At 46.2% G+C, this 57,671-nt stretch carries 52 protein-coding genes and 1 pseudogene (1 of these 53 running past the window's edge); 23 read left to right on the top strand and 30 right to left on the bottom strand.

Annotated features, from left to right (window positions below):
* Window positions 1-953: the 5' portion of an ABC transporter substrate-binding protein gene (locus tag BLV22_RS12190; protein ID WP_245724091.1), read on the bottom strand. 322 nt of this gene lie to the left of the window's left edge; 953 of the gene's 1,275 nt are visible here — the first part of the coding sequence; it begins with the start codon at window positions 951-953; its stop codon lies beyond the left edge, outside the window.
* Window positions 954-1,219: 266 nt separating this feature from the next.
* Here BLV22_RS12190 and BLV22_RS12185 point away from each other — a divergent pair, with 266 nt between their 5' ends.
* The 4 genes from BLV22_RS12185 to BLV22_RS12170 all read left to right on the top strand — a co-directional run bounded on the left by BLV22_RS12185 (window position 1,220) and on the right by BLV22_RS12170 (window position 5,300).
* Complete coding sequence (locus tag BLV22_RS12185; protein WP_091615775.1) at window positions 1,220-2,212, top strand: LacI family DNA-binding transcriptional regulator; 993 nt, start codon at window positions 1,220-1,222, stop codon at window positions 2,210-2,212.
* 173 nt (window positions 2,213-2,385) lie between these two features.
* Window positions 2,386-3,426, top strand: a complete 1,041-nt coding sequence (locus BLV22_RS12180) for a FecCD family ABC transporter permease (protein ID WP_091615772.1) — start codon at window positions 2,386-2,388, stop codon at window positions 3,424-3,426.
* Window positions 3,427-4,461: a FecCD family ABC transporter permease gene (locus BLV22_RS12175; protein ID WP_091615769.1), complete on the top strand. Its 1,035-nt coding sequence runs from the start codon at window positions 3,427-3,429 to the stop codon at window positions 4,459-4,461. It begins immediately after the preceding gene.
* A gap of 29 nt (window positions 4,462-4,490) precedes the next feature.
* Window positions 4,491-5,300: an ABC transporter ATP-binding protein gene (locus BLV22_RS12170; RefSeq protein ID WP_091615765.1), complete on the top strand. Its 810-nt coding sequence runs from the start codon at window positions 4,491-4,493 to the stop codon at window positions 5,298-5,300.
* A 37-nt stretch (window positions 5,301-5,337) separates the two neighbouring features.
* On the opposite strand, the gene BLV22_RS12165 is transcribed toward BLV22_RS12170, so the two are convergent.
* From BLV22_RS12165 to BLV22_RS12150, 4 genes are all read right to left on the bottom strand, one after another.
* Window positions 5,338-5,811 carry a GNAT family N-acetyltransferase gene (locus BLV22_RS12165; protein WP_176967767.1) on the bottom strand — a complete coding sequence of 158 codons (474 nt, stop codon included), beginning with the start codon at window positions 5,809-5,811 and terminating at the stop codon, window positions 5,338-5,340.
* Window positions 5,808-6,656 (bottom strand): phosphotransferase family protein, encoded by an 849-nt coding sequence (locus BLV22_RS12160; protein ID WP_091615760.1) that lies wholly within the window; start codon window positions 6,654-6,656, stop codon window positions 5,808-5,810. Before BLV22_RS12160 ends, BLV22_RS12165 begins: the two co-directional genes overlap by 4 nt.
* Before the next feature lie 117 nt (window positions 6,657-6,773).
* A complete protein-coding gene (locus BLV22_RS12155; protein ID WP_091615757.1) occupies window positions 6,774-7,082 on the bottom strand; it encodes a hypothetical protein in 309 nt (102 codons plus the stop codon).
* Between the two features lie 191 nt (window positions 7,083-7,273).
* The gene (locus BLV22_RS12150) at window positions 7,274-7,582 is read right to left on the bottom strand and encodes a hypothetical protein (RefSeq protein ID WP_091615754.1); all 309 of its coding nucleotides are present in this window, start codon (window positions 7,580-7,582) and stop codon (window positions 7,274-7,276) included.
* A 214-nt stretch (window positions 7,583-7,796) separates the two neighbouring features.
* On the opposite strand from BLV22_RS12150, the gene BLV22_RS12145 reads away from it, so the two are divergent.
* Window positions 7,797-8,801, top strand: coding sequence for an acyltransferase family protein (locus tag BLV22_RS12145; RefSeq protein ID WP_091615752.1), 1,005 nt, complete (start codon window positions 7,797-7,799; stop codon window positions 8,799-8,801).
* 103 nt (window positions 8,802-8,904) lie between these two features.
* Window positions 8,905-9,897: an alpha/beta hydrolase fold domain-containing protein gene (locus tag BLV22_RS12140; protein WP_091615749.1), complete on the top strand. Its 993-nt coding sequence runs from the start codon at window positions 8,905-8,907 to the stop codon at window positions 9,895-9,897.
* Window positions 9,898-9,969: 72 nt separating this feature from the next.
* On the opposite strand, the gene BLV22_RS12135 is transcribed toward BLV22_RS12140, so the two are convergent.
* Entirely contained in the window at window positions 9,970-10,671 is a 702-nt protein-coding gene (locus BLV22_RS12135; RefSeq protein ID WP_091615746.1) for an SDR family NAD(P)-dependent oxidoreductase, read from the bottom strand.
* A 647-nt stretch (window positions 10,672-11,318) separates the two neighbouring features.
* Between BLV22_RS12135 and BLV22_RS12130 the strand changes: the two genes are divergently transcribed.
* Entirely contained in the window at window positions 11,319-11,621 is a 303-nt protein-coding gene (locus BLV22_RS12130) for a hypothetical protein (protein WP_091615744.1), read from the top strand.
* An 82-nt stretch (window positions 11,622-11,703) separates the two neighbouring features.
* Here BLV22_RS12130 and BLV22_RS12125 read toward each other — a convergent pair.
* The 7 genes and pseudogenes from BLV22_RS12125 to BLV22_RS12095 all read right to left on the bottom strand — a co-directional run bounded on the left by BLV22_RS12125 (window position 11,704) and on the right by BLV22_RS12095 (window position 18,988).
* Window positions 11,704-14,583 (bottom strand): annotated as a pseudogene (locus BLV22_RS12125) (DEAD/DEAH box helicase).
* Between the two features lie 30 nt (window positions 14,584-14,613).
* A complete protein-coding gene (locus BLV22_RS12120; protein ID WP_091615741.1) occupies window positions 14,614-15,000 on the bottom strand; it encodes a (deoxy)nucleoside triphosphate pyrophosphohydrolase in 387 nt (128 codons plus the stop codon).
* Window positions 15,001-15,125: 125 nt separating this feature from the next.
* Complete coding sequence (locus BLV22_RS12115; RefSeq protein ID WP_091616200.1) at window positions 15,126-16,112, bottom strand: ring-cleaving dioxygenase; 987 nt, start codon at window positions 16,110-16,112, stop codon at window positions 15,126-15,128.
* A 69-nt stretch (window positions 16,113-16,181) separates the two neighbouring features.
* Entirely contained in the window at window positions 16,182-16,799 is a 618-nt protein-coding gene (gene wrbA / locus BLV22_RS12110) for an NAD(P)H:quinone oxidoreductase (RefSeq protein ID WP_091615739.1), read from the bottom strand.
* 132 nt (window positions 16,800-16,931) lie between these two features.
* Complete coding sequence (locus BLV22_RS12105; protein ID WP_091615736.1) at window positions 16,932-17,540, bottom strand: alpha/beta hydrolase; 609 nt, start codon at window positions 17,538-17,540, stop codon at window positions 16,932-16,934.
* 12 nt (window positions 17,541-17,552) lie between these two features.
* Window positions 17,553-18,476: a ring-cleaving dioxygenase gene (locus BLV22_RS12100; protein WP_091615734.1), complete on the bottom strand. Its 924-nt coding sequence runs from the start codon at window positions 18,474-18,476 to the stop codon at window positions 17,553-17,555.
* Between the two features lie 68 nt (window positions 18,477-18,544).
* A complete protein-coding gene (locus BLV22_RS12095) occupies window positions 18,545-18,988 on the bottom strand; it encodes a MarR family winged helix-turn-helix transcriptional regulator (RefSeq protein ID WP_425433810.1) in 444 nt (147 codons plus the stop codon).
* Window positions 18,989-19,139: 151 nt separating this feature from the next.
* On the opposite strand from BLV22_RS12095, the gene BLV22_RS12090 reads away from it, so the two are divergent.
* On the top strand, window positions 19,140-20,342 hold the full coding sequence (locus BLV22_RS12090) for a CHAD domain-containing protein (RefSeq protein WP_091615728.1): 1,203 nt from the start codon (window positions 19,140-19,142) through the stop codon (window positions 20,340-20,342).
* Here BLV22_RS12090 and BLV22_RS12085 read toward each other — a convergent pair.
* The 5 genes from BLV22_RS12085 to BLV22_RS12065 form a co-directional block, all read right to left on the bottom strand.
* The gene (locus BLV22_RS12085) at window positions 20,337-20,621 is read right to left on the bottom strand and encodes a hypothetical protein (protein WP_091615725.1); all 285 of its coding nucleotides are present in this window, start codon (window positions 20,619-20,621) and stop codon (window positions 20,337-20,339) included. The two genes, BLV22_RS12090 and BLV22_RS12085, sit on opposite strands and share 6 nt — an antisense overlap.
* Before the next feature lie 97 nt (window positions 20,622-20,718).
* Window positions 20,719-20,970, bottom strand: coding sequence for a hypothetical protein (locus tag BLV22_RS12080; RefSeq protein WP_091615722.1), 252 nt, complete (start codon window positions 20,968-20,970; stop codon window positions 20,719-20,721).
* A gap of 67 nt (window positions 20,971-21,037) precedes the next feature.
* The gene (locus tag BLV22_RS12075; protein WP_245724090.1) at window positions 21,038-22,423 is read right to left on the bottom strand and encodes a LysM peptidoglycan-binding domain-containing protein; all 1,386 of its coding nucleotides are present in this window, start codon (window positions 22,421-22,423) and stop codon (window positions 21,038-21,040) included.
* A gap of 229 nt (window positions 22,424-22,652) precedes the next feature.
* A complete protein-coding gene (gene galE / locus BLV22_RS12070) occupies window positions 22,653-23,669 on the bottom strand; it encodes a UDP-glucose 4-epimerase GalE (RefSeq protein WP_091615719.1) in 1,017 nt (338 codons plus the stop codon).
* A 108-nt stretch (window positions 23,670-23,777) separates the two neighbouring features.
* Window positions 23,778-24,464, bottom strand: a complete 687-nt coding sequence (locus tag BLV22_RS12065; protein ID WP_176967765.1) for a putative glycoside hydrolase — start codon at window positions 24,462-24,464, stop codon at window positions 23,778-23,780.
* A gap of 382 nt (window positions 24,465-24,846) precedes the next feature.
* Between BLV22_RS12065 and BLV22_RS12060 the strand changes: the two genes are divergently transcribed.
* Genes BLV22_RS12060 through pelG form a run of 5 tightly spaced genes read left to right on the top strand, consistent with a single transcriptional unit; the run spans window position 24,847 to window position 31,713 of the window.
* Window positions 24,847-26,082, top strand: coding sequence for a hypothetical protein (locus BLV22_RS12060; protein ID WP_091615715.1), 1,236 nt, complete (start codon window positions 24,847-24,849; stop codon window positions 26,080-26,082).
* Window positions 26,072-27,007: a tetratricopeptide repeat protein gene (locus tag BLV22_RS12055; RefSeq protein WP_091615712.1), complete on the top strand. Its 936-nt coding sequence runs from the start codon at window positions 26,072-26,074 to the stop codon at window positions 27,005-27,007. Before BLV22_RS12060 ends, BLV22_RS12055 begins: the two co-directional genes overlap by 11 nt.
* Window positions 27,004-28,842: a DUF2194 domain-containing protein gene (locus BLV22_RS12050; protein WP_091615709.1), complete on the top strand. Its 1,839-nt coding sequence runs from the start codon at window positions 27,004-27,006 to the stop codon at window positions 28,840-28,842. Before BLV22_RS12055 ends, BLV22_RS12050 begins: the two co-directional genes overlap by 4 nt.
* Complete coding sequence (pelF, locus tag BLV22_RS12045; protein WP_091615707.1) at window positions 28,839-30,260, top strand: GT4 family glycosyltransferase PelF; 1,422 nt, start codon at window positions 28,839-28,841, stop codon at window positions 30,258-30,260. The genes BLV22_RS12050 and pelF overlap by 4 nt, the downstream gene beginning before the upstream one ends.
* Entirely contained in the window at window positions 30,241-31,713 is a 1,473-nt protein-coding gene (gene pelG, locus BLV22_RS12040) for an exopolysaccharide Pel transporter PelG (protein ID WP_091615704.1), read from the top strand. The genes pelF and pelG overlap by 20 nt, the downstream gene beginning before the upstream one ends.
* A 49-nt stretch (window positions 31,714-31,762) precedes the next feature.
* Here pelG and BLV22_RS12035 read toward each other — a convergent pair whose 3' ends face one another.
* The 5 genes from BLV22_RS12035 to BLV22_RS12015 all read right to left on the bottom strand — a co-directional run bounded on the left by BLV22_RS12035 (window position 31,763) and on the right by BLV22_RS12015 (window position 36,676).
* Window positions 31,763-33,178, bottom strand: coding sequence for a right-handed parallel beta-helix repeat-containing protein (locus BLV22_RS12035; RefSeq protein WP_091615702.1), 1,416 nt, complete (start codon window positions 33,176-33,178; stop codon window positions 31,763-31,765).
* 109 nt (window positions 33,179-33,287) lie between these two features.
* Entirely contained in the window at window positions 33,288-33,698 is a 411-nt protein-coding gene (locus BLV22_RS12030; protein WP_091615699.1) for a hypothetical protein, read from the bottom strand.
* Window positions 33,699-33,721: 23 nt separating this feature from the next.
* The gene (locus BLV22_RS12025; RefSeq protein ID WP_091615696.1) at window positions 33,722-34,204 is read right to left on the bottom strand and encodes a DUF4188 domain-containing protein; all 483 of its coding nucleotides are present in this window, start codon (window positions 34,202-34,204) and stop codon (window positions 33,722-33,724) included.
* A gap of 133 nt (window positions 34,205-34,337) precedes the next feature.
* Entirely contained in the window at window positions 34,338-35,384 is a 1,047-nt protein-coding gene (locus tag BLV22_RS12020; protein ID WP_091615694.1) for a GGDEF domain-containing protein, read from the bottom strand.
* 212 nt (window positions 35,385-35,596) lie between these two features.
* Complete coding sequence (locus tag BLV22_RS12015) at window positions 35,597-36,676, bottom strand: citrate synthase/methylcitrate synthase (protein WP_091615692.1); 1,080 nt, start codon at window positions 36,674-36,676, stop codon at window positions 35,597-35,599.
* A gap of 111 nt (window positions 36,677-36,787) precedes the next feature.
* Here BLV22_RS12015 and BLV22_RS12010 point away from each other — a divergent pair, with 111 nt between their 5' ends.
* Complete coding sequence (locus tag BLV22_RS12010) at window positions 36,788-37,654, top strand: LysR family transcriptional regulator (RefSeq protein WP_091615689.1); 867 nt, start codon at window positions 36,788-36,790, stop codon at window positions 37,652-37,654.
* Window positions 37,655-37,697: 43 nt separating this feature from the next.
* On the opposite strand, the gene BLV22_RS12005 is transcribed toward BLV22_RS12010, so the two are convergent.
* On the bottom strand, window positions 37,698-39,023 hold the full coding sequence (locus BLV22_RS12005) for a DUF2252 domain-containing protein (protein ID WP_245724089.1): 1,326 nt from the start codon (window positions 39,021-39,023) through the stop codon (window positions 37,698-37,700).
* 169 nt (window positions 39,024-39,192) lie between these two features.
* On the opposite strand from BLV22_RS12005, the gene BLV22_RS12000 reads away from it, so the two are divergent.
* Window positions 39,193-40,296, top strand: coding sequence for an AbrB family transcriptional regulator (locus BLV22_RS12000; RefSeq protein ID WP_176967764.1), 1,104 nt, complete (start codon window positions 39,193-39,195; stop codon window positions 40,294-40,296).
* Between the two features lie 48 nt (window positions 40,297-40,344).
* On the opposite strand, the gene BLV22_RS11995 is transcribed toward BLV22_RS12000, so the two are convergent.
* Window positions 40,345-42,291: a DUF2075 domain-containing protein gene (locus BLV22_RS11995; RefSeq protein WP_091615681.1), complete on the bottom strand. Its 1,947-nt coding sequence runs from the start codon at window positions 42,289-42,291 to the stop codon at window positions 40,345-40,347.
* Window positions 42,292-42,427: 136 nt separating this feature from the next.
* On the opposite strand from BLV22_RS11995, the gene BLV22_RS11990 reads away from it, so the two are divergent.
* The gene (locus tag BLV22_RS11990; protein WP_091615678.1) at window positions 42,428-44,155 is read left to right on the top strand and encodes a plasmid pRiA4b ORF-3 family protein; all 1,728 of its coding nucleotides are present in this window, start codon (window positions 42,428-42,430) and stop codon (window positions 44,153-44,155) included.
* A 39-nt stretch (window positions 44,156-44,194) separates the two neighbouring features.
* Here BLV22_RS11990 and BLV22_RS11985 read toward each other — a convergent pair whose 3' ends face one another.
* A complete protein-coding gene (locus BLV22_RS11985; protein ID WP_091615676.1) occupies window positions 44,195-44,797 on the bottom strand; it encodes a TetR/AcrR family transcriptional regulator in 603 nt (200 codons plus the stop codon).
* A gap of 206 nt (window positions 44,798-45,003) precedes the next feature.
* On the opposite strand from BLV22_RS11985, the gene BLV22_RS11980 reads away from it, so the two are divergent.
* On the top strand, window positions 45,004-45,765 hold the full coding sequence (locus BLV22_RS11980) for an SDR family oxidoreductase (protein WP_091615673.1): 762 nt from the start codon (window positions 45,004-45,006) through the stop codon (window positions 45,763-45,765).
* 94 nt (window positions 45,766-45,859) lie between these two features.
* On the opposite strand, the gene BLV22_RS11975 is transcribed toward BLV22_RS11980, so the two are convergent.
* Window positions 45,860-46,732 carry a YihY/virulence factor BrkB family protein gene (locus tag BLV22_RS11975; protein ID WP_245724088.1) on the bottom strand — a complete coding sequence of 291 codons (873 nt, stop codon included), beginning with the start codon at window positions 46,730-46,732 and terminating at the stop codon, window positions 45,860-45,862.
* 758 nt (window positions 46,733-47,490) lie between these two features.
* Between BLV22_RS11975 and BLV22_RS11970 the strand changes: the two genes are divergently transcribed.
* The 3 genes from BLV22_RS11970 (at window position 47,491) to BLV22_RS11960 (ending at window position 50,701) form a co-directional block, all read left to right on the top strand.
* Window positions 47,491-48,189 carry a Na-translocating system protein MpsC family protein gene (locus tag BLV22_RS11970; protein ID WP_091615671.1) on the top strand — a complete coding sequence of 233 codons (699 nt, stop codon included), beginning with the start codon at window positions 47,491-47,493 and terminating at the stop codon, window positions 48,187-48,189.
* A gap of 294 nt (window positions 48,190-48,483) precedes the next feature.
* Entirely contained in the window at window positions 48,484-49,551 is a 1,068-nt protein-coding gene (locus BLV22_RS11965; RefSeq protein ID WP_091615667.1) for an ATP-grasp domain-containing protein, read from the top strand.
* Window positions 49,552-49,603: 52 nt separating this feature from the next.
* Entirely contained in the window at window positions 49,604-50,701 is a 1,098-nt protein-coding gene (locus BLV22_RS11960) for a M20 family metallopeptidase (RefSeq protein ID WP_091615665.1), read from the top strand.
* Between the two features lie 32 nt (window positions 50,702-50,733).
* Here BLV22_RS11960 and BLV22_RS11955 read toward each other — a convergent pair whose 3' ends face one another.
* Both BLV22_RS11955 and BLV22_RS11950 read right to left on the bottom strand, forming a co-directional pair.
* Window positions 50,734-51,816, bottom strand: coding sequence for an alpha/beta hydrolase (locus tag BLV22_RS11955; protein ID WP_091615662.1), 1,083 nt, complete (start codon window positions 51,814-51,816; stop codon window positions 50,734-50,736).
* A 231-nt stretch (window positions 51,817-52,047) separates the two neighbouring features.
* Complete coding sequence (locus BLV22_RS11950; RefSeq protein WP_091615659.1) at window positions 52,048-52,629, bottom strand: hypothetical protein; 582 nt, start codon at window positions 52,627-52,629, stop codon at window positions 52,048-52,050.
* 466 nt (window positions 52,630-53,095) lie between these two features.
* Between BLV22_RS11950 and BLV22_RS11945 the strand changes: the two genes are divergently transcribed.
* The 3 genes from BLV22_RS11945 to BLV22_RS11935 all read left to right on the top strand — a co-directional run bounded on the left by BLV22_RS11945 (window position 53,096) and on the right by BLV22_RS11935 (window position 56,037).
* A complete protein-coding gene (locus BLV22_RS11945) occupies window positions 53,096-53,572 on the top strand; it encodes a universal stress protein (RefSeq protein WP_091615657.1) in 477 nt (158 codons plus the stop codon).
* A gap of 45 nt (window positions 53,573-53,617) precedes the next feature.
* Window positions 53,618-55,075, top strand: a complete 1,458-nt coding sequence (locus BLV22_RS11940) for a DUF2254 domain-containing protein (protein ID WP_091615654.1) — start codon at window positions 53,618-53,620, stop codon at window positions 55,073-55,075.
* A 245-nt stretch (window positions 55,076-55,320) separates the two neighbouring features.
* The gene (locus BLV22_RS11935; RefSeq protein WP_091615651.1) at window positions 55,321-56,037 is read left to right on the top strand and encodes a Na-translocating system protein MpsC family protein; all 717 of its coding nucleotides are present in this window, start codon (window positions 55,321-55,323) and stop codon (window positions 56,035-56,037) included.
* Between the two features lie 276 nt (window positions 56,038-56,313).
* Here the strand turns inward: BLV22_RS11935 and BLV22_RS11930 are convergent, their stop codons facing one another.
* Window positions 56,314-57,435, bottom strand: a complete 1,122-nt coding sequence (locus BLV22_RS11930; RefSeq protein ID WP_091615648.1) for a PQQ-dependent sugar dehydrogenase — start codon at window positions 57,433-57,435, stop codon at window positions 56,314-56,316.
* Between the last annotated feature and the right edge of the window lie 236 nt (window positions 57,436-57,671).

Below are 57,671 nucleotides of genomic sequence, written 5' to 3'. Positions count from 1 at the left end.
TCATCATTATCCTCATTTACTGCCCAATAGTTCGGAACGCCGACCGGTATTTCTCCTTCGTGCCCTTCGACTGGAATCGGCATCATCCCTATATCTTCGTTGGCAAACTCTTCATCTGCCTGGGCAAGCGACGGGTACACCCAGTTGCCCTGCTGGATAATCGCGGTATCGCCCTGGGCAAAATATTCCTCCACCTGCTGGGCATAGGTCATGCTGAGAACCGGAGTAATTGAATAATCCGCCTGAAGATCAAACATCCGCTGATACTCATTTTCGCGCTCGAAATCTACGGTTTCTGCCTCATATGCTTTTGTACCGCTTTCATCAAACTCGGGGGACAGGTACGCGTTGCCCAGATCGCCGCCAATGACCCAGGATTCTTTTCCCGGAAAAGCGAATACTCCGTCGATACCCAGCTCCTCCTTCTGGCTGTCCATTGTCTGCACCGCTGCTTCTAAATCTTCATATGACTGAATCTCGTCAGCATTAACTCCTGCCTCTTCAAAAATCCGCTTGTTATAAATCAATCCATACCCTTCATAATTGAAAGGCAGCCCGTACACTTCGTCCCCTTCACTTACCTGCTCGAGGGAGCCGTCAAGAGCTGTTTCGGCTGACTCTGTGTCCGATAAATCTTTCACATACTGATCAAACTGCTGCAGCTCCCTGGGTCCTGCTACACTAAATACGTCCGGGGCGTCTCCCGAAGAAAAACGCGATTTCAGCGTGCCAAGGTAGTCTGAACCCCCGCCTACGCTCGTAATCTGAATTTTCACATCTGGATTCTCTTCTTCGTATTTTCTGGCCAGTTCCTCAAAAGCATCGTTAATTTCTACTTTTCCTGTCATGATTTCTATTTCTGTACGATTATCATCTGCTCCAAACGATTCAAACGAGCATCCGCCAAGACCTAAAGCTGAAAAAGCGATTAAACAGAGGGCAGGTTTTTTCACGGTGCACACTCCCTTATGCATTCATTTTTTGTAAGTGCTTTCAAATTGCATTATACGTATTTAAAAATATATGTCAAACGTTTTCATAAAAATAGTCACATTATTCTTAATTTCTACTTTCGTCTTCAATAAAAGCTTTACAAATAAGCATTTTTCATGGATTATTTAATCACATAGTATAAGTTAACGTTTTCATAAATTGTCCGCCTAAGAAATGAGTTATAATAAAAATAGAAGATTGCCTGCCAGAAGGAGAGAAAGTGCCTATGTCCAGTATCAAAGATGTCGCGAAATTATCCGGGGTTTCCGTAACTACTGTTTCAAGAGTCATGAATAATCGGGGCTATATCGGAAAAGAGACAAGAAGCCGGGTGGAAAAAGCTATGCAGGAGCTCGATTATCAGCCGAATCAGATTGCCCGCTCACTTCAGCGCAGCCGTTCCGGGTTAATCGGCGTAATTGTGCCTGACCTGGCCCACCCTTTCTTTTCTGAACTGATTAATGAAATTGAAGCTTACGCAAATGCCCGGCATTACAAAATCATCATCTGTAACTCTGTGCACGATGCCGAAAAGGAAGCCAATTATATAAATATGCTTCGTCAGAACCGCGCGGACGGTATTATTGTATGCAGCCATACATTGTCTACCGAAAAATATGAACATGAAGAAATGCCGGTCATCTCTTTTGACCGCGTAATTTCCCCTTCTATTCCTTATGTGGCCAGCGATAACTATCAGGGCGGAGAGATTGCCACCAAACACCTGATTGAGGGCGGATGCAAAAAAATCCTTCATATTTCGGGGCCTCTCGAATATGACCTGCTTGCCAACCGGCGCAAGGACGCCTTTGAATTAACAGCTATGAAGGCAGGCATCTCTTACATGAGTCTCGAGGGAGCCTATATTGAAGCGACCTTTGAAGATAATTATAAATTTATTGAAGAACACATCAGTGCTGTTCTTGAAAACTATGACGGCATATTCTGCAGTAATGACCTGCTCGCGTACGCGTTATATGTCTACGCCTCCAGGCATCATATTCGTGTGCCGGAGGAACTGAAAATTATCGGCTATGATAACCACAGCTTTACCCGTATGCTGCAGACACCCAGGCTGACGACCATTCAGCAGCCACTCGATAAATTGGGAGAAGCGCTTGCATTTTCCTTAATCAGTAATATTGAACGGCAGGCAGATGGAAAACATAATCAAAACATTGTGCTCGACGTGCAATTGATTAAAGGCGACACCACCTGAAAAATAATAAAACAAATCCGGCTTTTCCCTATTCGGAAAAGACCGGATTTTTATAATTTCCGCTGCTTATACAGGAAAACATGGACAGAAAGAAATTCAACTGATATGATAAAAATTGATTGATAATGATTATCACTGATGAATGATTTTTTAATGTTGAAAGAGGATATAACATGCGTCAACAAACGGAACCTTCCAGCTATAAAGACGATATTACTTCACGTCCTGTAATAGCTGTACTAATGTTTATTGCCGGCCTTCCTATACTTGGATTTATTTTTTTGCTTTCGATTTCTGTCGGTGCCGCAGACGTGGAGATTGGTACTGTTTGGAACGCATTGTTTCACTATGACGCTTCCTTGAATGATCACGTAGTTATCCGCGAGCTTCGTCTCCCCCGGGCTATCGCAGATATTATTGTCGGCGCCTGCTTCGCCGTAGCCGGAGCCATTATGCAGGGAATGACAAGAAATCCATTGGCCGAATCCGGGATTCTCGGCATCAATGCAGGTTCGATTTTTATGGTGGCAGTCTGTTTTGCGTTTCTGCCGGGGCTCTCTTATAACCTGTTGATAGTCTTTTCTTTTTTAGGGGCGGCGATCAGCATGGGGCTGATTTTTGGTATTGCTTCGCTTTCACGCATCGGCCTGACACCTCTTCGCATGGTGCTTGCCGGGGCGGCGATTAACGCTCTGTTCACTGCGTTAAGTGAAGGCATTGCCATTCACTTTGATCTCAGCCAGGATATTGCTTTTTGGTATGCCGGCGGTTTGTCCGGCGTCCGGTGGGAACAGCTGCTGCCAGCCCTCCCGTGGATGGGGGGAGCGCTTGTATTTGCGGTCGCCCTGTCGAGGTCTGTCACTATTTTAAGTCTTGGGGATGATATCGCTTCGGGTCTTGGGCAGCGTGTCGGCCTGATAAAACTACTCTGCACACTTGCCGTTTTATTTCTCGCCGGCATTGCCGTATCCATTGCAGGCCCTATCGGATTTGTCGGCCTCGTTATCCCTCACGTAGTCCGGTTTTTCGTGGGGGTCGACTACCGGGCTATCATTCCGTGCTCTATCGTGGTGGGCGGGATCTTTATGTCGCTTGCCGATATCGGTGCCCGGATTATTAATCCGCCATATGAAACCCCTCTCGGCTCTTTATTCGCGCTTATCGGTGTGCCGTTCTTTTTATACATTGCGCGCCGCGAGAGGAGGGAGCTTTAAATGCATTCTATATTTTCCGGCGAATGGGAACGCAAACGCCGCAGACGGCGAATTTCCGTCTTCAGCTCCCTCGCCATTCTAATATTTATCGTGCTGCTGTTCAGCATGAATTCCGGAATTACCCCGCTGGGTCCGTTGGAAGTGTTAAAGACGCTCTTCGGGTTTGGTGACAGTAACCAGAATCTCGTACTATTTCAGTTCCGCCTGCCCCGGATCGTTATCGCTCTTCTTGTCGGAGCTGCTCTTGCCGTTTCAGGATGCGTGCTCCAGGGAATCTCCCGTAACAGTCTCGCCGATCCGGGTATTCTCGGCATTACTACCGGCGCCGGTTTGTTTGTAGTTTTATATATTTCGTTTTTCAGCTCGATTGACGCCGCTTCTCCGTATTTACTTCCGGTATTCGCCCTTTTTGGCGGCCTGCTCGCTGCAGCATTAATTTATATTCTGGCCTACGACCGGCAGCTCGGACTCGTTCCGATGAGAATGATACTGACCGGCATCGCAGTAGCTGCCGGGCTGAATGCACTGATGACCGTTCTCATGCTGCGTCTGCAGCCGGAGCAGTTTGACTTTGTCGCTATATGGCTTGCTGGAAGAATTTACGGGTCCACCTGGCCTTACGTATATTCGTTTCTTCCCTGGTTTATTATTTTATCGATTTTCATTTATTACCGGTGGCGCGCACTCGATACTCTTACATTCGGCGAACAGATGGCAAAAGGACTCGGCCTTAGGGTGGAAAAAGAGCGCCTTTTGCTCACCTTTGCCTCAGTGGCGCTTGCAGCATCGGCTGTTTCTGTCAGCGGCGGCATCGGCTTTGTCGGACTGATCGCTCCTCATATCGCACGGAGGCTGATCGGCCCCAATCATGCGCTTGTCCTCCCGGCCTCGGCGCTTCTCGGAGGCCTGCTTCTATTGTTTGCGGACACGCTCGGCCGTACCATTATTCAACCGTCGGAAATTCACGCGGGGATTGTTGTGGCCGTTATTGGCGCTCCTTATTTCCTATACCTGCTTGCCAGAAGCAATGTCTAACTTTATCACCCTGAAAGGATGTTTATGCGATGATCGAAACAGATCAACTCCATATTGGTTATGATCAGCAGACAATCGTAAACGATTTAAATATTGAGATTCCTTCTGGTAAAATTACCGCGCTTGTCGGCGCAAACGGTTCCGGAAAGTCTACCATTCTAAAAGCCCTGTCGAGGCTGATGAAGCCTTCGAAGGGCATCGTTTACTTAAACGGCAGCTCCATCCACAGCCAAAAAACAAAAGAACTCGCCAAACAGATGGCCATCCTTCCCCAAAACCCCGAAGCTCCGCAGGGCTTGACGGTTACGGAGCTTGTAACGTACGGGCGGGCCCCCCACCAGCGCGGTTTTGGTTCCTTAAAAGCCCATGATAAAGAAATGATCGGCTGGGCAATTGAAATCACCGGCATGCGCGAATTCGCCAACCGCCCGATTGATCATTTATCCGGCGGGCAGCGCCAGCGGGCATGGATTGCCATGGCTCTGGCACAGGAGACCGAAACCCTGTTTTTGGATGAGCCTACCACCTTTCTTGATATGGCCCATCAGATGGAAGTGCTGAACATCCTTGAAAAACTGAACGTACAGGAGCACCGGACCATCGTGATGGTCGTGCATGATTTGAACCATGCCAGCCGCTACGCTCACCATATTGTTGCCATCAAACACGGTAATGTTGTAAAGACCGGCACGCCTCACGAAGTGATGGAAGCAGGAATTATCGAAAAAGTATTTGGCATCAAAAGTGATATTATTAAAGATCCCCGTTCCGGAATGCCACTCTGTCTTCCTTATAATTTATGCGAAGAACAGGCGGCTTCCCCCATATTTGGATCCTAAAAAGAGAGCCGGCATAATAATGCGCGGCTCTCTTATGCTATAACCATTTTCTCAGATGCCACTCGTCCCGGATTGTTATTCCGTTTACACCGACCAGCGGGATAGACGGCTTATCCTCCCGGGCTCTCCTCGCGGCATCAACATGCACACTCGCCAGCTGAAAGCCCCGGCGCCGGTAAAAACGAAGCGCGTATTCATTCTCATTTGTAATAACAACCCTCAGGTCCTCCACCCCCGCTTTTTTTAAATACTCCTCTGTATGCATAAGCAGACGGCTCGCGTGCCCCTGTTTTTCAATTATGCTGTCAAGAGACACAATTAAACCGATACTGCCTTCGTATGTATAAGTAATCGCTGCGGCGAGTACACCATCCTCCTGGACACAGAATCCCTCAAGCTCCGGCAGTACATACGTTTGATTATTAACATGCATCTCATTTGTTTCCCAGCAGGTCGCAAAAAAATCTTTTTTCTTCTGCCGGTCAATTTCTTTCATAGGTTGAATATTCACAGCACGACCCCCTTTTCCCAGTTGCTGGCCAATGTCCATTCCAGCCGTTTGATCCACCGGCGCTGAATAGCTTCCGGAGAACGTTTTACCCGGCCAAGCGCTCGGTAAATCACAGCGAGACTGTATGCTTTAATATTGGCATCTGTAATGTTCATCGTACGAATACTTACATACGTTTCCAAAAACACACGACGGAGTTCGCTGTATCTTTCAGGGGCGTGGAAGGCTGCGTTCCATAACGCCCAGCTAATGTCTATCATCGGATCATTCCATCCGGCCCACTCCCAATCGATCAGGATTGCACTATGGTTTTCGTTCAGAATCATATTGTGCGGCCCTGCGTCTCCATGTACAAATGTAATCCCTGAAGATGTCCGTGCTTCCCAAACTTCAACAGCCTGATGATGCATGCCCCTTGGAGGGAGAGCATCTATTTCACGCTTGAGAGGCTCTGCATTCCGGTCATACTCGCGGATACGCCCTGAACGGCTGTGCACCTCAGAAGCAAGCGTGACAGCAAGCTTTTTATACGCCTCGAGCCAGTAGGAAGAGTGGGAGGGCAGTTTGGAGACATTTTCTCCGCGGTGATAGCTTTGCATAAATGAAAAATAGCCTTCTGATTCCAGACAGCCGGCTGGAGCCGGGAGAAAGGATCCGCCGCGCAGCTGTTCCAGAACTTCATACTCCCGACGCAGATAGCCACCGCTCCCTTTTTCAATTTTCAATACGTACTGCCCGGACGCCTGGGTAACTAAAAAGGTGTGATGACTGAACCCTCCCGTCAGACGCTCGCTCTCGAACGGGCCAATGATTTTTTCCCATTCCTTTTTTACATCTATCAGCATGTGTCATCTTCCATTCTATGTGTTCTGCTTTTTTCTTTCCCGTTCCGTCCTTTCCGGAACCTGTTTTTTTGAGACAGAGCAAAAAAAGACCCGGGATATTTCCCGGGCACCGGCTGTTTAACTTCCTACAAGCTTTAATGCTTCTTCACCCTTAATACTGACGCTTACTTTCCCGTCACTTTTTAATACCCTGGTAATGTTTGCTTTGCCAATCCGGGCACTATTTCGCTCCGTATAAAAAATCATGCTGCGCACATCACAGTTATCGTACATTTCTTCGAACAGCTCGATGTGATGAGGGTTTTCAAGTTCTACATACCAAACCTCTGCCGGCTCGTAATCATATACAGTTAAAAGTCCTTTATCGAACGTCAATGGTGTTTGTGCGTGTTCAAACTTCAGCCTCGTTAAGCGATACTCTTTCATCGGTAACGCCTCCCTTAATGAGTTCCAAAGACTTCTACTCCGGGTCTGTATTCTATTCAATTGTTTTATACTTTTCCCTATTTTCACACATCTCAAAAGTGATTTAAAGCGCTTACACGTTTTTGTACCTCTTTTCTGTATGCTGAGTAACCGGTACAAGCGCTCATAGCCCCCCACAGATATTTTTGTTACTAGTTGCTTCCCACGAGCCGAAGTTCTCCTGCTCCTTTAAAGCTCACACTCACTCCTGAACTGCTTTCCGTTACTCTCGTAACTTCAGCATAGCCGATTCTTGCGCTATGACCCTCAGTAAAAAACATTACTTCTTCTTCTGTATCTTTTTTCTTCCATTCCTGTAATAATTCCACCTCTGAAGGCTGTTCAATTTCGGCATACCATATATTGGCTTCATCATTATACACAGTCAGAGAGCCGCGTGAGATGCTGATGGTTTTCCCTGAATGTTCGAGCTTTATTTTTGTCAGACGATATTCCTGCATGAGAATAGGCCCCTTTCTGCGGCTAATTACGGCATTGTTTCATTTTGTCGTATACAATGGCAGTATACAGGGTATGTAAAATATTATATTGCTTTTTGGAAGCAGCTCATTTTACTTTTTTACATACATTTGCGATAGTTCTCGCTTTTTCTCCGTGATATGCTGTATCTTTCAGCATTTCTGACACTAAAATTAACAGTTGACGCAGGTGATAATGATGAATCAGCACTTTGAATGGGTGAATATTGCCAAAGGTCTCGGCATAATTCTGGTTGTCCTCGGACACGCCCCCATTGACGATATTCTACGCCAGTATATTTTCGCCTTCCATATGCCTTTGTTCTTTCTTTTATCCGGCGTGACGTTTAAAGGAGGCTATACTGAGCTCCGGCCGGTCGGTTTCGCCAAAAAAAAAGGGCGTTCACTGCTCATCCCTTATTTTACTTTCTCCGTCATTACATATACGTTCTGGTTTTTTCTCGAGCGTCCTCTCCTGGGTAAAGATGACGTTGACGCTATTATTCCCGCTCTTGGTATTTTTTACTCTGCTGGAGACAACTACCTGCTCACCTACAACCCGGCTATATGGTTTTTAACCTGCCTGTTTGTAGTCGAGATCGGCTTTTACCTGCTCCTCAAATATGTGCCATGGAACAGTGTCCGCGTTATCAGCATTGTCGCTGTCGCTGCGGCAGGATATTTTTCCACCCGCTGGTTTGACTCTATGCTCCCATGGAGTATTCAGGTAGCTACTGTGGCCGTATTGTTTTTCGGACTTGGCTATTTATTGAAGGCACGGACAAAAATATTCGAATACTCCTTCGGCTGGGTGGCAGCCGCAGCAACACTAAGCCTTATATATCCGCTCATTCAATTTATAAATCGCATCGACATGCGCTCCGGGGAATATGAGTCTATTCCTATCTTTATTTCCACTTCTCTGCTTGGCATTGCGGGTATTTTATTTTTAAGCTTCCGTCTGGAAGGAAAAAGCCGCATCCTCAGTTATTTGGGACAGAACTCATTGATCATTTTCGCTCTTCATTTTATGATTTTTGCCATCATCCGTATCACGCTCGAATACGGCTTCGGTATTGAAGGCAACCCTATGCCTATTACTTCTTTATGGGGAATTATGTTTACTGTAGTTACGCTTATCATCAGTGTGCCGTTCGTATATTTAATCAAAAACAAAGCCCCGTTTCTTATCGGCAAATAACACCCCGACCTCCTCCTGGGCCGAAAACTGTAAACAATTCAATACCTGTGTTAAGATAATACGTATTGATTCTCACGAAGCAACTTTTAAGGAAGGTCGGTGCATGAAAAGACAAACACCAAAGAGAAAATTACAATACTGGATTTTGAGCCTTTTGGGTCTTTTCGCTGCAGGATTTTCTGCGTTTATTCTTTACACAAGCTGGCACGAGGACCGCTCGGTAATGTCCGTAGTGACAAACCTTGCTGACGGCTCAACCGGCACCGGCAAAGACGGGCCTTATCCGGACAGGCCGGAGTACCAGCTTCCCGAAGAAACTGAGGCCCGTTATGATTACGAAAAAATGACATTAAACGGCATGGACAACTATGTACTCGAAAACGAACAGACCGCAGAAAAGAAAATCATTTATCTGCACGGCGGCGGCTACGTCAGTCAGCCAAATCCCCGTCATTTTCAGTGGCTTGCAGGCGTCCAGGATCAGACCGACAGCACGGTAATGCTTCCTGTTTATCCGAAAGCCCCGCAGCATCAGTATGAAGAGAACTTCGAAAAGCTGGTGCCTCTCTATACGCAGACACTTGAAAACACAGAAGCTGAAAATATTGTCATTATGGGCGACTCCGCCGGCGGCGGGCTGGCTCTCGCACTTGCCCAGGAGCTAGACCGCCAGGACATCGAACAGCCGGGAGATATTATCATGCTCTCTCCGTGGCTTGACGTCAGCATGACAAATCCCGGCATCCAGGATTTAACTTCAGTAGACCCTTTTCTTGACCTGGAATGGCTGCTGAATGCCGGAGCTTCCTATGCCGGGGACGCTGATCTGAAAAATCCGATGGTAAGTCCAATTTACGGAGACATGACCGGCCTTGGAGATATGACTCTGATTGTCGGCACCCATGAATTATTTCTCGCGGATGCCCGGAAGTTTTCTGAGATTACCGACGAGAAAAATATTCCCATCAATTACTATGAGTATCCGGAAATGCCTCATGTGTTTCAGCTCCAGGACACCGATGAAGGCCGCCGGGCGACGCAGCAGGTAGTTAACATCATTAACGACGATGCAGATGATACCTCCACCACAGATTAAGGTGGGGGTATTTTTGTGATTAATGATGGAATTTCTTCAACAAAAAAGCGCACTCCGGGAAGTGCGCCTGCTTTAAAAATCCAGTTCGTCCTTATCGCGGAAAAACTTTCCGTTTGGACCGTCCTCTTCAAGCTGGGCAAGCCACAAAATACCTTCCATTGCTTCAGCCGGCTTGCGTTTTGCTTTTTCTCCGCCCAAATCGGTCTGTACCCATCCTGGACTGACCGAATTCACTTTCACGTCTTTTTTTCGCACCGCTCCGGCGAACAGACGCGTCAGAGCATTTAACCCATATTTAGAGGCTTTGTATGCTCCTCCCATCGGTGCATCCATAGTACCGGCAACTCCGATTTCAGCGGCTATATTTACAATACGTCCATAGCCTGCTTCAAGCATGGAGGGCATAAAGCTCCTCATCGTAAAAAAGGGACCGAAATAATTTGTTAACTGAATATCTTCAAACGCCTCCGGCTCAATATCAACGATGGACTGCTTTTGATCCGGAAAGATCCCGGCATTGTTTACCAGCACATCGAGTTTTCCGTCTTCATTCAGAATCTGTTTTTTCACCGCCTCCACCATATCAGGAAGGCCGACATCCAAAGCAATAAACTGCACGTCGAGATCTTCGTCCTGCAATGCTTTCGCTGCTTCCCTGCCTGCTTTCTCATTTCTTGCTCCAAGCCATACTTTGAAGCCGCTTTGAGCTAACTGCCGGCAGGCTTCCAGTCCAATACCACGATTCCCGCCAGTCACTAACGCGTTTTTTTTCATTATACGCTCCTCCTCTCAGTGTACATGTTCTCCTATACCCGAAGGAAGAGCAGCCTAGTCCGGGAAACAAGGCGATAGAATAAACATATTCCATGTACGTTAGAACTGAAGACGGGAAGATGTTTTTACATACTCCCCAAGCCATGGGCTGCCCAGGTGAAAAAACCATTTAAAAAAGCAAGCATCAGCAGCAGCCGTGAAAATCTTTGATTATTCCTCCGCTCCCGTTCAGCACTAAGAAAACTCACAGCGTGCGAGCTTCTGAATCATTTTTATGATTAACATATTTTACCACGATATTTTATATACATGCGATATGTTTAATAAACAAAGAATGTGGCAATATGTACATCACAACTTCAAAATCCCCTCTTACGAATATGAAAAACTCAAGCTTCTTTCAGAACTTCATAAAGGCATCAGTCCAAAAGCTAATCGCCGAATTCTGAAACGAAACGACCCGGATAGTTATCAGCTATCCTGCTTCTACAATAACTGCATACATGGTAATTGTGGCCCGGATCTATAACCGGGCTAAAAGCCAGAAAAAGTTATAATCACTTTTTCTGGCTTTTTGTATTTTTTTAGATAAAGCGCAAAGAAAGGATGGGCTCTCCCTTATTTTTATTGAAAGGAGGAAAGTAACTATGCTGCAGAGCATATTCGATTACAAACTGACAAAAACACTCAAGGAGCTTAACCGTCTGGCAGGAGCCCCTGTAGATAAACGTTTGAAAAACAATGAACCCTTTACTCTCCATATTACTCCTTCTGAGGGAGAACGATTAGAGCCTCATATGGCTTTTCTCCATAATGAAAGGCTTGTTTACGTTTCCCTGATGAGAGAGGAGTATTCGTTAAAGGCTTACCGAAAAGATGAACTGGTGCCTGTACGGCTTGTTCCCCTGCCAGGCCTGCGGGCCGCCTCCAATGAACAAAAAGAGGCTTAAACCTGTCCATTAGCTTATTAAATAAGGCCGGCAGAGATAATAACTCTGCCGGCCTTATTTAACTCGCCGGTTCTATTATCCGTTAATCACTGTGCAGGTAACGGTACAGATCAGCATCGATTTCTTCCTTTAATTGAAGCTTCAACCGCACCACCGGAATTGATTTTCCGTTTTTATCCTGCATGGATCGGTCTTCTGCACTATGTTTCAGCGGGCTTGCTTCGCCCATGTAATAAAACTCACGGCCTTCATCATCGTCTTTTTTCACAAAGACATAAATACGGTTCCCCTGTTCATCCGCATTGATAATTTCCTGCACTTCCTTTGAAGCAGTCGTCCGGTTACTTCTGGTGTACCACTGCAGCTCCCTGCGGCTAATAAATTCATCCTCATAATTGATATTGGCTTCCACGTCTTCCGGCTTATGATACGTAATAAAAATAGGAGTTGTGCCGTATTTCGTTTTATATCCATATATTGTTGAACTTTCATCGTTCTCCCAATTCAGCAGCCGGCATACGTCCTTACGGGAATACTTCTAATACAGCGTAAACGGCGGTCTGCCGTATTGTTCATTCTTGAGCTCTGCACAGGAAAGCACATCTTCCACAAGCACGCTGAACCAAGATGAACCGCCAAGCGCTTCTTTCATCGCAGTGTGCCATATGAAGGTTCCTCTGTCCTCTTCAATCAGCGGAGTCCTGCCGTACTTTTTTTGATAAGGGTCTGTAAAAAAATCCGTCGTTAAAAGCCGCTTCACTGATACGGACGCTGCCTTTGTTTCACCGTCCCCCGACGCGTGTACAATGCGCTCTATTTCGTCTGTCGTAATGCGGCCGTGCGAGAGAAGATGCCGCAGCACTTCAGCTTCATGCCGACGTTTTCCGTTAATAAATTCAGCCGAAATGAGATGCAGCAGCTGATCCTCGAGCGGAGACAGCCGGGGAGCCTTTTCCTTCATTTTGCCCAGGAACCTGTAATAGCTTCCGTATTTGGAGATGATCACTTCCGGATCCACTGCATTCTGCTGTAAAAAATCCTTTAAAAGCGGCATCCGCCCAATCCGCTGTTTTACATTCATATAAGATTCCTTCAGCTTTCGCATTTCCTGCAGGTTCGTCTGATCGATAGCAGCAAACACCTTCTTCTTCGCCACCTCTTCAAAATTAATGGAGGAAACGCCCTGAACAAAACGATTGGTCTGCATCCGACGGCGGATATGATCTTTATTGAGCGAGCGGTCGCCGGAGAGTGCCACTGGAATCAGGTAGTTATTTTTATAATTGCCGATAAAATCCACGACGGTTACGAAATCCTTGGCGGGGTCTTTGCGGAGTCCTCTCCCAAGCTGCTGGGTAAAGATAATGCTCGACTGCGTCTGCCGGAGCATGACGACCTGGTTCACACTCGGTATATCAATGCCTTCATTGAATATGTCCACTGTAATAATGTATTCAATCACACCGTTTTCAAGACGATTCACCTGCTTCCACCGCTCGTCCTGCGAATGGGCCCCCGTCAGCACTACGGTATTCCGTCCTTTTTGGTTCATGAGAGCCGACAGCTCTTCTGCCTCCCGGTTGCGGCTGCAAAAAATCAGTCCACGCACCGCCTCCCCGGAATGACCGTAATAATGGATTTTTTCGAGCAGGTGTTCTACGCGCTCTTCCGACACAAGCCGGTTCAAATCTGTCGTCTGATCAATCACTTCCCCGTCTTTTTCATAATCGGTCACTCCGAAATAATGAAAAGGACAGAGCATTTCTTCTTCAAGCGCTTCCTGCAGCCGTATTTCATACGCCACCTGATAGTCAAACAGAGCGAAAATATTTACATCATCGCTTCGTTCCGGTGTGGCGGTCATACCAAGTAAAAATGAGGCCTGAAAATAATCAATAACTTTTTGGTACGACGCAGCCCCCGCCTTATGTACTTCATCAATTAAAATGTAATCAAACGCTTCAGGGTCGAACTGATGCAGATGGATATCTCTTGAAATCGTCTGTATCGTTGCAAACACGTAGCGGGCCCCGGTGTCCTGACCGGCGCCGGTATATAATCCGAAATCTTCTGTGCGTCCGCCGAGAACCTGGGAGAAGTCGTCCTTTGCTTTCCGCAGAATCTGCTCCCGGTGTACGATAAACAGCATCTTTCGGGGCCGGTACTTTCGGACATCGAATGCAGCCAAATACGTTTTTCCTGTTCCTGTTGCTGAGATGACGAGCCCCTTTTGCTCCCCGGCTGTTCTCAAGGCCTCCAGTTCTTTCAAAGCTGCCTGCTGCATTTTATTCGGCTTGATTTCAAGTGCTTCCTTCATTGCGTTCCGTGCAATCCAGCCTGGAGAAAGCTCAGCAATCTTCTCCTGGGCCTGCGGGCGATACAGCTGTTGATACTTTTCTATCCATTTCTCCGTCAATGGAATCGCCTGCGACCAGGTATCTTCAAACTGCTGTCGGAAGTGATGAATCACTTCTCCGTTTTCATGAGAGTGCAGCTTAATATTCCATTCGTAGTTCACCTTCAGCGCATGCACCGTCAGATTCGAACTCCCGACCATCAGTGAATAATGGTCTTTATGCTTAAATACATACCCTTTAGAATGAAACCCATCGATTTCCGCTAATCGCACTTCCACATTTGTAATTTTCAGCAACTCCTGAAAGACCTTCGGCTGATTAAACTGCAGAAAGGTGGAGGTAAGTATTCTCCCATGCACGCCGCGTTCTTTCAGCTCCAGAAGATGTGTTTTCAAGGTGGCCAGGCCGCTTTCCGTAATAAAAGCTACGGAAAAGAAAAAAGAGTCACATCGGTGCAATTCATAAAGAAGTGTAGCGAGCACCTCCTCATGCTTCTTTTTGTCATTCATCAAAAGCTTTGGTGCAAAAGGACTGCGCTCGTAGCTGTTCTGGTCAATAAAGCCGCGGTATAAAGATTCCTGTAATTGACGTACTGTGTCCATCATCAAGCTCCTGCCTATGTTTGTAATAAAAAACTACTGAGTGATTTTATGAATGGCGGGAATATCTGCCGGTGCCCAGTCCAATTCATACAGATTTTCTTTATGTACCCATTTGATTGTACGGTGTTCCGTAAGCCTCGGTTCTTCTCCTGTAAGCCTGCAGTAAAATGTCGTTAAGTGCACGATGCCGAAATCATATTCATGCGTTGTTTCCTCAATTCTGTCCTCAATGCTGATGCCGCATTTCATCTCTTCCCTGATTTCTCTTTGCAGCGCATCTTCCGGCGTTTCCCCTGCTTCAATTTTCCCACCCGGGAATTCCCATTTCAGCGGAAGAGTTTTCGTCTGTCCGCGCTGGGCGCAAAGAATCCACTCTTTGTCGTAAATGACTGCTCCCACCACATAGATGTCTTTTTTCATTTTACGTCCGCCTTTCTGCATGGAGATGCGTTCTGACTTCTTTTTGCCAGCTTACTATACTTTCCATTTTTCAGGCAAATGTGTTTCCTATAAAAAACCTCCGGCCCGGGGCCGAAGGAGATGACTTAGTCGTTGTATTCTTTTTCAAATGTTTTCGTGCTTCTTACTGTGTCAATCGGCCGCACAGATGCTTCGATCTGTTCGCGCTGCGGCTCGAGCATCGGCGGCAGAGCGAGATTTTCTCCGAGGGTTTCATATGGTTCATCTCCCATGAATCCCGGTCCGTCCGTTGCAAATTCAAATAAAATCTGCGGTGCCACCTGGGAGTAAAGTGATTCAAAATAATGCCGGTTCACGTACCCCGATGTGCGGAAGCGGAAGTCTGCCATCCGCTGAATCCAGGCGTCGAGCTCTTCGCGGTCCTTTACCCGGAAGGCCGAGTGGTGAACGGTGCCGTATCCCTGACGCGCCGGCGGAAGTACCGCGTTGTATTCGACGATCACCTGGGCGCCGTTTCCTCCTTCTCCGACCTCAAATAAATGAAATGAGCCGTCATGCCCGATTTCTTTAAACATGAGCACCCGCTCCATCATTTCTTTAAAATAGTCAATGTTATCGATACGGACGTAAATGGGACCGAGCCCCGTAATCGCGTACTCGTCCGGGACAGGACCGCTTTTCCACGGTTTCCCTGCCGGCACTCCTTCATTGTTTTCATCGGAAACAAGTTCATACTGCTGTTCATCGAAATCAACGAATGGGAGCCGTTTTTTGCCAAAGCGTTCGTAGATGCCCTGGTGCTTAACATCTTTTCGGTCAAACCGTTTTTCCCAGTATGCTAAAGCCTCGTCACTTGGCACCCGGAAAGATGTTCGCGCGATCTCATTCGTGCCGTGTGTGCCTTTAGGGATACCCGGAAAATCAAAAAAGGTCATGTCTGTGCCGGCATTTCCTTCATCATCGGCGAAAAACAAATGATACGTCTGGATATCGTCCTGGTTCACGGTTTTTTTGATCAGTCTCATGCCTAATACGTACGTAAAGAACTCATAATTTTTTTCTGCACTGCTCGTAATAGCTGTTACGTGGTGCAGGCCTCTGATTCCTTCCACCATGTGTTCCTCCTTTGTTCCAAATCCTTTTTAGATTTCACATAAAAGGGGCGCGTGCGCCCCTTTTAATTACTGCTGCTCCATACCTTTTTTCACCCATGAAGCCACTGTCACTGTACGCTTCGCCTGATGCTTGACGGCTTCTTCAATATCTTCCTGCATGTTGCCTTCCTGGTCGACCGTTACACTCGTGCCATATGGGTTGCCGCCGGAAGCGAATGTGACTGGATCTGTGTAGCCCGGGGAAGCTATAATGGCGCCCCAGTGCATCATCGTCGTATACAGGTTTTTCACTGTAGCTTCCTGTCCGCCGTGCGGGTTCTGGGCGGAGGACATGCCGCTCACTACTTTATTGACCAGTTTCCCGTTCATCCACAGGCCGCCGGTAGTATCAATGAACTGCTTCATCTGTGCCGGCAGGTTGCCAAAACGCGTCGGCATGCTGAATATAAAGGCATCTGCCCATTCCAGATCAGCAAGTGTCGCTTCCGGAATATGAGAGGTATCTTCGAGGTGCTGCTTCCAGGCCGGGTTTCCATGTACCGCTTCGTCAGGTGCAAGCTCCGGAACACGGACAAGCTTCGCTTCCGCCCCGGCTGCCTCTGCGCCTTCCACGGCCCATTGTCCCATTGTGTAGTTTGTGCCTGTTGCGCTGTAATAAATAACTGCTACTTTTACATTTTCCATTGCTTCATCGCTCCTTGTATTTTGTTTCAAAAAATCAAATAGTCCCACTTTCGTGCACCACCATTTCTTTTAATCCTGCATGTTTTCTGGTATAAGGATGCGTGCTCCATTCACACACGAGAGTCAATTCAGTTACAGCACCGATCGTTGATACCAGGCAGCCGCCTGTTCCACTTCCTCTCTTGTCAGCTGATGGCCGCCGTCCTCCCAGTGAAGGGTGACCTCAGCACCTGCTGCTTCAAGCATTTTCGCCAATTCCTCTGTTTCTTCCGGGCGGCAGATCGGGTCATTTTTTCCCGCTCCAATAAACACAGGCAGACCTGTTAAATCCGGAAGCTGTATACCGCGGCGGGGCACCATCGGATGAAAAAGCACCGCCCCTTTCACCGGCTCTTCGTAATGAAAGAGCAGGTTCGCAGCAATATTGGCGCCGTTGGAATATCCAACCGCCACGACGTTTTTCCGGTCAAATGAATGTTCTGCAGAAGCGGTGTCTATAAATCCATACAGCTCTTCCGTCTGTTTCATTAAATCTTCTTCATCAAACACGCCTTCGGCCAGCCGTTTAAAAAATCTTGGCATGCCATTTTCCGTAATATTTCCACGCACTCCAAGCACCGAAGCGGAATCATCTATCATTCCCGCTACCGGTAATAGATCGTTTTCCGTGCCTCCTGTTCCGTGAAGAAGCATAAATGTCGGTTTGTTCTGGTCAGTTCCCTGTTGAAAAATGTGTTTCACTGTAATCCTCCTTTATTCTGATGCATACACCGGTTCCAGTGACGCTTCAATCTGCTGTCGCCTTGGCTCCAGCCATACCGGCAGCTTCAATTCCTGCCCCAGCTGTTCGAGCCGCTCGTCCCGGGTAAACCCCGGCGGATCGGTCGCAATCTCAAACAACAAGCCACCGCGCTCCCGGAAATAAATGGCTTTGAAATAATCACGGTCCTTCACTTCTGTGGGCATGTAGCCATGGGCCGCTATACGCTGCTGCCATTCGAGCTGCTCCGCGTCGTCCTGAGCCCGGAAAGCGATATGGTGTACAGTACCTGTCCCAAGTTCTCCCCTTGGAACGGGAGCTGTACTGATATCAACGGTATTACCTACAAAGGCTTCGCTCTGGAAACGCAGATACATCCCCTCCTGCCCTGCATAATTCATTCCCATCACCTGCTCGAGAAGATCAGCTGTCTGGTGAGGCGCCCCGGAATTCAGTACCGCCCCGGCAAATCCCTGAATGGCGTAAGCCTCAGGTACCGTTGAAGAACTGTTCCTGTTCAGCGGACGTTCCGTCAGCTCTAAATGAAGACCGTGCGGATCCTGAAAGCGGAGATACGCTTCGTTGTATCTTCCGAATTGTTCTACTTTCACCCCGAAAGCCGTGAGGCGTTCTTTCCAGAAGGCAAGACTCCCGGTAGGGACAGCGAATACCGTGGTATCCACCTGGCCGCTGCCGGTGCGCCCTTTACGTGCCTGACTCCATGGAAAAAACGTCATAATGGTGCCCGGCGAACCTTCACTGTCACCAAAGTACAGATGATACGTGCCGGGGTCATCAAAATTAACGGTTTTCTTAACAAGTCTTAAACCAAGTACTTCTAAATAAAAGGCGACATTTTCTTTTGGATTTTCTACGATAGCCGTAATGTGATGAATACCAGCAGTTTTTTTCTTCATATTCATCCTCTCTTCACCATTATTTTGAAACCATATATCTTTAATTCAAGATATTAACGTAAAAAAATTTATTTTTTGAGAGAAAGACCTAATTTTTTCAGCATAGCTATAAATGTTTCTTTTTCCTGGTCATCAAGTACACTGAACATCTCCTGAATAGCTGCCTGGTGACGGGGGAAGATCTCATCCATCAGGGCAGATCCTTCCTCTGTAATACGTACATTAATAATTCTCCGGTCTTCCGGACACCGGGTCCGGAAAAGATATTTTTTCTTTTCGAGTTTATCAATAACGTATGTCATGCTTCCGCTCGAAAGCAGAATTTTTTCTCCGATGCGTTGAATGGCCTGTTCTCCTTTGTGATACAAAAGCTCGAGCACAGCAAATTCAGTAGGATTCAAACCATGCGCACGTATATCTTCCCGAATTTTTTCTTCTACTGCGTGATTGGCTCTTGATAACACGACTAATGATTTTAAAGCGAGGTCCTGCCCACTCATAGGATTGCTCATGCTTACCATATCCTTAATTCAATTATCTTTAATTAAAGATAATATTACACTTTTGTCCTGGGAAGTGTCAAGGGCCATCTTTGCTTAAAGGAATGAAAATAATAAGAACCGGGTAAAGCAACGATAACACTCACCTTGGGGAGGACTTTCTATGTATAGTCTGACACCGGTAACATTTGACAAGACAGGACGCCTTTTTGTGCCTGCCAGGCTGCATCATGTCTCTAAGCACTCAACCATTACTATCACTCTCATGGCTTCTGAAAAATGTTTGCACTTTTCTTTTAATACAATACCGCCGGAAGGGGTATTTTACAAGAAAAAAGTTGACCCCGACGGGCGCGTGCTCCTTCCTGCCTCCTTCCGCCACTCGCTGCAGTGGGAGGAAGAGACCCTGCTTGAATGGGATGAAAGTGAGGGTGATCTTTATCTGAAAACCTATACAGCCTCCTGCGCCCTCTGCAGAAAAAAAGAAGAGTTGCTGCCCGCAGGCCAGTCGTATCTGTGTCTCGACTGTCGGGAAGAAAGCTCCCATGCAGAAACAAACCGTTGGAAGAGCACATTGGATCAGCTGTTTTCCGATCATTTCACCTACTGCAGGAAAGCTCTCACTCTTGAAGACACCGAAGACGTTCATCAGGCGCGCGTGACCGGGCGCCGACTTCAGGCGCTTATCGATTTTCTGGGCATTCCACGTTCCCATGACGTCCGCACACGGCTAAAGCGTATCCACCGCCTTCTTGCCCCTTTAAGAGAGAGTGATGTGATAATTTCTTCTTTTCAATCGCTCCTAGACCAGACAACGGATCCCCGGCAGGAAGAAGTATTTAAAACAGTTTTACGACTCCAGTACCTCAAACAAAAAAAGCATCAGCAAGCTCTCCTTACAAAACTCCCCGAAATGATTAAAGACGCGCATATGAAGCAATGGCATTTCTTTCTTGAAAGCGAGCTACCGCTGTTCAGCAGATTTTTCCCCTTAAAAGATCGACTGGAGAAAAAAGAAAGCACCTATCGAAAAACTTTTCGCCGCTACGAATCCATTAAAGACCGTCATGGCTGGACACACGCCCGGACCCTCGCCGCCCTGCATGACGTACGCCTGCAAACGAAAGAGATGCGTTATCTGTACAAATACACCAGCAGTATATACCAGTTTGATGGGAACCGTTCCGAAGAACTGTACAAACAAATGCAGCCTCTGCTTGGTGATATTAACGACCGGCGCGACTGGCTTCGTGAAATTCATAAGAAAAAAGTAAAAACCCGCCTTTCTCAAAACGGTGTTCAAATCCTCTCACGTATTTTTAATGAGGAAATTTATAGACTTCATAAAGAACTTGTACGCTTATGATAATTTTTTCTTTCTTTTTTTATTTTCTATGTCTGCTACCTTTTCTTTTCGTTTCCGGGCAGGCAGAATCCACCGGTAGCTTCCATTCGGTTCATTTCCTTCTTCAACGTCAAAATTCTTATGCAGGCTGAAGTATAATAAATAAAGCAGGCTCCACACATGAATCCCTGTCATCCAGCCGGTCAGCAGCGGCTGTGGAGTAAAAGCCTCTAAAAGAATATTTACAGCAGCAACGAAGGCTAAAACCGCCTTAAATGAAAGCATCAGTAATAATATCATAGGCCATTACTCCTTTCTGAAAAGTTATTATACCAAAAATTCCGCTTACATTCCTCTTTTTTCCATAAATAAAACCGGCCGGGGCATTCCGGCCGGTTTATTCATTTTCCCCCTTTTCAAGCGTACCATCTAAATTAAAAACAACTCCGCGTTGCTCTATCTTTGTTTCTCCCATTTCAAACAGTACTGTTCCGGCCTGCGGAGTGAGCCGGTCCTTCGTTTCGTAATTGACGTGTACCGCGCGTTCGTTATTTTTTTCCACAAAGTTGATCGTGTACTGAATATTATGGCCATCGCTGCTTTTCGTGGTGTGTGTGCCTTTTTCTGGTTTGAACGTAATTTCGGTCATTAGAAAACCTCCCTTTTCTTGCGGTCTGATTACCTTTACCCGCACAGGGCTTACGTTCAACCTTTTCTTACGAAGCGATTCTTAACACCTGACCGACGCTGATAACACTCGTATTGGAAATATTGTTGTCTGCAGCGATTTTTTGGACAGTAGTGCTGTTTACTCTAGCAATGCTGTACAACGTATCCCCCGATTTTACGGTATAAGTGGTAGAAGAGGACGGAGGGGTAGTGGTGGTGCCTTTACCCGGAATTTTCAGTACCTGGCCAACCCTGATGACATTCGAACTCGTCGGAATACTGTTAGCTTTTTTCAGCTCTGTCACGCTTACATTATTGCGGTTAGCAATGCTGTACAGCGTATCTCCCGATTTTACGGTATATGATCCGGAAGTAGCAGGAGGCGGAGCAGTGGTGCCTTTACCCGGAATTTTCAGCACCTGGCCAACCCTGATGACGTTCGAACTCGTTGGGATGCTGTTAGCTTTTTTCAGTTCTGTCACGCTTACATTATTGCGGTTGGCAATGCTGTACAGCGTATCTCCCGATTTTACGGTATATGATCCGGAATTAGCAGGAGGCGGAGCAGTGGTGCCTTTACCCGGAATTTTCAGTACCTGGCCAACCCTGATGACGTTCGAACTCGTTGGGATGCTGTTGGCTTTTTTCAGCTCTGTCACGCTCACATTGTTCCGGTTGGCAATGCTGTACAGCGTGTCCCCCGATTTTACGGTATAAGAAGCTCCTCCGGCCGACGTCGAATCCTGCATTTGCAGAAGTTCAGAGACCGTTACAAATTTGTACCCTTGCGCTTTCAGCTTTGTAATCATTTCCGGCAGTGCGGCCGGTGTGCCAGGCGCTCCTGCCCCTGTGTGCATTAATACGACCGAACCCGGTTCAATATTATTTACTACTTTATTCAATACCTGTGTTTTTGAAAGCCCTCTCCAGTCAATCGTATCGATATTCCAGTGCAGTGTATGCGTATAGCCTGCATCTCCTACCGTTTTAAGCACGGTGGAATTCGTAGCGCCGAACGGAGCCCGAAAGATTGGCTTAGTTGATTTCCCGGTAGTGCTTTTCACCAGGGCTTCCGTGTCTGCTAATTCTTTTTTCATTTTAGTAGTGGAAATGGTAGTGAAATCAGGATGGGAGTAGGAGTGATTGCCAAGCTGGTGTCCGGCAGCCGCTATATTTCGTATAGACTGCGGGTGATCTTTCGTTCCAGTTCCTGTCAAGAAGAACGTAGCTTTTACATTGTGGGTCGACAGCGTCTGCAGGATTTTAGAAATGTTAGTGCCGTCCGAGCCGTCATCAAAAGTCAGCGCCACCACCTTGCTCGAAGTATTTCCTTTCACGACATACTTTGAACTCGCAGCGTCCGCCTGAACCGGAAACGAAAAACAGGTAACAAGCAAAAATACTAGAAGGACTGCGGCTTTAAACCACTTCATACCCATCCTGCTCACCCCATTTATTTATTTATGCCGGTCGACCGGCATATGTATGAGTGAACACGCATTTATTATTTCCTTTATTATACTGCTTATTCATAAATAAGTACCGTGCTATAAGAACTATATTTATATATATAAAGTACATTTTTTTAGAAATATTTATTAATTTTAGAAATAAATACAAAAAAAAGCCTGAAGAGACAGGCTTTTTCTTAATCAACACCATTTACATAGATGGATAACCATCGGGATTGTGTTTAATCCAGCGCCAGGAATCTTCACACATATCTTCCACTCCTTTTTGAGCGGTCCATCCCAGTTCGTTACGTGCCTTGGACGGATCAGCATAACACACTGCAATATCTCCCGGACGCCGGTCCCGTATTTCATATGGAACTTCTTTGCCGGATGCTTTTTCGAATGCCTCCACCAAATCCAGTACACTGTAGCCCTGGCCGGTGCCAAGGTTAAACTCTCCAATTCCCGGGCCTTCCATCGATTTATACAGAGCGCTTAGATGGCCCTTGGCAAGGTCTACAACGTGAATGTAGTCCCGTACTCCTGTGCCGTCTTTTGTCTGATAATCATCGCCAAACACGTTCAGCTGCGGAAGCTTCCCTACAGCTACCTGTGTTATATATGGCATCAGGTTATTCGGTATACCGCTTGGAGACTCTCCGATTCTACCGCTTGGATGCGCACCGATAGGGTTAAAATACCGGAGAATAGAAATACTCCATTCGTGATCGGACACGTAAAGATCCCGGAGAATATCTTCAATCATCAGTTTTGAATTGCCATAGGGATTCGTCGCCTGAAGCTCAAAGTCTTCGGTGATTGGATTTGTTTTTGGCGTACCATACACGGTAGCCGAAGACGAAAAAATCATCTTTTTCACATTATATTTTTTCATTGTTTCAAGCAGAATAATACTACCGGTAATGTTGTTATGATAGTATTTAAGCGGTATTTCCACAGACTCTCCCACTGCCTTCAGCCCTGCGAGATGAATAACTGCCTCGATATCAAATCGTTCAAATATGCTCTCCATACCTTCACGATCCAGCAAATCCACGCTGAAGTATTCAAGACTCTTTCCTGTAATCCCTTCCACCCGTTCCAGAGAAACAGGCCGGCTGTTGGAAAAATTATCAATAACCACTACCTCATGACCTTCTTCCAACAGTTCTACACAAATATGGCTTCCTATATATCCTGCGCCGCCAGTTACTAGAATCATCACTGATCTCCTCCAAAATTTGGTTATTTATTATTTCCAAACTACATCATTTTCTTTTTAATAACAATACTAATACGTGCAAAGCTCTTTACTGCTCTGCTTTTCTTTTATCTACTCCCAGACATTGTATCCATGCGGGGAATGAAAATGGCAGAAGCCGTGAAGCTCCGCATATTGCCGACTTTCCTTCTCTTCACGCCCCGATACCGTGAGCACTTGAATTTTGTGTTTTTTCCGCAGCTTTTTTAATTTGGCAATTTTCTGCTGCGCCCATTCATCCCCCGCAATTGATGAATACTCAAACCCTTCCCACATGATGCCGTTTACAAACGGATACGTGACAGCGCTGAGCGTATCAAACCCCCAGTTTTGAATGATGGCAAGCTGCGGATGCTTATCTTTAATGCTTTGCATAAACGAAGCCACCGCTGCACGCTGTGTACTTATTATTTCAGGATCATTTTCGTGCTCATCATCAATATTTCCTACCGTGTCTAAAAACACACCGTCACATCCCTTGGAGTAAACCTGCTTTGTGACTTCATTCAGCAGGACTTGCCGGTAATGCACTTCATCCATATTCATAAGGTAGGAATCCCACTGTTTATAATATACACGCCCCCCGTTGCGGTGAAAAAAATCTTTTTCCTCCATCTGTGCATACAAAGCCTCATTCCACCGGTCTGCTTCCATTGCATTAATATAACCGTAAACTTTCGTTCCCGCCCGTTGAATGGCTTTCACCTGCTGCCTGGAATAATACACCGGCTCAATGATTACTACATCATAATTTTTCATTTCCCTAAGTATGTTTTTGTTTGGGGAATCGTAAAAAATTTTGTAATTTTTTACTTTCAACAGCGGGAAAGCACTGTGAGAAGCGGGTTTTAATTTCATTAGAAAAGACTTATAAAAAAATACAGAAAAATTTGTAACAAAAATCATTTTTTGTGAGATAATACCCATAGCGCTCCTCCTTACAGATAATAAACAAGCATTGAAGCACAAAATTAGGACCGGTCCTTTTTGAGTGCAGGGATTTATGAACCATGTCATTGCACCCTTAATATCACAAATTCAATTCTTTTGTAAGTACAAAGTTTCATCAATCTTACTCTGAAGGGGCAGCAATAGCAACATGGCACGTAAATTTAATATAACTTTTTGAAGAGGTGATGGGATGATTTACACGCAGAAAAATGTGTGGAGAAAAGTTGTGGAGCTGCTCGTTGTCGTTCTTGTACTCGGAATCATTGACCAGGTATTTCAGCTGGGGATGCTTGATTGGACACTTAACCCATTTTTGTTTGTTATTTTGTTTTTCTCTCTGCGGTACGGCATTAATATTGCCATTCTAAGTTTTTTCACTACCCTTGTATATCACGTTATTGCCACGTTTACAGCAGGGGATGATCTATTTCTTCTGTTTTATGATACCGGGGATTACCTTTATTTATTATTTTCCCTGCTTCTCGCTGTTATATGCGGCCTTTACAGTTCGTCCTACCGGGAACGCTATGAAAGCATTACGTACACCCAGGATGAATTGAAAGATGATAATAAGGAACTGACCAGAACAATTAAAGAACTCGAGGATTCCCAGCGGGTCATGCAGGAAAAAGTACTGGACTCCGAACATACTCTTGCCCAGATTTACCAGGTGGGCATCAAGCTGGACCAGCCTACGCCAGAGCTTGTGCGAAATGAAGCGATAGCGATTATCGCAGATTTATTTAAAGCTAATGACATTGCGATTTATCACGTTGATTCGTCCAAAAGATCCCTCCGGCTGAGAGTACGTCAGGGAAGTTCGCAGACCCTGCCGCAAACCGTATTTTTAAGCGAAGAATCATCTTTTTACCAACGTTTGTTCACAGAAAAAGCTATCACGCTGCGAAATATCAAAGATGAAAAAAATGCCCCGGTAATTGCAGGGCCAATCGTTTACAATAACGAAATCCAGGAAGTATTGATTATCGACCAGCTCGACTTTGCCCGTCTTACCACCCATGAAATCCAAATTATGTCCTTTGTGCTCGACTGGATTTCCAATCGTATCGAAAAAGCACGTGAATGGCAGGCGAAGGATGAAGAGAAGCAAATGCTTCCAGGTACAAATGTTTATTATAAAGACGCCTTTGATGCTCACGTTGCACAGCAGGACGTACGTCAGGAAGAATACGGCGTGCCATACAGTACGGTAGCCATTCAGTTTGACCGCTTTGAAGGGATGTCTGTTGCTGAAGCTGAAGTTATTTTGCGGACCTATCTGCGTGAAATAGATATTATCGGCTTTGATTCCAAACAGAGTATTCTTTATTTCCTCCTTCCCGGCACCGATGCTGAAAATGCCCAGGTTGTGGAAAAGCGGATTAAGAAAGCCTTAAAAGAAAAAGGAGGTACTCATGCTGGGTAATCTCATACAGCCAACGATACTAGTTATTCTTTTTTACATCGTTCACGCCTGTATTCTGTTTGCAGCGGCGAAGGCCGCGAAAAAAAGACTGAAGCCTGAGCAGTACGGAGCTGTTATCTGGATTGTACTGATCAGCTGCTTTCTTCCTTTCATTGGGGAAGCCTTCGGTCTCCTTGCCTGGTGGGGCTCCAAACGGGTGGATTCAAACAAAATCGTTTCTGATTATACAGAATACGTAAAGTTTCAGCCGATTAACCTCGAGCACCTTCGCTATGAAGCCAAAGACAATAAAAATCTCACTCCCTTGATGGAAGCATTTACAAATGAGAACCAGCCGGATCGTAAAAGCTTAATGCTTAAGTTAATTAATTCCAATATCTCAGACAAAGGAAAGTATTTGAATCTCGGCCTCAACAATGATGATTCAGAGACCGTCCATTATGCAGCCACAACGATGAATCTGCTTGTCGACCGCTATGAAAAAAGTCTAGATACAGCGAAAGCAGAGCATGACCGCTCCCACAATGAAGAGACTCTCAGCAGATTGATGGGCGTCTACCGGGGCTATCTCGACAGCCGCCTGCTTGACGATCATTCGCAGGAGCACCTCCGATACGTATTTCTTCAATTTTTAGAACAGGCAGCCAAAGACTTTCCGGACCATATGGAAGTTTTTAACCAGCTTGGAGACATCTATCTGCAGCAAGGTTCCCCGACACAGGCCATCAATACGTACATGTATATGCTTCAGGCTTTCCCACATGAAGCCGATGGCTATTTGAACCTGATTGAATACTACTATAATCAAAAAGACTGGACTGGTATTGGGCAGGTACTCTCCCGGATGCATGAAAATGTGGATACAGAAAAAATACCGGAAAACCGGCAATATATTGTCCGCCAGATGGGAGGGGTCGTTTCATGAGAAAACAGATGATGAAGTCAACAATTGGGCTCTTCGTTGTAATTTTAAGTATTCTTCTTATTCTCCAGTTTATCAGGCTCGAGCGTTTTCAGCTCTGGCTCCCCCATCAGGCATCTAATACAGCGGAAGAAACAGAAACGATGAATTCAGGCAGTGAGGAAACGGCGGGGGAAGAAATGAACGTCTACATTCACAAAAATGACAGTGACCTATCTGAAAAAACGTTAAATAACTTTGAATACGCTCTTGATTACGCCAAAGTGCCCTACACCGAAATTTCGCAGGAAGAAATTTCGGATCTCGAACCTTCTCCGTACAACGTGCTCGTACTCGCCGGCGAACATGCCGAAGAATGGCCTTTTGAAGAAATAGAATCGTTCGTCGAAGAGGGCGGACGCCTCTATATTGGTGCGCGATTTATTGATACCCGATACAATGAAATGCTCGGCATCGATGATGTGAATGATTTTAGCAACCGTCAGGGCCTGACTTTTGAGCAGGAGCTCTTCCCTGGCTATACCGATCTTGATTCTGATTCTGAACTGTTTTCCCACAGCATCGCCAACATAACGCTGCGCGAAGGAGCAGATCCTTATTTATCGACCGAAGGCGACCCGTTAATGTGGACGAACGAATATGGTGACGGAAAAGCAATGTTCTGGAACACTACCGCTATGGAAATGAAAAATGCACGCGGGATGCTGCTGCAGTCACTATCTATTCTGCCGCCTGCTTTTGCAAGCAGCCAGGCTGATATTAAGATGGCCCATATTGATGATTTCCCTGCTCCGGCTCCGACAGCGGAAGATGAGCAAATTGCCAGTCAGTACAATATGTCTGTGGAAGATTTTTACGCCGATGTCTGGTGGGAGGATATGAAGCAAATCGGCATGGACCATGATCTCACGTATACCGGATTAATCATCGGCACGTATGAAGATAGAATGGATGCCACGGCCGAAGAGCTTATTGAAAATGATCGCTTTCCACTGCTTTTCTTTGGCAGAAATGTCTACCGTCATGACGGAGAGATCGGCCTTCACGGATACAATCACCAGCCGCTTGTAACCGAAGACGAACCGATGGATCCCGAGCTTTTATACCGCCCTTGGGAAAGCCAGGAAAAAATGGAGGAATCACTGACACGGGTAGAGGAAGTGTTTCAGCATTACTACCCTGAAGAGGAATTTAAAACGTACGTGCCTCCTTCCAACGTATTGAACAGAACCGGGATTGAAGCAATTCATGAAGCTCTTCCAAGTATCAACACAATTGCTTCTCTCTATACAGGTGAAGGCGAAGGAAGCTTCATCCAGGAGTTTGAAGAAGACGAAGAATATCCGTCGATTTATCATTTCCCACGCATCTCCAGCGGGTACTGGGAAAGCCCTGACTCTCAGTTTATTCAGGCAGATGCAGTTGCAAACTTCGGTGTATTTTCCCACTTTATTCACCCGGATGACGTGCTTGACCCGGACCGGGCTTACGGAGAAGGCTGGGAGGATATGAAAGCCCAGTTTGAAGACATGGCAGTTTTTGTCGAAGAGACTTATCCGAATCTCGACAGCATGACCCAGGCCCAGGCAACAGAACGAATGAAAAGCTACCAGACTTCAAACATTGACGTTATATACCAGGAGGACCGGATTACGATTCAGGGAGAGAAACTGCTTGAGCCCTCTACTATGATGCTTCGTGTTGAAAAAGGAACCTCCATTGAAACAGGGAGCTTTGACTTCGGTTCCATTGAAGCCTACGGCGATTCCGGCACATTGTACCAGCTCACACTCGAAGAGCCGCAGGCTGAAATTCCACTAAAGGATGATGCATCATGAAAATAGGCATGGTTGTAGAAGGAAGCTATCCGTACGTCAGCGGCGGGGTGGCCAGCTGGGTCCAGATGCTCGTTAAGCAGATGCCTGAGCATGAATTCGTCATCATCGCCATTACTCCGGAGCCGATCTCTCCGGAAGATTACCGTTATGAACTGCCGCGCAATATTTCACAGGTGCTGAATCTTCCACTTAATATGCAGCAGCCGAGACGGCAGCGAAATTTCCAATTGACGCCCGAGGATGAAGAAGCTATTACTGAATGGATGATGTTTGAATCTGTCCGTTCGGACGCTCTGGTTGCTCTCGGACAGAAGCTCGGGGGCACAGAGAACTTTTTCTCAAGCAGCCTGTTCTGGGAAATTGTGCAGCAAAGCTATGATAAAGAAAACCAGTCCGGTTCGTTTATCGATTATTTCTGGATGTGGCGGGGCATGTTCGCTCCTGTCATTGAACTACTCCAATTTTCATTCCCCGAGCTTGATATTGTGCATTCAGCCTCGACAGGCTATGCCGGCATGGTAGCTGCAGCCATAAAAAAACAGCAGGAAATTCCGTACCTGCTGACTGAGCATGGTATCTATTCCCGGGAACGGGAGGAAGAAATTCTGCAGGCTGACTGGATACCAGATTATTACAAGCAGCGATGGATTACGTTTTTTCATCACCTTTCCCGTCAGGCTTACAAGGAGGCAGATGATGTGATCACGCTGTTTGCCCGTAACGGCGAATTGCAGGAGGATATTGGGGCCGACCCGGCTAAAATTGAAATCATTCCAAATGGAATTGACTACTCCCGCTTATCGCTCATAGAAAAAGATAACCATCATCGTTCCTATGTCCATATTGGTGCTATCGTTCGTGTTGTCCCTATTAAAGACATTAAAACGATGATTCATGCCGGGAATATTTTAAAAAGCCGGTCTGTCCCTTTTAAACTCACTATTATGGGACCGCTTGACGAAGACCTCGAATATGCCGGCGAGTGCCGGCGTCTCGTCGATCAGCTTGGCCTTCAGGATCACGTCTTTCTTGTCGGGAAAGTCAACATCACCGACTATCTGCCAACCTTTGACGTTTGTCTGCTGACGAGTATTTCTGAAGGTCAGCCCCTCGCCGTCCTTGAAGGCATGGCGGCAGGCCTTCCGTTTATCGCAACAAATGTAGGCTCCTGCTCCGAGCTGATTCACGGCCGGGAAGGTGATCCATACGGGCCGGCCGGCTTTGTTGTTCCGCCGGTTAACCCAGACCAGGTCGCCCAGCGCTGTGAATGGATTTATCAGCATCCGGAGGAAGCTGATAAGTTCGGCCGGAACGGTCAGAACCGGGTCGAAGCGTATTACCAGATTCACCAGTTTATCCAGGAGTACACAGAACGTTACCACCAAAGGGGGCTCGAATATGGCCGGCATAGGGTTTAAACTCCAGCAGTTGTTTCAGGAAGACTATTTTTCATCCAGGATGAAAGCTTATGCTTTTGCCGGCCTGGTGACCGCCGGGCCCTGGATTGTTGTTATTGCTACTATTGCGATGATCCAATGGTTTTCAATGGTTTTTCTTCCAGTAACGCTGCAGGAAAGGGAACTGTTCAACTTATCTATTTCCTACTCGTTCATTTTTTCCCAGGTGCTTTTTGGCATCCAGCAGCTCGTAGTCACGCGATATGTGGCGGATTTATTTTACGAGAATAAGACAAATAAAGTCTTTCCCACCTTTCTCGGAATGACAAAAGTGACTCTGTTTCTCGCTGTTACCGCCTGGCTCATTTTTATATGGATCAGCTCTCTGCCATTTCTGTACGAGCTTTTGCTTCTCGTGTTGTTTGTAACTATTAATCTGATCTGGGTACTGTTTTTATTCTTAAGTGCCGCAAAGTTTTACCAGGCTGTTGCCTACAGCTTTTTGTCCGGGGCAGTAATTGCGGTCGGTATGGTATTTCTTCTCGGACGCTCCGCAGAAGCTTTTACGTTTATCCCGCACGCTACAAGCTTTATGCTTGTGCTTGGGTTTACGAGCGGCATGGTTATCACCTTATTCGGGCTGCTGTTTTCGATGCTGATTACGTTCCCACTTCATACGTCTGACAGCCAGTTTCAATACATCAGCTATTTTGACAAATACCCGACCTTATTCTGGACCGGATTTTTGTATAATGTCGGTATCTGGGTATGCAACTGGATTATCTGGTTTGGGGAAGGAAGATCGATTCTTCTCGACTCATTCGTTTATAACCGGGTGTATGACACCGCAATTTTCTGGTCATACCTGACTATTATTCCTACGTTGATTATCTTTGTCGTATCCGTAGAGACCCGTTTCTACGAACGGTATCGTTCGTTTTACGGCTATATCAACCAGGGAGGGACGCTTCAGCAGATCAAGACGGCGAAGGAATCTATGCAGTACGTCTTAAGGCAGGAGCTTGAGCGGCTCGTTCGCAGCCAGGGCCTGATTTCGATAGTAATCATTTTATCGATCGGCTATGTTACTACCTTTATACCAATCGAGGACGATATTATCTCGATCTTCCGTTTTACGACGGTCGGAGCGTTTTCAAACGCTCTGGTTCTTGTTCTGACGCTGATTCTTCTTTACTTTGAAGACCGGCGCGGCGCAATGATTACTTCCATTTTGTTTTTCTCTCTAAATGCGGTTCTCACCTTCCTGCTGCTTCCTTTGGGATACAACGGGTACGGACTTAGCTTTGCCCTTGGATCGAGCGGGGCCCTTCTGTTTGCTCTGCTCCGTCTTACGTACTTTATTGAAAAAGTCGATTATTTTGCTTTCTGCAACCCTAATAACCTTGAACGTCCAAATCCGCCGACATTATTTACTAAAATGAGCCAGTGGATGAACAAACGCACCATCCTTTAAAAGCATAAGAAAGGCCGGACGGATAAACTGCTATCCGTCCGGCTCTTTTTTATTCAATGACATCACGTGCGGGGGAATCCTGGGACAATTCAAAATTGTAATTCGAGGCGTTTTTGTACTGCGGATTCACGTAGCGGGAATCGTTATTACTGCCAATCAGGGACTGAAATTCATTAAGCGTGGAGACCTGCTCATTTTCCCAGATCCAAATACCTTTTTTGCCCTTCTCCCGGTGATACACGTTCTGGTCAAATTCGTTATCCGTGTTGTCTTCAAAGTAATTAGCCACAAATACACGGGAGCTTCCTGCTGTTAAAATATTATTTTCAATCCTGTTGTTTTCCGTATCATTCTGCAGCAGCAGCTGTCCCCCGTCCAAATCGTTTGTATCGTTACGGTATATAACGTTTTCTGCAATTGTGCTGTCCTTCGTGCCGCCTCTTTTTTCGTCATATCCACCGATGGAGATACCCGTGAAATTGTTTTCATAGACTGTGTTCCCGGTGATCCGGATATTATCCGCCTGTTCCCCGTCCTGCTCCGAGGTCGCTTCAATACCAAGGTCATTCCTGTAGACCGTATTGTTTTGAATATCAATGTCGCTGCCGCCGTCTACATAGATGCCTCCCGCAGCGTAAACGTCCCCCTCACCATAAGCAGGATTGCCATACGAAGAATTGTCGTAGACGGTATTGTTTTCCACCATTCCGTTCCGGGTGTAATCAAGATCCGGGTCATCTCCAACATCCTCGTACCCGATCATGTCAATTCCAATGTTATCGTTGTGGCGTACTGTATTCGAAGCGATCGTAAAATCTTCTACATTTCCATTTAACACGACTGCTTCGCTTGAACCGAGCACAAGATTCTCCACTGTATTGTTAATAACTTCGACATCGGTTATCGATTCCCGGCCGTACACTGCAATACCGTGAGCATTTCCGCTGTCTGCGTTTGTTTCAATACCGCGAATGTGATTGTTATCGAGCGTAATTCCTTCGGCGCTGTCATGAACGAAAATGCCTACTGGGGTTTCGTTGTTAAGCTCTGTCGATAAATTCTGAATGGTGAACCCACGGATGGTAATATGATCCTGTTTTTCTATACGAATCATTGCTGTTATACCTGCTTCTTCCTCCATTTCTTCACCACTTAAAATTACTTCTTCGTCTTCATACGCTTCAAACGTAACCGGGTTCGAGGCGCTGCCGCTTTGCGATACTTCGAGCGGTTCTTCGTACGTACCCCCTCTGACATAGACTATTGTCCCAGGCTCTGCCTGTTCAGAAGCTGCGTTCAACGTCTGCAGCGGTGCCGATTTACTGCCGTCATTACTGTCGTCCCCGTCCGCTGCTACATAAAGACAGGAGCTCGCGGCTGCCTGTGTGCATTCCGAAAAGATTAATATTCCAGCTGTAATACCCCCTGCAATAAGAAGCGCCAGGGCGATCCATAGTTTTTTCATATCATCGGCTCACTTTTTATCGAAGATGCCCTTAATATTTTATATAGGGATGATGCTTCCATTATTATACGTCATAACAAGAGGTAAGTCCTAGTTTCTGCTCGAAATTTTATTTTTTTACTAAGCCGATTCCAAGCGTTATTAAACCAGCGACAAGAAGTACTGCCCCGGCGTAAGCAGCATATATAAATGCGTTTGGCTCTGTCGCCTGTGGATCCAATACCGAAAAGAAAAAACCGGCCGGCAGCAGTATGGCCGACAGCGGAATGCTGTGGCGGACAAATTGTTTTGCTTTCGGCCCATATGAAGTATGATCCACGTATAAAAGCACGACCAGTGAAAGGATAAGAAGCACGCCTGCGTGCGCATGTCCTGCACGAAACAAATCCTGCCGGAGCGGATTATTTACGTAGCCTGTATCCTTGGAAACAATCATTTGAAGCAGACTGACGCCTCCGTAAATAACTGCAGGCAATACTATCATCAGCCATCCTGCTGTTCTGCGGCTTTCTTCTTCCATTTTCCTCCTCCTTATGAACCAGGTTATTTTCCGGCCGTCCGGCCCATTCGTTCGTTGGCTGTGCCGGTCGCTTTGGTTACTGGCTCAGTGCCAAGTGCTTTGCCGAGACCAAGGGACGGCATGTTTACATAAATCGATTCGTACGCCCCTTTGGGCACTATATACGTTTCGTGATAAATACCGACTGCATCATTTCCTTTAGTTCTTTTGTTAAACGTCCGCCACGCCTTCAGATGCTTCGGCGCCTTTGCGTATGCCAGCAATTGTTCCTTGGAATTCCAATACTGGATCATCATCGTTGTTGGAAACTGAATATAGCTTTGTATGCCCATGCAGCCCAGCTCTTTGTTTATGGATAATTCTTTTATCATCGGGGGCATCGCAATCAGAACCGGAAGCCCTTTATGCACCGCCCGCCATTTATTGATTTTCATTCCGATGACAAATACAGTAACATCCCGGTCTCCTGGCGTCGTATACCTGCCCTTCATTTTTTGATTGCCCATCCTTGTTCCCCTTTCATTTTAGTTTTTTCACAGGAATAACTGCTCCACTTTTCTTTATCATACTCCACTTTGTTTATTCCGCCCCGCTTTTCATAAAAAAGCTCTCCAGCTTTTTTAAGCCGAAGAGCTGTTATTAGGTTTCCACCACTTCATGTATCGTTGTCCGGTTCCGCCCTTTTTGTTTCGCATTATATAACGCCCGGTCCGCCTCGTTAATCACTTCTTCAATGTCCCGGCTCTCTTCCCATTTCGCTATCCCGATCGATACCGTTACCGGCACTGATTCCCCGCAGTGGTGCAGGATATTTATATTCATCTCCTCTTTCACGATCTCTGCCAGCCTTCCTGCCTCTGCATCATCTGAAACCTCTGCTGCTGCCAAAAACTCCTCCCCGCCCCAGCGGGAGACAAAGCCTTTATTTTTAAGGTTAGCCATAATAACTTCCGAGACATGTATGATAGCTGCGTCTCCTACCGCATGCCCGTATTGGTCATTAATTGATTTAAAATAATCGATATCGATCATCATAATATAAAAGGAATTGTTCTTTTCCATTTTTTCAGACATAAGCTCATACATCTTCCGTCTCGTAAAAAGCCCTGTGAGCGCATCGGTTGCGGCCATATGCTCAAGCTGCCGGTTCATCTCATGTAAATTTTGGATCATTTGGTCAAAATTATTACGGAAAATCGAGCCGAGCAGCGCTATAATACAAAGCGCACCCACCATATTTGCTTCCGGAAAAACGAAAGCCACAATGTCATTTTCGACGGGAGGAATACCTGCAGTGATCCTGTATAACCCCATATATATAATTATAATAATTGCAAAAGCCATAGCCTTTACCCCGCGGATCTGCGGGAAAAAGAACAGTACATAGGCAGTAACAATCATATAGTAATGAAAGCCCGTACCCCAGCCAAGCACTATCGTAGCAACAGCGGCATGGGCCATGACCTCTGTAAGTACGATGAAAAAACAAGTTACATATTTTCTTTTTTTCATTAGATAGAAGGCAATTACATATACAAGGCAGCTAATCACATTCAAAGCAGCCATCGTCTCGAATTGCAGCCACCAAAACCCTGCGAGCCAAACCATATGAATGATAAAGGCAATGTATACACCATACTTGATCGTCGTATGATATAACTGCATTTCTTTATTTTGTCCACTCAAAAGCCCGCCCTCCTTCAGCCACCAAACTGCAGACAGTATAGTTTTTTGGTAATAAAAAATATACTTAGTCTTTTTTTCTTAATTAAATAGTTCTTTAGTCTTATTTTATCATCATTATTATCCATTGTCTTCTAATTCACTCGTTTAATATGAATAAACTTTCATACTCAACCATATAAAAAACCGCTTTTCAGCGGTCTTTTACTTATTATTTATTTGCCGATATACACAGACTGAGGGCGTATGATCCGGTTATCTTTTCGCTGCTCTGCAATATGAGCACTCCAGCCGACACTCCGTGAAAGAGCGAATGTTGGGGTGAATAAGTTTGCAGGAAGCTCGACTGCCTTTAAAACAGCGGCTGCATAGAATTCTACATTAGTATAAAGCTCTCTTCCCGGCTTATATTCCTGCAGCAGCTGCACCGCCTTTTCTTCCACATGATACGCAGTATCAAGCCAATCGTTTTTACCTGCAATGCTTTCGCATATTTTCTTTAATGCCTCTGCCCTTGGGTCTGTCGTTTTATACACTCGGTGGCCGAAGCCCATCAGCCGTTCCCCGGCCACTATTTTCGCCCGCAGCCACGCTTCTGCGTTTTCTTTCTGACCTATAGCTTCAAGCATATTAATAACCCCGCCTGGCGCTCCCCCATGGAGCGGCCCTTTCAGGGCGCCGATTGCCCCCGCGGCCGCTGAAAAGAAATCTGATTCTGTGGAAGCAATTACCCTGGAAGTAAAAGTGGATGCATTCATGCCGTGCTCCATCGTTAAAATTAAATACGCTTCGAGCGCCCGGGTCTCCACTTCCTCCGGCTTTTGGCCGTGGAGCATATATAAATAATTAGCTGTATGGGAAAGGCCGGCGTCCGCCTGCACCATTTCTTTTCGCTGAAGCTGGCGGTGTCGGCTCGCGATAATGACTGGAAGCACGGCGATCAGCCGCTCAGCCTGATCGCGCAGCGGTTCTTCCAATGGAGCTTTTTCTGCCAGCGCGGCCACTGCAGCCTCGAGAACACTCATCATCTCCAGATCATCAGGAAACTGCTCAATCATCTTATGAATATGCTCCGGCAGCTTCCGTTTTTTCTTCAGCGATTCTGTAAATGCCTGCAGCTGCTGTTCATCAGGTTTTTCTCCTTCAAGCAGCAGATAAGCAGCTTCTTCAAACGACGACTCAAGCGCTATGTCTGCCGCCGGAAGCCCTCTATAAACCAGCCTTCCCTTTTCCCCGTCGACCATACTGACAGCAGTTTCGGCAGCAACTACATTTTCCAGTCCTTTTCCTTTCATTATCTCTTCCTCCTTTATAGTTGTTACATTTAGTTTATCGCGGGTATATAATAATAAATATTAAATAAAATTATCATTATCAATAATATTATCTTATTAAAAGAGGGATATATGATGAAAATAGAGTGGCTGGAGACGTTTACTGCTGCGGCTGTATATGAAAATTTCCGTCAGGCGGCCGAAGTACTTTTTATTACTCAGCCTGCGGTAACTATCCATATTCAGAATCTCGAAAAGCAGCTGGGGTTTAAATTATTTGTCTCCAAAGGCCGCCGGGTTACATTAAGTCCGGACGGGCGCCGGTTTCTTCCCCATGCGCAGGCCATTCTTAACAGTTATCACTCCGGACTCGATGATATGGAGCAATGGCAGCAGGGAAAGACACGTACACTGACCATCGCCGTTTCTCCGCTTCTTGCGGTCTCGATGCTTCCCCAGGTTATACGCACGTTTATAAAAGCCTACCCCCATATCGACGTGATCATCGACGTTCAGGAATCTGCTCTCATTGAACGCTGTCTCCATGACGGCTCTGCCGATATCGGTCTTTCTCTTCTCCCCGCTACTGGCAGCGATATGCACCAGAAGCTGCTGCATCAGGAGCCGGTGCTTTTAATTGCCCCACATGATGGAGGTGATGCTGAAACAGCTCTGCCTCTCGACAGTACGGACGTCCTGACGAAAAATGTTGTTTTCACCTACAACCATCCAGGCTACTGGGAAACACTGCTTCGAAAGCTGCGCACTCGCTTCCCCGCCCTGCAGACGATGGAGGTGTCTCAGAGTCACGTAACGAAGCGGTTTATCGAGGAAGGCCTCGGTGTTTCCTTTCTTCCCCGTTCCGCAGTAAGAAGGGAGCTTGCGGAAGGAAGAGTGCTTCATGTGGACGCCCCGGAATTCGACCTTCCGCAGGCTTCAACCCACCTGCTGTATAAGTACACCAGCGAAGAAGTCATTCAGTTTCTTGCTTATGTATAGAAAAAGTGCCGGCTCCCCCGCCGGCACCTACTGCTTTCCAATATTAAAAGCTTTCCTTCAGCCATTCAAGAAAGAGCTCGTAATCCTCCTCCACCCGCTCTTTGTAAAACCTCGACCATGTAACCATTTCCTCAATAAAAATTTCTTTGTCGTCTCCAATGGCTTTTAAAATTTCATTCTCGCTGTGATAATCCAGCAGTCCCTGCTGAATATCAACATCTGCCCGGGCATGAACTTTTGCTGATATTTTCCCCATTGTTTTCACCGTGCGGTGCATCCGTTTCGGCTTCTCCAAATGCTTACTCTTTAAATCTTTGTCGTACGGTGACCGTTCCCGCACGTAGTAATCGCGGTTCTGAAGCGTGAAGTAGCCTAAATAAGGGTCAGCCAGATGGTGCATCGCCCGCTGGGTTTTGATCACCCGCTTGCCCTGGTGCTTATTTGTGGTCCAGAACGTTTCTTCATACGGAAAAAAGTATGCCGGGATCGGCGTCCGCGCTTCTTTCGCTTCCAAAATAACATGATCCTCTCCGCCTTCAATTAAAATGTAAAAACGCTTCAAGCCGGTGGAACCGATACCGGCTCCTGTCTTTTTCACTATATCCTTGATTTCATAATGCTCTTCGCTCTCGTAGCTTTCCTCTGCCAGACTGCCTAAATACTGATCCCAGATTTTCATTATTTCCTGGTACTCATTGTCAGTCACTGAATCGAGTTTTGATTTTTCCCGTTCAAATATAAAGTCCCCGTCCTCATTGACAATGGTCTGCTTGTCGAGCTCGTGAGTAGCTTTTCGGTCCTCAAGCTTTTCGAGCGTCTTTTTGATTGGCTGCTTTGTATTTTTTGAAGTAAACTGCGTTTCCACTGGATCTTTTTTGCCTTTTTTGAATTTTTTCAGACGCTTATAATAAGCTTCTAAATACGTACGCACGAAAGCGTCCCGCTCGTCATCATCAAATCCCTGCTGCATCGCAAACAGCCGGATGCTGACCACCATGCGGAGCACGTCGTACAGATAAGAACCAAGATAGCCCTCATCAAAATCATCCACATCAAAAACAATTTTTCCGTTTTCATTCTGAAAGCTGCTGAAGTTCTCCATATGCATATCGCCCATAATCCAGGTCGGCCTGTCTTCTGGTGTATGATGCCGGAACGGAATATTAACTACATCGTAGTAAAATAAATACGCACTTCCCCGAAAGAAGCTGTAGGGGTCCTGTTTCATCTTGACGTATTTCGCCTTGCGGCGGGTTTTGTTCAGGTTCATTAACCGGTCATCGAATTGATCAAGAATTGTTGCCAGCGTCTGCTTGCGAAGGTATTTTTTTGTCGTATAAACATTCAGTTCTTTATTTTGTTCCGCCACAAAATCTCCCCTTTTTATGAATTCCATTATTTTCTATCGTACCATGTCAAAGCGCAGGTCTCATCTTTCGTCTTTTTTCCTTCTGTACCCCTGCTGTTCTTCGAAGCCTGGTTGTTTTATGCTACAATCACCTTAATCTATGCTACTAATCAATAAAGAAGGTCTTTGTATGTTTTCTGGCTCTAAATGTGTGCAGCCGGCCTGGCTGCGTCTTTTTGTTACTGCAGCAGCTGCCTGCGCCGGCGGCTTTTTCTTTTCCGTGCTGAATATTCCTGTGCCCTGGCTGCTCGGACCGATGGCGGTCGTTTTATTTCTTTCGAAGCTGCCCCGCTCACAGATGTACTGGCCGCAGTCCCTTAGAAACACCGGATTAATAATTGTCGGTTATACGATCGGACTGGCGTTTACGATGGAGACCTTTTACCAGATCGGCTCCCAGCTGCCAATGATGATTGGACTGACGATGCTGCTTCTTTTATTTTCCGGATTTATGGCCTTCGGGTTTGCTTCTCTTTCCGGGGTCTCCCTGCCCACGGCTTTAACCGGAAGCATTCCGGGAGGCCTCTCCCAGATGGTGACTCTTGCGGAAGAAGAAAAGCAGATTGATATTACGATCGTGACCTTCATGCAGGTAACCCGGATTATTTTAATTATGTTTTTAGTCCCCGTGCTTGCGGTGAGCCCCCTATTTACGGACGGAGATGCGGCGTCCGGAGGCAGCTCCGTCCAGACAGCGGCCTCCTGGGACGGTCTTTTCCCTTCAGCGCTTCTGTTTCTTGGCCTCTGTCTCACCGCAGCCTGGACTGGACAAAAGCTCCGGCTTCCGACCTCCTATATGCTTGCTCCCATGCTTGTAATGATCGGTGTTACGCTTACCGGTCTGCAGGCTCCGGCTCTCCCGGTTGTTATAACGAACGGAGCCCAGCTGTTGATCGGCACTTACTTCGGTCTGCTGCTCCGGCCCGAACAGCTTCAGAAGAAAGCAAGGATTGGAGCACTGACCGTAGCCGGCGGGGTCGTCCTGATTGCTGGAGCGTTCAGTCTAAGCCTGATTTTGGAGCACTTGCACCATGTTTCTCCTGCTACTGCTTTACTAAGCCTCGCGCCTGGCGGCATGGACCAGATGGGGATTATCGGCCGGGAGGTGAACGCTGACATTTCAATTGTCATCTGCTACCAGCTGTTTCGCATTCTGTTCATTTTTATAGCTGTTCCCCCAATCCTTCGGTGGCTGTTTAAATGGATTAGAAAACGCGAGGCGTTGAAAACGTAAAAGTATCCCTTTTGCCTCTTGCCAGGGCTGGGGGATACTTTTTTAAAGTTATTCATAACCGGAATAGTTTTCAGCTACCTCCAGGTCCTTTTTGAAAAAACTCTCCGGCCTGTACCCGAGCTCCGTGAGCGCCAGCCGTTCTTTAAAATACTGCTCAAGCTCTTTATCTGTGCAGTAGATAAAGCATCCTTTCTGCCCTCTGGTCATTAACGTCCGATAGGTGTTCCGGATAATTTCGTCGGCAAGCTTTCCGGCTTGTTCCGGATCTTCCTTCATCATCTTTTTGATCCCGCGCAGCGACTGATCGGTTTTGGCCCTTTTCGTGTAATCCGTCTGCAGCTCCCCGTCCCGGTACACAAGATCATCCCCGATAATGACGCCCACATAATCGAATTCGAGTCCCTGGCATGTGTGAATGCAGCCCGCTTCTGTGACTGATCCTGCATCAATGGCCCACGTATTGGAGGTGTCGAGGTTCCAGCTGATGCCAAAGCTGTGCTCTGGAAGTGTAATGTCGTGCGCGTCCGAATAGGCCCGCTCCTTTTTCGGCCATTCCCAGCAGTACCCGGCCACGAGCCTTGCTTTGTTGTTTTGTTCATTCAACTCAGCAATCGTTTCGTACAATTCGTTTGGATCACTGAATACCCGGAAATCGTAATCGCGTCCCATAAAATGTTCATTGGCTGTTTCCCGGATGCCGAGCGTATCGTCCACCCAGGCCAGGTAGCCGTCGGAGCCATTGCAGCGGAACTGGGAGGCAAGCTTCATCCGGTGCAGGACGCCTGCTGCCTCCTCGGTGAATCCTTCGATTTCCTTCGTCGTCCCTACGTCCTTTAAGGTAACCCGCTGGTGTTCATCCATAAAAAATACCGCCAGCTTCGACGTATGGATGATTTCTTTCATCTGGTTTTCTCCCAGATTTTGAAACAAACCGGACTTTTCATTTAAACGGTGGGCTTCATCTACGACCAGCACGTCCAATTCATCCTTCGGACGGTCCACGTAGCTGCCTGAACCCTTGAATAAATTATCGATATGGGTTTTGCGGTAGTCCTGCTTTAGTTTATTCGCATACACATTTCGCGGCGCTGAATTTTTTGTTACATACTGCACGGTTTGATTTCTATTTGTCAGCTCCACCAGCAGATTCACCGCAAGCACCGATTTTCCCGTACCCGGGCCGCCTTCAACGACGAGTACCTGCTTGGTATTCGTACGTTTGGCTTCTTCTGCAAGCTGCAGGGCTGTTTCGTATACGACCTTTTGGTCATCAATCATCAGAAATTCATCGTTTCCTGCGAGCATGCTGTTCAGCGTATCCTGAAGCGATTTCGACGGACGGATTTTTCCTTTTTCGATTTTATAAATATTCTCTTTATTATCTCCGTGCGTCAGGTATTGTTTAATAAATGCGCGCAGCTTCCCCGCTCCTCCCTTAGCAAACACTGGCGCCTGCTCCACATAATAGGTGTAGACGTCATCGGTGAGCGGTTCATTTTCCGGCTGTAAAAGATAGTTATGCAAATACGCGCACGGGTGCAGCTCAATATGGTCCTTTTGAACATTTTCATTATAATCTTTAATAAGAGAGGCGTATGACCAGGCCTGATAGGAAGGATGAGTTGTTTCCACCAGTCCGCCACCCATCGCCGTTTTAACGATCGCTTCTTTCCCTTCAATTTTTTCTGCCCTGCTCCACTGCTTCAGCTCGACAATAACGATAGCGGGATCATTATTATTCTTGCCTGATATTAAAAAATCCACCCGCTTCGACGTATAAGGAATTTTAAATTCGATCGCGACTCCGGCATTGTCCGGAATTTCGTCATCCATTAGCACCCGGTACATGTACTGCATCGAATTATCCCAGGACCTCACCTCTGCTTCGTTGATTTTACCGACCTTGGACGTGTAATTGCTGCATATGTTGGTAACCAGTTCATCGTGAAAAACATCTTCAAGAAATTCTTGTTTATTTGCTTCGTAGACAATCAAGGCCGAAGCTCCTTTCAGCTGGCAAAATGAGTACAGAATGATTCTGTTTTTTCTATAGTATCACGCGTGAAAAGCTTTTCCTTTCCCTTAAATATTTCTGCTAGACTGTAGATACAATCTTTAGGAGGTGCCTACATTGAAACTACAGTTAAAAGTACGGCTTATGGACACGAAACCTCCCGTCTGGAGAAGATTTGAGCTTCCTTCTTCGTTTACTTTTTTTGATCTGCATAACTTAATTCAGGCAGCTTTTTTATGGGAGCAAAGCCACCTGCACACCTTCCGCCTGCAGGCCAGCAGTGATATAAAGCACCAGGAATATAAGAAAAAGATAAAATATTTCGAAAAAGATGTTCTTGAACCAATGAAAAGCGCCCGCTCAATGGACCAGGACGAGTACCTGCAGATGAAGCAGCGAATGGCGCCGGACCGGCCTGCCTTATATGAAATTACGAGCATGGACTTTCCGGATATGGAAGAAAAACCAGGCGTATTCGATGAACGAAATGAAACGATCTTCGACTGGCTCTGGAAAGAGGGGCAGAGGATCACCTATTTATATGACTTTGGAGAGGACCACGGGCACGAGATTCTGCTCGAACAAATCATAACCGGGGAATCTGCTGACCCTTCCCCTGTGTGTTTAAACGTGACAAAGCCCAATCCCCGTGCAGAGGTTTCTGATGAGGTATGGCGGACGCCGAAAGGAAATTTCAGCGAAACAAGGTTCCGCCATTACTTGAACGACCTGCTTTACTTCATCGAAAACGCCGGCGCTCCGAAGGATGCGGACTGGGATAAGCTTGTTCCTCTTCCCGGGGTAAAGGAGAACGACCTTGCCACACTGGAGGAGTGGGCGGACCTGTTTGATGCAGCCGGGGAATTCAACTGGGAGGCCCCCTGGAACGATATTGCCTCTGCCGACCTTTTCGGCTTTTTGCTTCCGGAAACCGGAGAACGGTTTATTGCCAGCGTGCTCGGAAATGAACAGGAAGTCTACGGGCTGGGACTGTACTCAGGAACTACGGGAGAACAGGCTCTATACAGACAGTTTTTTGATCCGTCGTTTACTGCCGGTGAATTGGAAGCACTATTTTTATCATTTGACGATCTCGAGGAATTGGAGCCGGCCGATCACGAGCTTGTCCTTCAGACCGGCTATGCCTTCTACGAGCATGAACACTGGCCGACGTTCAGAAGGCTTGAGCCAGGAAAAGCCCCCCAGTTTTTAAAAGCACATGAACTTTTTGCCTTTTTGCATATATTGCCGCTCATTCCAATGGTTCTGGATTATTTTAACTCCAATCCCCTCGCCTTGAACGGAGCCGAAACGAACATGATTCCTGTATTCGACGAGGGGGAGATGCGAAATTCCTACGAAAAAGTTCATAATGTACGCCTCGAGCCATTGTTTTCTATGGATTCCGGTGGTCAAAGCCCACCAGCTGCAAAGACTTTCGAGTCCCTAGACAATGTTTCCTTAGAGAAGCTTCCCATGCGGAATACTTATCTATACGGAGGCATATTCAAGGTGGATTCCGTTACCCTCGGCAATTCCTCATCAGGATCCCCGGTTCATCTGTGGATATGTATGTTTGTAGACAAAACATCGGAAATAGTGCTCTCTCACGACATTGCCACCAGCCAGGAAGACGCTTCAGAGCTGTTCGTGCAAAAGTTTAACCAACTATGCCTGAATACCTTCCAGGGAGTACCTAAATCGATCACCGTTACCGGCTCTAAAGCAGCTTCTTCTTTAAAAACGACAATCTCACGTGTGCCGACTGTAATGCATACGAAAAAAAGAATTGCGGTGCTTGAAAATCTCGTAAACGATTTAATCAAACAGCTTTCCCGCTACTGACCCAGTATGCGGGCCTTTCTTTTATAATTACATCATCGGTCAGTTTTCAGCCTTAAACACAACCTCAGCAGGACGGTTTCTAATTATCAATAACAGCTGCTCAGCCATATAATCCGGCTTGTGTTCAAATCCTCCGTGCACCCATTCGACAATCAATCCAAAAATGGCGTGTGAGTGATAGCCGGCCTGGAGCCTTTGGTCGATGCCCTCGTCCCCTGCCGCCTGTAAAAGATCCTCGAGTACGAGCCCCCGGAGTATAGAGACTAGTTTGTACTGAAAGCCGGTCAGCATGTTTGAGGCAATAACAAGCGTATAGAAATGGTCATGCTTCAAGACATGCTCGAATATTTTTACCGAAGGCGCCGTTAGTTCCGGAAGCTCGAGCATTGCTTTACTTTTATATGGCTTTCGAAACGCTTCTTTTAAATCAGCGGTAATCTCATCCATGATATCTTCGAGCAGCTGTTCCTTGTAGTCATAGTGTTTATAAAACGTTCCCCGGTTAACATCGGCCCGTTGGACAATATTTGTAATGGTGATGGATTTAAAATCCTTTTCCTCCATCCATTCAAGCAGTGCCTGCTGCATTGCTTTTTTTGATTTTTTTATTCGCCGATCTGTTGTTTCAGAGGATAATTTCATATGTTTCCCTTTCCTCTCTACTGTAATTTTAAATTTATAAACAAAAAGACCGGAATTTGTTTGCTAATCAACAATATACGCTCTCTTTGATGATTGTAGTTAAAAACCTGCGTCTATTATACTACAAATAGAACTAATTTATTGAACAGGTGTTGATTAAATAATTATTTTGTAAGCGAATACATTAATGTGGAGGAGGAAAAGAGATGAAATTACATGAAAAAGCAGCCGTAGTAACTGGCGCTGCATCGGGAATGGGGAAAGCAATCGCTGAACGATTCGCTGCTGAAGGAGCAAGGGTAATTGTGGCAGACGTGAATAAGCAGGGAGCTGAGGAAGTGGCGGCATCGATTACGTCACAAGGCGGCGTCGCTCAGGTGGTGGAGGCGAATGTAACGAAGCCCGAGGACATCAAAAACATGATCGATTCAGCCGTTAACGCTTACGGCACACTCGATATCCTGGTTAACAACGCCGGGATTATGGATGGAATGGAAGCAGCCGGAGACATTAGTGATGAGAAGTGGGACCTGCTGTTTGATATTAATACGAAAAGCGTGATGCGTGCCATTCGTTACGCGCTTCCCATCTTCCTGAAAAAAGAAGCAGGTGTTATTATTAATACCGCCTCGACAGGCGGCTTGAACGGTGCTCATGCCGGAGCGGCCTACACGGCCTCGAAGCATGCCGTCGTCGGTCTGACTAAAAACACAGGCTTTATGTATGCAGACAAAGGCATCCGCTGCAATGCTATTGCTCCGGGAGCGGTCCAAACCAATATCAGCTCTACGATGAAGGATGTGAGTGAATTCGGCGCTTCCCGGACCCAGAAAACCCAATCCCTCATTCCGCGTGTCGGGCAGGCAGGCGAAATTGCGAACGCAGCGCTGTTTTTAGCTTCCGACGATGCAAGCTTCATCAATGGCACGGTATTAACCGCAGACGGCGGCTGGACGGCAGGTTTTTAAAAAACCGTTATCCACATCCTCAGCAGAGCATAAAAACGGTCCCGGGCAGCAGCCGGAACCGTTTTTATTTAATGTTGATTTTTAAATTCAGGAGCTATGAGCTGGACTTCTCGTGCTGGACAGTTTTTTGTGCTCTGCTTCTTCGGTCCGTACCACTTTTTCTACGGTGAAAAATAACGTTCATCTCTGCACCAATCATAAGCACGAGACCGGTCAGGAAAAACCAAAGCAGCAGGATAATGACACCACCAAGGCTGCCGTAGGTAGCCGAATAGTTTCCAAAATTGCTGACGTAAAAGGAAAAGCCTAGCGATACGATCTGCCACAAAAGCGCAGCAGTTAACGAGCCAACCAGTATTTCCTTCCACTTTAATGTTTTATTTGGAGCGAACCGGTACAACAGCAGAAGCATGAGTGTCATAACGGTAACCGCAATCACCCACCGGAGCACCTGAAATAAAATCTCTGTCTGCGCCGGAAGGCCGAGAACAGAGCTGATCATCGAAATCAGAACATTCCCGAATATCGGAAGCACCAGGGCCACTACAATGGTCAGGATCATACAGATTGTAAGTGCAATGGCGATCAAACGCACTTTAATAAACGAGCGTGACTCCTCTACATCATAAGCTTCATTGGAGGATTTAATAAACGCATTAATGCCATTAGAGGCAGACCAGAGTGCACCGAGCAGACTGACTACAAATAAAATGCCACGCGGTTCCTGTACCAGTGTTGTAATATTTTCCTCAAACAAAGAAGCAGTATCCGACGGTGCGACGGTTCCTATAAAGCTGACTACAGAGTTAGGATTCAAATTTAATAATGGCAGAATCGTCAACGCAAAAATAAGCAGCGGAAAAATGGAAAGAATATAATAATACGCCTGGGCAGCGGCAAGCAAAGGCACATTATCTTCTTTAAATTCAGTCATCAGGTCTGAAATGTATGGCTTTATTTTTTTCACATGTGTACGTCCTTTCCCTAAATAGGATAGCTTTTATGAATACCGGATGCCTTTAAAAATAAAACGATTCCTGAAATAGATTTCCTGTCGCTAAGCTCATTCTCCTTTGGTTTATTAATTGGTGCCCTTGAGCCGGCACCTGCTTTTGAAGCAATAAAAAAAGCCAGAAAAAGAGCAGATCTTTTTCCTGGCTTACAGAACAGCTGGAACTGTCTGTTGCTGCCGATACTATTTAGTTATTGCTCGTTGTTTGTTTACCTTTCCAGAGAGCAATCGAAACGTATTATTTTCTGCGCATCAAATAAGAAGCTGAGTCTTCTCATAAAAGGCTCCAGAAATCGTTCTTTTCAACGCCTCCCCCAAAGCATAAAAAACTCTTCCTGCCGGCGTAGGAAGAGCTTTTTCTATGGAGAAGCCACCATTCTATGTGCCTTCCATCTATTATAATACGCTCCTCCCCTTTCAAAGTAAAAGAGAACGCTTAAATACGAGACTCCGGGGATTAAAATGAATCATTCTAATTATTTTTTTGGAACTAACCTGCTGCTCATACAAATTTTACACTTTTTAGTTTCTATGTTTAACAAGGTGTTATTTGACTTGTAAACAAAGGTGTTTTCTTATATTCGAAATTTTAAAAGGTGTTTAGTTGCAGATCTTTAGTCTTAAAAAACCGAAAAAACGTATATAAAAAGCTTATTTATCAGTATAATGGTAATAAGTTAAGAAGAACCCCGTTTCTTAAAAAAGGAGACCTTATGGAACAACAGCAAACCGAAGCCCAGATGATTGCAGCCTATACCGGTAAAGCGTTGAGGGATCACTTTGGAAAAGGCCCGGTTAATATCCATGTTTCGTTTAAACGGCCATTTTTAATTATGAACGTGAAAGATTTTTTAGGACCGATGGAAAATATTTTATTGCAGCAAAATGAAGAACAGCGCGTTGCGAAATCAAGAGAGTTTATTATGCACGAATTTTGTCCCCGGATTCAGCCGGACATTGAAGATATGATAAATGGAATAATTAAAGAGTGGTACTTTGACTGGAATTTAAAAGCGCACAGCGGCATGATCTGGGCCATCATGGATGAAGAACCGCCAAAAAAGTTTCCGTGGCCGGGAGAGCTCAGTCAAAAGGCCTTCGAAAGAAAAATCGTGAATCTGAGTATTAAAGGCCAAAAGGAGCCCGAATATACGGAAGCTTATTGGATTGATGAACGCTCGATTATGATTTACCGCTCCGGTGTGTTTGTTGAAATTGAGAAAGAACTCATTCATGCAGGCTTTGGAGAGCAGCTCAAAATTGCCAAACGGCCAATGGAACGTCGGCTGTTTAAAGAAGAGCACATGGAGCCGATTCTGCAGAGAAAAATCACGGACGTTTTCACCGACTGGAATTTTAGTGCAGATAAAGGGTACATGGTGCTCGCGCTGGAGCCGGAAAAAAAGAGATAGCCTGCCACGAGGCATATTGATACTTCAGTCTGGTTTATAAGCTATGCTATAAAACGAAACGTTTAGGGCGGTCGCGAATAAGGTATAAGTGACATTAGTCAAACACTTATTATTGCGGCAGCAATGTTTTGAAATAAAGCAAAACATGAGCCGAAAAGGTACCAGTGCCTTTTCGGCTCTTTTTTATGCTCATGGAAAAAGTTAGCAGACTAACAGTTTCCTTTTCACACTGCCCACAGAAATTTTATTAGTCGTTAAGACTGTACACTATATATCTAAAATGGAGGTTCCGCCATGAATATACTATTAACCTCGGCAGCACGCCGAATAGATTTTGTTCAGTTTTTCCAGGAGGCGATGAACGGATTAAATATCGAAGGGACAGTCATTGTCACTGATCCGGACCCGGGGGCCCCAGCGATCCAGCAAGCAGACAGATCTTATATTACGCCGCACCAGACGGATGAAAACTACCTGGACACGATCCTGTCGATCTGTGAAGATGAAGCGATTAAAATGCTCATTCCATTAAACGACTGGGAAATCACCAAATTTGCAGAATCCCGTCATGAAATTGAACAATTGGGGGTAAGAGTTTTTACTCCGGAGGTTTCCACTGTGCAAGCGATGAGAGACAAGCATCAATACCGGGAACTTCTTGGCAGATTCGGTGTAGCGGCACCAATTTCTTACCTGACGGTGGACGACGCAGCGAAAGGAATTGAAAACCAGGAGGTCGCCTGGCCGCTGATTGTTAAACCGCGCAACGGCTCGGCTTCGGTCGGCATTAACATTGTCTCCTCTGTTGAAGATATGCAGTTTGCCTACAAACAGGCGGTAGACGCGGTCAAAAACAGTCCGATCGCTGATGATTCTATTCATGATTCCGAAGATAACATCGTGATTCAGCAGGTCGTGGATGGAGAGAAGTACAGTGTTGACATCGTTAATGACCTGGAAGGAAATTATTTAACCACTCTGGCCCTTAAACAGCTCGAAATGCGCGGAGGCGATGTGGATAAAGCAATTTCTGTAAAGAATCAAGCGCTTTTGGATGTTGGCCGGAAGATCGGAGAAAATTTGAAGCACATCGGCTACATTAATACAGATGTGTTTTATGATGGCCACGACTATTACGTGATTGATATTAATCCAAGATTTGGAGGCGGATACGCCCACTCACACGCTGCCGGCGCGAATATTCCTTCAGCCTACATCGCTTTGGCCGCAGGCAAAGAGCTTCATCCGGAATGGCTGAATGACAAAGAAAACATTGAACTTGCACGATTTGACAGCGTCGTAAAAATTGATAAAAACAAAGGAATTCATACAGCTCCAGATGAAACCTCATCCACCGTATAAACAATGCGTCCTTTTTTCAATATGATGAAACACTTTCGCGAGGAGGCTCAGAATGAATGAAACGATTCCTCTCCTAAAAGCATTAATCAGCTACAATACGTCGAGTCTTTCTGGAGTTAATGAAGCAATGGAATTCTGTAAAAAATGGATGGAAGATCGCGGCCTGGCGGTCCAAAAACATGAAAACAACGGACATTCCATGCTCGTATGCGAGATCGGAAGCGGGAGTCAAACCCTGATTTTCAATGGCCACCTGGACGTTGTCAAAGGCAAAGAAGAGCAGTTTGCTCCCTACGAAAAAGACGCAAAGCTTTACGGGCGCGGTTCGGCAGACATGAAAGCCGGGCTTGCGGCTATGATGTCTGCGATGGTGCGCCTGAAAGAAATCCCGCCCGACTGCAAAGTACAGCTGCAAATTGTTCCCGATGAGGAAACCGGTGGCCGTAACGGCACCGGCTATTTAGTTGATACCGGTCATAAGGGAGATTTTGTTATCTGCGGAGAGCCTACTGGCCTGGGAATCGCTATTCAATCCAAAGGTGTTCTGCAGCTTGATATTACTGTCACCGGCTCCTCCACGCATGGCAGCCGTCCGTGGGAAGGAGAGAACGCGATCGAAAAAGCATTTGCGCTCTATGAGCGTATTAAGCAGCTCCCATTTTCCCGGGAACGCTCAGAATTATACGCCCAGCCTTCTATTAACCTGGCCAAAATCCAGGCCGGCACCGTCTATAACAAAGTGCCGGCCAAGTGTGAATTTTCGCTTGATATCCGCTACCTGCCGGACCAGTTGCCGGAGGATATTTTGCAGCAGATTAACAGTCTATCCGAGGATGAAGTGTCTGTGCATATCTGCAACGATCCCGTAAACACGGAAGTCGATAACCCTTATGTAAAAACATTATCCGAGTCCGTCACCCGCCACACCCAGCTTGAAAAGGTTAATATTTTCGGTCAGCATGGTTCTTCGGACGGCCAGTATTTTACAGTTTACGGCGTGCCTGCCGTAGAGTTCGGGCCTGTCGGTTACAACTGGCACGGGGACAACGAACTCGTCTACACGAGCTCCATCCCTGAATACGAGAATATTTTAGTGGATTTTGCCGGGAATTTTTCTTCCGTGCAGCCGCCAGTATTCAATAACGATTAAAAATAGGAGCGGCTTGGCTGCCGCTCCTATTTTTAATTGCTTTGCGTATTTTTTTGAAGCACTTCCCGAAAGTGGGCAGCCGTTTCCCGAATGGCATCAGCAGCCTGAGGATAATAGCCCAACTTCTTTAAAAACGTGTGAGCCATCCCTTTATATTCAATGTAGCGTACCAGTTCCCCCTTCTCCTGAAGCTTTCTCGTGAATTCCTCTCCCTGTGTACGGAGAAAATCAAATTCAGTCGCAACAAGCGTCATCGGAGGATAAGTAATGTTTTCCTTACTCCGTAAAGGGGATACGAGCGGCTGATCGAGCTCTTCAAGATCTGTGACATACAGCGATTGAATAAAAGAAAGCGACTCCCGCATTGTCACAAGCTCCTGGCGCACAAGCTCTCTGTCTTTGCCCGGATTGTACTGTTCCATTTTCCGGACGCCTCCGGACACATCGGATAAGTCCAACAAAGGAGACAATAGGCTCATGTAGCAAATGTCCCAGGATTTTTCACGGCTTAAGTGATAAACGCCAAGTGCCAGATTCGCTCCAACACTGTCGCCCACCAGACCCACACTCCCCGTATCTGCACCGAATTCATCCCGGTTGTCACATACATAGCGCACGCTGTCAAAGCAGTCATTCAGCCCTTCTGCATATTTGTGCTCCGGTGCGAGCCGGTACTCGACTGCGACTACTACAGCTTCCGCCTTTTCGGCCAGCAGTTTGCATATATTGTCCATTACTCTTTCGTCGCGTTCAAAGAAGCCGCCACCATGAAAGTAAACGAGCATCGGCCTGGTGCTTTTTGACCGATTATATACTTTCAGTTCTAAGTCCCGGCCCTCTAAAGACACAAGCTTGGTTTCCATGCGAATATTGGAGCTTAAATCCTGACTCTGTTGTTCTTTACGGCTGCGGATGATTTCAAGATCATCATACGTCATCGGACGTCTAAGCCCTGGATCGGATTCCTGCTCCAGGAATTGTTTTACTCTTGGATCAAGCCCTTCTTTATCTTCCATAAACGGTATGCTTTTTGAAACTATTTCTAAACTTCCCTCTTTCACGAAGGATGCTTTTTCTTCTAATCGATGAACAAGTTCTTCATGGTTGTGATCCATACGTGTCAAATCCCCCTAGTTGAGAATAAAACAAACTATATTATTGCACATTCCGTTCTTAACTACCATTCCCGGAAATTTATTTATTCACGCTTTATAATACATTGGTTCAAATTCAGATTAACCCTCTGAAAAATTTTCCCCGCAAACGGAACAATCGAAACCTGAATTGAAACTCTGTCCTTAATACGCAAAAGAAGGACGCCTGGCACGGCATCCTTCTTTTTGTCTTTAGTCTTCCGGCAAGCGGTTCACCTGCTCGAGTACTTTATCGCTTTCGGAAATACTTCCATTATCAAAGTGGGTGGCACCGAACAACGGAGCCTCGTCATAATCGTTAACGTATTCATCCAGGTCATGATAAATACGGTGTGTCCACCGGGCAGCCTGCTGAACGCTTTCCTTGTCGGGGTTTTCTTCAATCACCTGCTGCCAGCGGACAGCATTATTGAAATCCTTCTGCAGCTGTGGATCCTCGATTTTGTCTATTACTTCTTCAGTATCTTCAATCCGGGTGCTCATATCGCCGAAGTCGTCTCCTGTAAGGTTGTCGATGGCTCCGTAACCGGTTCGCTCGTTCCAGTACCTATGGGACTCCTGTATATGATTGCTCACTTCTGTATGTATACCGGAAACGTCTTCTGTCGCTTCCTTCGGCTCTTTCAACGCGATGCCGTCCTCCGTCGTATTCTTTCCCAGGCTGAACGGAGTAAAGAAGTGCAGCAGCGCGAGCACCCCCGGTACAACCAGAAGGCTGACTCCTGCGATTATGCCTGCTGTTTTCAACGATAGTTTTATGATGAACTCCCCCAACCGTTATCTCTTCCCTGATAGTGTACCTGCTGGACCCGTTCATCGGCAAGCGATACCACTGATCAAAAATATGTTTTAACCTTTCCACTTCCGGTAATATTAATATTATGATAAGATCTTAATTGGTTATTTCATTAAAATAAATCAATACGGCAGTAATGCTTAGATATAAAGCTAAAGCATAAGCCACAAATGAGGGTTTCCTCCTTTGTGGTTTTTTTTATGAGACGGCCCTCTCTCCCAGGGGTTCTGATTTCTATAAAAGCAGAGCCTTTTTCTACCGTTCCCGGTTTCCGCTTTACTTTTCTTTCTTTCCGAAATACCAAAAACAATATTGATTCACCAAATATTCGATGATGGCAGCAATGTTGGGATAATAAAGCCCTTTAACATAAGCCAGAAAAAGAAGCTTTTCTTTTTCTGGCTTTTTTATTGTCAAAATTCGTCTGTAGAAAGGAAGAATGCTATGAGTCGTTATAAGCAGATACTAGTTGGTCTCGATGTCCTGGAAACTCCTTCATACGATGCTTTCGAAGAAGCCTGTGCTATGGCTCTTGAACACGGGGCATCTTTAGTACTTGCTTTTGTTTTCGATGAACACCGGTATGCGAATTTGCAGCGCATCGATCCTAAAGGCGTGCGCCACTTAAAAGAAAAGGCCGGTTATCGCCTTCAGGCTTACAAAGAAGAGGCAGAGCTTAAGGGTGTTACAGATGTTGAAGCAGTGGTTGATGCCGGTGTTCCGGAAAAACGATTGGCCCGTCACCTCTGTTTTACGTACAGCCCCGATTTAATCCTCGTCGGAGAGACCGGAGGCCCTGCTTTCGAACGTTTCCTTCGCGGCAGAAGATCCCGGACTGTAGCCAGTAAGGCTGCCTGTGAGGTACGGGTGGTGCGGAACAGCCAGCTGGCTTCATTAGATGCCTACCCGCGAACAGAATAACGTGAAAATTTGATTACATTATGACAATAAAGAAAGGAGGCAATTGTGCATCGCATAACGCCTAAATTCATCAAAAAAATACAAAGCATGTCCAAAAAGCAGCGTTGGTATGAACTCCGTTCCAGCCTATGGCCGCTCCCCATAATCTATACCTTGCTTGCAGTGATGGCAGCTTTTGCTGTCTACGGTATTGAGTTTGGCCTTCAGCCTGTGCTGCCCCTGGGCTCATTTCTCACCGCTGATTATGCATTAACTGAAATGATTTACAGTACACTTGCTTACGGCGTATTAATGATCCACGCGTTTACGTTCAATATGATTTTAATCGTTTTAACCAGCTTTTCCGGTCAGTTCACGCCCCGCGTTTTGTTCAGCTTTATTGCAGACCGCCGGACTCTGCACGCCATTGGCATTTTTAATTTATCTTACTTTTATATACTTCTTGGCTTTTTTATGCTGAACCCTTCCGTGAGCGAATACGTTATTTTTCCGGTACTCGGGGTCATTGCAGCTTCAGTATCTGCGATCAATTTTATTTTGTTTATTAATCATGCTGCCAAATGGATGCAGGTGGCTAATCTCACCAATAACCTGAATGAACGCTCGCAGAAGACCATTACTGCTACAAATGAACATGATTTACAAGAACACCGTCCCTTTCCGCAGAAGGAATACCGTCTTCCCCAGAAGTCGCCGGTTTATTCCATTGCCAGTTCCTCTGGAGGCTTTTTGCAGCTCGTTGATTTTAAACGACTGATTACTCAAGCGGAAAAGGATGGCCTCGTTGTGTATCTTGAACGAAGGGTTGGCGATTACCTGCTCGAAGGCGATACGCTCTTTTCATATCAGAGGTACGACGAAAAGCCGAAGACGCCTGTAAATGAGCAGACGTACCTGCAGTTTTTGTTTATCGGCCACAAAAAAACAGAAATGCAGGACATGAATTTCAGCGTAAGAAAATTAACGGAAATTGCCTTAAAAGCCATCGGAAACAACGAGCCCTCCACCGCGGAGGATGCTGTCTACCAGCTCGCTGATTTAATCAGATCCATTTCCGGCACTGCCGTCCACAGACCATATCTTGTCGATGAAAAGGACGAGGTACGGGTCGTGATGAAGGAAAGTACTTTCGCCTATTATGTGTACGCCGCCTTTTCTCCTATTGCAGAGGCCGCTAAAAAGGATATTAAAATTACCAATCGCGTGCTTGAATCTCTTCATCTGTTAGCTGATTCCCTCGGGGGAGAAGCAGCAGGAGTGTGCTGGCATTATGCCGAAAGCATTGCCTGGAACTTTGAAGGCAAAATAACGTTTGATCATGACCAGAACCAATGCTTCAGCTACCTCCGGGCTATCTCCAAAACAGCCGGACAGCGCGGTGCCTTCAACGTTCTTATGGAAAAATTCGAAAAAGGCAGGCAGATGGAAGAAGAAACCGCTCCAGCTTCCCCGCCTTTATACGGCCATGAACAAAAACGTGAAAAAGTCTTCAGCGATGCTTAAAGCTGTTTTCCTGCATGAACCCCGGGTATAAAAATAAAAAGTTGTATCGTCCAATCGCTCTATAACCGGGCTTTTTGTATATTACTCCGGGGAGGTGAAGCTGTTGATTATTCATGGTGGCAGCCCTGTCACCACCTGTACGTTATAAAAGCTTCAGGTGCTGCGATTTTTGAGACTTTATCGCGGCTATACTTAATCAACTGCAGCAGTTAATAAATTCAAGACAATGAACAAGAGGTGAAAATATGGCCGAACATTCTGCGCCTGCACAAATAGAAGAACAACAAAAACAAATCGGAAGCTACCTCGGCAGAGTGCTTCGCGATCATTTCGGCAAAGGACCGGAGTCCGTCTATGTGAGCGTCGACCCCTGCTGTATCGTCATGCATATACGAAAATTTTTATCACCTATTGAAAAAGTGATGCTCGACCAAAGGGACAAAAGTGCCGTGGAAGAATTAAGGGAAACCATGATGGCGAAAATGCTGCCTGAAATTGAGCATTACATTTCCACTCTCATGGATATTGAAGGCTGGGAGTTTTATTTTGACTGGAACATTGAAAACAAATCGGGCGTCATTACCGGTTTTCACCCTGATAAACTGAAAGAAAAGCAGGAAAAGAACCGCACGCCGCGCCAGGAGAACATTAAACATGCGATTCAGCGTGTCAGTGAAGAAGTGGGAAAAAGTCCTGAGGAGATCACAGTCCATCCTGTAAACGAACGAACCATGCTCGCCGTACGTACCGGAGGCCTGATTTTAATTGAAAAAGAACTAATCAGAACGGGGCATTTGGACATTTTAAAATCGACGAAGCGTCTTCTCGAAAAAGAAGAGCTTTATAAAGAAAAATTTGGTTCTATCTTCGGTACGACGGTCCACGATATTTTCGTAGATTGGGATTTCGACCGCGACCGGAGCCTTGTCGTCTTCATTACGGATCCTGCAGAAAAAATATAAAGCCGGTCAGCATTGATTTTTTACAATAAAAAAGACTGAAGCAGGAGAAGTTTTCTGCTTCAGCTTTTTTTATTACCCTTTTATCCTTTTATACAAAAAATTAATGTAAAAGCCCGGGAAGCAGCGAATCGAACCTTTCTTGAACCACAATGTTTAATTCCAGGCTTTTGAAAATCCATTTATATTTCTGCTCCATTCGAAAAAGTTATGCTTATTTTGCCAAAAAATTGCTGTTCAGCAGTACTGCCTGCCAAACAGCGAAAATATTTTAAATCATTATTCACCTGGAGTAAGCCTCAGCAGACGGTCATCGTTTTCTGCCGGCGTACCTCTTCCATCTGTGTTGTTTGTAAGAACATAAACGTCTCCATCTTCGGTTTTAACGTCCCGGAGCCTGCCTTCTCCTTCAAATACAGCATTCATCTCTTCCGCTTCTTCGTCATAGGCGTACAGGCTCTCTCCCCGGAGTCCAGCTGCCAGAAGAGTATCTTCGAAAAAAGCCGTGCCGGAGGGTGCCCATGTAGTACTTTCCGATTGAATCACCGGTGTTTCCAGTCCTTCTGCTGATTCACTTCCAGTGATTTCCGGCCATCCATAATTATTGCCAGACTCGATTACGTTGATTTCATCCTGGGCATTCGGCCCGTGCTCCGAGCTGTACAGCTGGCCATCGCTGTTCCATGCGAGTCCCTGCGGGTTCCGGTGGCCGTAGCTGTACACATACGAATCCTCAAACGGATTGTCCTCCGGCACTTCTCCCTCGACCGTCATTCGCAGTATGCTGCCAGCCAGGCTGTCTTGATCCTGTGCAAGCGAAGGCTCATCCGAATCTCCGGCGGTGGCGTATAAATAACCATCCGGCCCAATTTCAAGCCGGCCCCCATTATGGATCCGGCTCCCCGGAATGTCATCAAGCAGTATCTCCGTTTCATTCCATTGGCTGTTTTCGCGTTCCACAGCAGCCACTCTGTTGGCGAGCGTTCCATTATCCTGACGGTACGTATAGTACGCATAGCCTTCCCGGGAGTCAGCAAAATCTTCGGCCAGCACAAAGCCAAGCAGGCCGCCCTCCCCTTCGTTCGCTACTTCATCACTCGTATTAAGCGAAAGGCGCTCTCTTTCTCCCCCGTTCACCTCGATCACGTCACCTCCGCGGTTGGTCATATAGTACGTGTCTTCGTGAATATTTAACGACCACGGGACGTCGAGATTTTCCGCCATCACTTCTACGTCCCAGTCTTCTGTCTGAGCTTCAGTAACCGAACCAGCAGCCTCCTCGGTCTCTCCAGCATTTTCCTCCGGCTGTTCGTCATTTTCCTCTGCACTGCATCCGGCAAGAAACGCTGCCCCGAAGATTAGCAGACTGATTGTATTTTTTCTGCCCGGATAAATTATCATTATTCATCCCCCTTTCATGGAAACAGGACACCTCCCTGGTCAACACGCATTCTTATCATAATACTATCATAAAAAAACGCCCCGGCTGTCCAAAGGCAGCCAGGGCGGATAATCATAGTTTGCCGGGCCGGAGTGCTTACACTTCGACCGCGTTTTTCAGTTCTTCCACATACTGCTGCGCCGTCTGCGCCGCGAGCGAGCCGTCGCCGGTCGCCGTCACGATCTGGCGCAGGAAC

The sequence above is a fragment of the Marinococcus luteus genome (genome assembly GCF_900106595.1).
Classification (GTDB): domain Bacteria; phylum Bacillota; class Bacilli; order Bacillales; family Marinococcaceae; genus Marinococcus; species Marinococcus luteus.
Note: the sequence above shows the minus strand (reverse complement) of the source record. Positions and strands in the feature narration are given on the sequence as shown.

Bases quoted from the DNA above. Each gene is read 5' to 3' on its own strand.
- BLV22_RS12130 (WP_091615744.1), top strand. From the start codon at position 11,319: ATGCTGCAGAGCATATTCGATTACAAACTGACAAAAACACTCAAGGAG.
- BLV22_RS12100 (WP_091615734.1), bottom strand. From the start codon at position 18,476: ATGAAGAAAAAAACTGCTGGTATTCATCACATTACGGCTATCGTAGAA.
- BLV22_RS12120 (WP_091615741.1), bottom strand. From the start codon at position 15,000: ATGAAAAAAGACATCTATGTGGTGGGAGCAGTCATTTACGACAAAGAG.
- BLV22_RS11965 (WP_091615667.1), top strand. From the start codon at position 48,484: ATGAATATACTATTAACCTCGGCAGCACGCCGAATAGATTTTGTTCAG.
- BLV22_RS12145 (WP_091615752.1), top strand. From the start codon at position 7,797: ATGATGAATCAGCACTTTGAATGGGTGAATATTGCCAAAGGTCTCGGC.
- BLV22_RS12025 (WP_091615696.1), bottom strand. From the start codon at position 34,204: ATGGGCAATCAAAAAATGAAGGGCAGGTATACGACGCCAGGAGACCGG.
- BLV22_RS12000 (WP_176967764.1), top strand. From the start codon at position 39,193: ATGTTTTCTGGCTCTAAATGTGTGCAGCCGGCCTGGCTGCGTCTTTTT.
- BLV22_RS12135 (WP_091615746.1), bottom strand. From the start codon at position 10,671: ATGAAAAAAAACGCGTTAGTGACTGGCGGGAATCGTGGTATTGGACTG.
- BLV22_RS12160 (WP_091615760.1), bottom strand. From the start codon at position 6,656: ATGCTGATAGATGTAAAAAAGGAATGGGAAAAAATCATTGGCCCGTTC.
- BLV22_RS12010 (WP_091615689.1), top strand. From the start codon at position 36,788: ATGATGAAAATAGAGTGGCTGGAGACGTTTACTGCTGCGGCTGTATAT.
- BLV22_RS12085 (WP_091615725.1), bottom strand. From the start codon at position 20,621: ATGATATTATTACTGATGCTTTCATTTAAGGCGGTTTTAGCCTTCGTT.
- BLV22_RS12090 (WP_091615728.1), top strand. From the start codon at position 19,140: ATGTATAGTCTGACACCGGTAACATTTGACAAGACAGGACGCCTTTTT.
- BLV22_RS12170 (WP_091615765.1), top strand. From the start codon at position 4,491: ATGATCGAAACAGATCAACTCCATATTGGTTATGATCAGCAGACAATC.
- BLV22_RS11970 (WP_091615671.1), top strand. From the start codon at position 47,491: ATGGAACAACAGCAAACCGAAGCCCAGATGATTGCAGCCTATACCGGT.
- BLV22_RS11935 (WP_091615651.1), top strand. From the start codon at position 55,321: ATGGCCGAACATTCTGCGCCTGCACAAATAGAAGAACAACAAAAACAA.
- pelG (WP_091615704.1), top strand. From the start codon at position 30,241: ATGGCCGGCATAGGGTTTAAACTCCAGCAGTTGTTTCAGGAAGACTAT.
- BLV22_RS12060 (WP_091615715.1), top strand. From the start codon at position 24,847: ATGATTTACACGCAGAAAAATGTGTGGAGAAAAGTTGTGGAGCTGCTC.
- BLV22_RS11960 (WP_091615665.1), top strand. From the start codon at position 49,604: ATGAATGAAACGATTCCTCTCCTAAAAGCATTAATCAGCTACAATACG.
- BLV22_RS12140 (WP_091615749.1), top strand. From the start codon at position 8,905: ATGAAAAGACAAACACCAAAGAGAAAATTACAATACTGGATTTTGAGC.
- BLV22_RS12065 (WP_176967765.1), bottom strand. From the start codon at position 24,464: ATGAAAAATTATGATGTAGTAATCATTGAGCCGGTGTATTATTCCAGG.
- BLV22_RS12050 (WP_091615709.1), top strand. From the start codon at position 27,004: ATGAGAAAACAGATGATGAAGTCAACAATTGGGCTCTTCGTTGTAATT.
- BLV22_RS12080 (WP_091615722.1), bottom strand. From the start codon at position 20,970: ATGACCGAAATTACGTTCAAACCAGAAAAAGGCACACACACCACGAAA.
- BLV22_RS11985 (WP_091615676.1), bottom strand. From the start codon at position 44,797: ATGAAATTATCCTCTGAAACAACAGATCGGCGAATAAAAAAATCAAAA.
- BLV22_RS12015 (WP_091615692.1), bottom strand. From the start codon at position 36,676: ATGAAAGGAAAAGGACTGGAAAATGTAGTTGCTGCCGAAACTGCTGTC.
- BLV22_RS12150 (WP_091615754.1), bottom strand. From the start codon at position 7,582: ATGCAGGAATATCGTCTGACAAAAATAAAGCTCGAACATTCAGGGAAA.
- wrbA (WP_091615739.1), bottom strand. From the start codon at position 16,799: ATGGAAAATGTAAAAGTAGCAGTTATTTATTACAGCGCAACAGGCACA.
- BLV22_RS12030 (WP_091615699.1), bottom strand. From the start codon at position 33,698: ATGGAAGAAGAAAGCCGCAGAACAGCAGGATGGCTGATGATAGTATTG.
- BLV22_RS12185 (WP_091615775.1), top strand. From the start codon at position 1,220: ATGTCCAGTATCAAAGATGTCGCGAAATTATCCGGGGTTTCCGTAACT.
- BLV22_RS12035 (WP_091615702.1), bottom strand. From the start codon at position 33,178: ATGAAAAAACTATGGATCGCCCTGGCGCTTCTTATTGCAGGGGGTATT.
- BLV22_RS11980 (WP_091615673.1), top strand. From the start codon at position 45,004: ATGAAATTACATGAAAAAGCAGCCGTAGTAACTGGCGCTGCATCGGGA.
- BLV22_RS12175 (WP_091615769.1), top strand. From the start codon at position 3,427: ATGCATTCTATATTTTCCGGCGAATGGGAACGCAAACGCCGCAGACGG.
- BLV22_RS12180 (WP_091615772.1), top strand. From the start codon at position 2,386: ATGCGTCAACAAACGGAACCTTCCAGCTATAAAGACGATATTACTTCA.
- BLV22_RS11930 (WP_091615648.1), bottom strand. From the start codon at position 57,435: ATGATAATTTATCCGGGCAGAAAAAATACAATCAGTCTGCTAATCTTC.
- BLV22_RS11955 (WP_091615662.1), bottom strand. From the start codon at position 51,816: ATGGATCACAACCATGAAGAACTTGTTCATCGATTAGAAGAAAAAGCA.
- pelF (WP_091615707.1), top strand. From the start codon at position 28,839: ATGAAAATAGGCATGGTTGTAGAAGGAAGCTATCCGTACGTCAGCGGC.
- BLV22_RS12095 (WP_425433810.1), bottom strand. From the start codon at position 18,988: ATGAGCAATCCTATGAGTGGGCAGGACCTCGCTTTAAAATCATTAGTC.
- BLV22_RS11945 (WP_091615657.1), top strand. From the start codon at position 53,096: ATGAGTCGTTATAAGCAGATACTAGTTGGTCTCGATGTCCTGGAAACT.
- BLV22_RS12055 (WP_091615712.1), top strand. From the start codon at position 26,072: ATGCTGGGTAATCTCATACAGCCAACGATACTAGTTATTCTTTTTTAC.
- BLV22_RS12075 (WP_245724090.1), bottom strand. From the start codon at position 22,423: ATGAAGTGGTTTAAAGCCGCAGTCCTTCTAGTATTTTTGCTTGTTACC.
- BLV22_RS12155 (WP_091615757.1), bottom strand. From the start codon at position 7,082: ATGAAAGAGTATCGCTTAACGAGGCTGAAGTTTGAACACGCACAAACA.